Annotated in this window: 40 protein-coding genes; 25 read left to right on the top strand and 15 right to left on the bottom strand. The window is 66.2% G+C overall.

Features of this window, described 5'->3' with window-relative positions; genetic code table 11:
- Window positions 1-223 precede the first annotated feature (223 nt).
- The 3 genes from RTQ83_RS20875 to RTQ83_RS20865 all read right to left on the bottom strand — a co-directional run bounded on the left by RTQ83_RS20875 (window position 224) and on the right by RTQ83_RS20865 (window position 6,486).
- Window positions 224-2,413, bottom strand: a complete 2,190-nt coding sequence (locus RTQ83_RS20875; RefSeq protein ID WP_312518888.1) for a metallophosphoesterase — start codon at window positions 2,411-2,413, stop codon at window positions 224-226.
- 75 nt (window positions 2,414-2,488) lie between these two features.
- A complete protein-coding gene (locus RTQ83_RS20870) occupies window positions 2,489-4,501 on the bottom strand; it encodes a PKD domain-containing protein (RefSeq protein WP_312518885.1) in 2,013 nt (670 codons plus the stop codon).
- Window positions 4,502-4,731: 230 nt separating this feature from the next.
- Window positions 4,732-6,486, bottom strand: a complete 1,755-nt coding sequence (locus RTQ83_RS20865; protein ID WP_312518883.1) for a glutamine--tRNA ligase/YqeY domain fusion protein — start codon at window positions 6,484-6,486, stop codon at window positions 4,732-4,734.
- Between the two features lie 165 nt (window positions 6,487-6,651).
- Here RTQ83_RS20865 and RTQ83_RS20860 point away from each other — a divergent pair, with 165 nt between their 5' ends.
- The 5 genes from RTQ83_RS20860 to RTQ83_RS20840 all read left to right on the top strand — a co-directional run bounded on the left by RTQ83_RS20860 (window position 6,652) and on the right by RTQ83_RS20840 (window position 10,426).
- Window positions 6,652-6,945: a DnaJ domain-containing protein gene (locus RTQ83_RS20860; protein WP_312518879.1), complete on the top strand. Its 294-nt coding sequence runs from the start codon at window positions 6,652-6,654 to the stop codon at window positions 6,943-6,945.
- 66 nt (window positions 6,946-7,011) lie between these two features.
- Entirely contained in the window at window positions 7,012-7,524 is a 513-nt protein-coding gene (locus RTQ83_RS20855) for a hypothetical protein (RefSeq protein ID WP_312518877.1), read from the top strand.
- The gene (locus tag RTQ83_RS20850; protein WP_312518874.1) at window positions 7,514-8,299 is read left to right on the top strand and encodes a hypothetical protein; all 786 of its coding nucleotides are present in this window, start codon (window positions 7,514-7,516) and stop codon (window positions 8,297-8,299) included. The genes RTQ83_RS20855 and RTQ83_RS20850 overlap by 11 nt, the downstream gene beginning before the upstream one ends.
- Before the next feature lie 17 nt (window positions 8,300-8,316).
- Window positions 8,317-9,195: a hypothetical protein gene (locus tag RTQ83_RS20845; protein ID WP_312518871.1), complete on the top strand. Its 879-nt coding sequence runs from the start codon at window positions 8,317-8,319 to the stop codon at window positions 9,193-9,195.
- Window positions 9,196-9,205: 10 nt separating this feature from the next.
- Window positions 9,206-10,426: an MFS transporter gene (locus RTQ83_RS20840; RefSeq protein ID WP_312518868.1), complete on the top strand. Its 1,221-nt coding sequence runs from the start codon at window positions 9,206-9,208 to the stop codon at window positions 10,424-10,426.
- A 9-nt stretch (window positions 10,427-10,435) separates the two neighbouring features.
- Here the strand turns inward: RTQ83_RS20840 and RTQ83_RS20835 are convergent, their stop codons facing one another.
- Both RTQ83_RS20835 and infA read right to left on the bottom strand, forming a co-directional pair.
- Window positions 10,436-10,675, bottom strand: coding sequence for a hypothetical protein (locus RTQ83_RS20835; protein WP_312518865.1), 240 nt, complete (start codon window positions 10,673-10,675; stop codon window positions 10,436-10,438).
- Between the two features lie 216 nt (window positions 10,676-10,891).
- The gene (infA, locus tag RTQ83_RS20830) at window positions 10,892-11,161 is read right to left on the bottom strand and encodes a translation initiation factor IF-1 (protein WP_290419883.1); all 270 of its coding nucleotides are present in this window, start codon (window positions 11,159-11,161) and stop codon (window positions 10,892-10,894) included.
- 448 nt (window positions 11,162-11,609) lie between these two features.
- Between infA and RTQ83_RS20825 the strand changes: the two genes are divergently transcribed.
- The 4 genes from RTQ83_RS20825 to RTQ83_RS20810 are packed head-to-tail and all read left to right on the top strand — an operon-like array spanning window position 11,610 to window position 16,108.
- Complete coding sequence (locus tag RTQ83_RS20825) at window positions 11,610-13,100, top strand: ATPase domain-containing protein (RefSeq protein WP_312518859.1); 1,491 nt, start codon at window positions 11,610-11,612, stop codon at window positions 13,098-13,100.
- On the top strand, window positions 13,087-14,844 hold the full coding sequence (locus RTQ83_RS20820) for a response regulator (protein ID WP_312518856.1): 1,758 nt from the start codon (window positions 13,087-13,089) through the stop codon (window positions 14,842-14,844). The genes RTQ83_RS20825 and RTQ83_RS20820 overlap by 14 nt, the downstream gene beginning before the upstream one ends.
- Complete coding sequence (locus tag RTQ83_RS20815; RefSeq protein WP_312518854.1) at window positions 14,841-15,395, top strand: sigma-70 family RNA polymerase sigma factor; 555 nt, start codon at window positions 14,841-14,843, stop codon at window positions 15,393-15,395. The genes RTQ83_RS20820 and RTQ83_RS20815 overlap by 4 nt, the downstream gene beginning before the upstream one ends.
- Entirely contained in the window at window positions 15,392-16,108 is a 717-nt protein-coding gene (locus tag RTQ83_RS20810; protein WP_312518852.1) for an anti-sigma factor domain-containing protein, read from the top strand. The genes RTQ83_RS20815 and RTQ83_RS20810 overlap by 4 nt, the downstream gene beginning before the upstream one ends.
- Window positions 16,109-16,179: 71 nt before the next feature.
- On the opposite strand, the gene RTQ83_RS20805 is transcribed toward RTQ83_RS20810, so the two are convergent.
- Window positions 16,180-17,826, bottom strand: coding sequence for a DUF4394 domain-containing protein (locus tag RTQ83_RS20805; protein ID WP_312518849.1), 1,647 nt, complete (start codon window positions 17,824-17,826; stop codon window positions 16,180-16,182).
- 213 nt (window positions 17,827-18,039) lie between these two features.
- Between RTQ83_RS20805 and RTQ83_RS20800 the strand changes: the two genes are divergently transcribed.
- Window positions 18,040-19,458 (top strand): alpha/beta fold hydrolase, encoded by a 1,419-nt coding sequence (locus tag RTQ83_RS20800; protein WP_312518847.1) that lies wholly within the window; start codon window positions 18,040-18,042, stop codon window positions 19,456-19,458.
- Window positions 19,459-19,491: 33 nt separating this feature from the next.
- On the opposite strand, the gene RTQ83_RS20795 is transcribed toward RTQ83_RS20800, so the two are convergent.
- Both RTQ83_RS20795 and RTQ83_RS20790 read right to left on the bottom strand, forming a co-directional pair.
- Entirely contained in the window at window positions 19,492-20,784 is a 1,293-nt protein-coding gene (locus RTQ83_RS20795; RefSeq protein WP_312518845.1) for a sorbosone dehydrogenase family protein, read from the bottom strand.
- Complete coding sequence (locus RTQ83_RS20790) at window positions 20,781-21,248, bottom strand: DUF2231 domain-containing protein (RefSeq protein ID WP_312518842.1); 468 nt, start codon at window positions 21,246-21,248, stop codon at window positions 20,781-20,783. The genes RTQ83_RS20795 and RTQ83_RS20790 overlap by 4 nt, the downstream gene beginning before the upstream one ends.
- Window positions 21,249-21,500: 252 nt before the next feature.
- Between RTQ83_RS20790 and RTQ83_RS20785 the strand changes: the two genes are divergently transcribed.
- On the top strand, window positions 21,501-21,824 hold the full coding sequence (locus tag RTQ83_RS20785) for a hypothetical protein (protein ID WP_312518840.1): 324 nt from the start codon (window positions 21,501-21,503) through the stop codon (window positions 21,822-21,824).
- 34 nt (window positions 21,825-21,858) lie between these two features.
- On the opposite strand, the gene RTQ83_RS20780 is transcribed toward RTQ83_RS20785, so the two are convergent.
- From RTQ83_RS20780 to RTQ83_RS20770, 3 genes are read right to left on the bottom strand one after another with little or no spacing between them, the layout of a single operon-like run.
- Complete coding sequence (locus RTQ83_RS20780; protein WP_312518837.1) at window positions 21,859-23,112, bottom strand: CaiB/BaiF CoA-transferase family protein; 1,254 nt, start codon at window positions 23,110-23,112, stop codon at window positions 21,859-21,861.
- Between the two features lie 51 nt (window positions 23,113-23,163).
- Window positions 23,164-23,781: a carboxymuconolactone decarboxylase family protein gene (locus RTQ83_RS20775; RefSeq protein WP_312518834.1), complete on the bottom strand. Its 618-nt coding sequence runs from the start codon at window positions 23,779-23,781 to the stop codon at window positions 23,164-23,166.
- The gene (locus RTQ83_RS20770) at window positions 23,778-24,995 is read right to left on the bottom strand and encodes a YbfB/YjiJ family MFS transporter (protein ID WP_312518832.1); all 1,218 of its coding nucleotides are present in this window, start codon (window positions 24,993-24,995) and stop codon (window positions 23,778-23,780) included. The genes RTQ83_RS20775 and RTQ83_RS20770 overlap by 4 nt, the downstream gene beginning before the upstream one ends.
- Window positions 24,996-25,060: 65 nt before the next feature.
- Here RTQ83_RS20770 and RTQ83_RS20765 point away from each other — a divergent pair, with 65 nt between their 5' ends.
- Window positions 25,061-25,948, top strand: coding sequence for a LysR family transcriptional regulator (locus RTQ83_RS20765; protein ID WP_312518831.1), 888 nt, complete (start codon window positions 25,061-25,063; stop codon window positions 25,946-25,948).
- A gap of 28 nt (window positions 25,949-25,976) precedes the next feature.
- Here the strand turns inward: RTQ83_RS20765 and RTQ83_RS20760 are convergent, their stop codons facing one another.
- Entirely contained in the window at window positions 25,977-27,740 is a 1,764-nt protein-coding gene (locus RTQ83_RS20760) for a cation:proton antiporter (protein ID WP_312518828.1), read from the bottom strand.
- 290 nt (window positions 27,741-28,030) lie between these two features.
- A complete protein-coding gene (locus tag RTQ83_RS20755; protein WP_409456139.1) occupies window positions 28,031-30,346 on the bottom strand; it encodes a family 1 glycosylhydrolase in 2,316 nt (771 codons plus the stop codon).
- 339 nt (window positions 30,347-30,685) lie between these two features.
- On the opposite strand from RTQ83_RS20755, the gene trpS reads away from it, so the two are divergent.
- Both trpS and RTQ83_RS20745 read left to right on the top strand, forming a co-directional pair.
- Window positions 30,686-31,708, top strand: a complete 1,023-nt coding sequence (gene trpS / locus RTQ83_RS20750; RefSeq protein ID WP_312518822.1) for a tryptophan--tRNA ligase — start codon at window positions 30,686-30,688, stop codon at window positions 31,706-31,708.
- 141 nt (window positions 31,709-31,849) lie between these two features.
- Entirely contained in the window at window positions 31,850-32,899 is a 1,050-nt protein-coding gene (locus RTQ83_RS20745; protein WP_312518819.1) for a zinc ribbon domain-containing protein, read from the top strand.
- Between the two features lie 80 nt (window positions 32,900-32,979).
- On the opposite strand, the gene RTQ83_RS20740 is transcribed toward RTQ83_RS20745, so the two are convergent.
- On the bottom strand, window positions 32,980-33,426 hold the full coding sequence (locus RTQ83_RS20740; protein WP_312518891.1) for a DUF3597 domain-containing protein: 447 nt from the start codon (window positions 33,424-33,426) through the stop codon (window positions 32,980-32,982).
- Window positions 33,427-34,106: 680 nt separating this feature from the next.
- Here RTQ83_RS20740 and RTQ83_RS20735 point away from each other — a divergent pair.
- The 7 genes from RTQ83_RS20735 to RTQ83_RS20705 all read left to right on the top strand — a co-directional run bounded on the left by RTQ83_RS20735 (window position 34,107) and on the right by RTQ83_RS20705 (window position 42,363).
- Window positions 34,107-34,454, top strand: coding sequence for a DUF1294 domain-containing protein (locus RTQ83_RS20735; protein ID WP_312518816.1), 348 nt, complete (start codon window positions 34,107-34,109; stop codon window positions 34,452-34,454).
- Window positions 34,455-34,477: 23 nt separating this feature from the next.
- Complete coding sequence (gene ugpQ / locus RTQ83_RS20730; RefSeq protein ID WP_312518813.1) at window positions 34,478-35,230, top strand: glycerophosphodiester phosphodiesterase; 753 nt, start codon at window positions 34,478-34,480, stop codon at window positions 35,228-35,230.
- 98 nt (window positions 35,231-35,328) lie between these two features.
- The gene (gene alaS / locus RTQ83_RS20725; protein ID WP_312518810.1) at window positions 35,329-37,938 is read left to right on the top strand and encodes an alanine--tRNA ligase; all 2,610 of its coding nucleotides are present in this window, start codon (window positions 35,329-35,331) and stop codon (window positions 37,936-37,938) included.
- A 378-nt stretch (window positions 37,939-38,316) separates the two neighbouring features.
- Window positions 38,317-38,544: a sulfurtransferase TusA family protein gene (locus RTQ83_RS20720; protein ID WP_290419921.1), complete on the top strand. Its 228-nt coding sequence runs from the start codon at window positions 38,317-38,319 to the stop codon at window positions 38,542-38,544.
- A gap of 196 nt (window positions 38,545-38,740) precedes the next feature.
- Window positions 38,741-39,490: an electron transfer flavoprotein subunit beta/FixA family protein gene (locus RTQ83_RS20715; RefSeq protein WP_312518807.1), complete on the top strand. Its 750-nt coding sequence runs from the start codon at window positions 38,741-38,743 to the stop codon at window positions 39,488-39,490.
- Between the two features lie 33 nt (window positions 39,491-39,523).
- Window positions 39,524-40,459 (top strand): FAD-binding protein, encoded by a 936-nt coding sequence (locus RTQ83_RS20710; RefSeq protein ID WP_312518804.1) that lies wholly within the window; start codon window positions 39,524-39,526, stop codon window positions 40,457-40,459.
- Between the two features lie 113 nt (window positions 40,460-40,572).
- Window positions 40,573-42,363 (top strand): acyl-CoA dehydrogenase C-terminal domain-containing protein, encoded by a 1,791-nt coding sequence (locus RTQ83_RS20705; protein ID WP_312518801.1) that lies wholly within the window; start codon window positions 40,573-40,575, stop codon window positions 42,361-42,363.
- A 35-nt stretch (window positions 42,364-42,398) separates the two neighbouring features.
- On the opposite strand, the gene RTQ83_RS20700 is transcribed toward RTQ83_RS20705, so the two are convergent.
- Entirely contained in the window at window positions 42,399-42,815 is a 417-nt protein-coding gene (locus tag RTQ83_RS20700; protein ID WP_312518798.1) for an NINE protein, read from the bottom strand.
- Window positions 42,816-43,055: 240 nt separating this feature from the next.
- Here RTQ83_RS20700 and rpsP point away from each other — a divergent pair, with 240 nt between their 5' ends.
- The 4 genes from rpsP to RTQ83_RS20680 all read left to right on the top strand — a co-directional run.
- A complete protein-coding gene (rpsP, locus tag RTQ83_RS20695) occupies window positions 43,056-43,304 on the top strand; it encodes a 30S ribosomal protein S16 (RefSeq protein WP_005668882.1) in 249 nt (82 codons plus the stop codon).
- Window positions 43,305-43,349: 45 nt separating this feature from the next.
- On the top strand, window positions 43,350-43,880 hold the full coding sequence (gene rimM, locus RTQ83_RS20690) for a ribosome maturation factor RimM (RefSeq protein WP_312518795.1): 531 nt from the start codon (window positions 43,350-43,352) through the stop codon (window positions 43,878-43,880).
- A gap of 27 nt (window positions 43,881-43,907) precedes the next feature.
- A complete protein-coding gene (trmD, locus tag RTQ83_RS20685) occupies window positions 43,908-44,669 on the top strand; it encodes a tRNA (guanosine(37)-N1)-methyltransferase TrmD (RefSeq protein WP_312518792.1) in 762 nt (253 codons plus the stop codon).
- Window positions 44,670-44,783: 114 nt separating this feature from the next.
- A partial coding sequence (locus RTQ83_RS20680; RefSeq protein WP_312518787.1) for a 50S ribosomal protein L19 occupies window positions 44,784-45,002 on the top strand: 219 nt, incomplete at its 3' end.

Here is a 45,002-nt window from a genome sequence, read left to right as displayed (position 1 = left end):
AAATTGCAGGGTGAAACCAGCTTCGACGAAGCAGGAATTCAACGGTAAAGCTAGCTGCAAATAGTTTTACGTAAGTTTGAAGGAACGGTTGGTTAAAAACGCTTGTTGCATAGCACCGCAGCGCCCGTTCCCGCGAGGGAAGGGGCGCCGCAAGATGTCGACTTTCGGCAGGCGCGGCCCGCCGTTGCAGGCGCGCCGCTTGCCGGTGTTTCAACTCAACGTATCAATTGAAGCTCAGGCCGTTGTTGCTGGCGTTGCTGACCTTCTTGCCTTTCAGGTCGACCGTGAAATGGTCGCTCGGCTTGGCCGAACCCAGGCCCTTGAAGATCGCGAACACCTGCTTGAACTGGTTCTGGAACGGTGCGCCGACCGGGTTCTGGTCGGACGGCTTGTCGCCCACGCGCAGCACCGCCGCCGGGGTGGCCGGGAAGGCCGACATCAGGACCTTGTACTGGTTGACGCGCTGCTGGCCCATGTCGCGCAGGGCCAGTTCGCCGGCGTACACGGTGCGGTGAAAGTCGCCGTAGAACTCGTAGGCGGTGAGTGCTGCGAAGTCGTCCAGGCGCAGGCCGGCGGCAGTGGCCAGCTTATCGGCGCGGGCCGTGGCGTCAGCCCAATCCGTGCTCAAGGCCGAAGCGGCGACCGGCATGCCGGTGACAGTGCCGGCGGCGGCGCACGAGGCGCTCAATGGCACGATGCCCGGGATGTCCTTCAGCTGACTCAGCGTGACCTTGGTCTGCAGCTGCGACAGAATCAGCATCTGCTTGCCGTTCAGGTTCATCGCCGCTTCCTTCATCTCGCACGGCCAGTATTCGTCCATGAAGCGCAGGCGCGACAGTTCGTCGAAGTAGTAGCGGGTGTATTCGCCATACGAACGGGTGTCGAGGATGGCGCGGTCCCAGCGCTTGCCGGCGTCGGCCGGGACGCTGCTGCCTTTCAGGTAGTCGTTCTCGACCACGTACAGCGGGAACAGTTCGGCGAAGCGCGGCACGGTATTGAGCGGCATGGTCTGGACGTCGATCGTCTCGGCATCCTTGTAGGTGATGATCTTGTAGGCCGCGCCATACACTGCCAGCGACGGCGACTGTACGTTGACCAGGTAGTTGCCGCTCGTGTCCTGGTGATCGTTGGTGCCGTTGAAGTGCATGTGGCCGCCCACGTGCAGGCGCAGGCCGGTGGCCGCCACCGCATTGGCGACGGTCGCATCCGGCACGCGCGCGGTCTGGAACGCGCCCGACTTGAACACGGCCTTCATGGCCTCGGTCTGGTTGGCGTAGAAGTCCATGGTCGGGTAGTGCGAGAAGGCCATCAGCTGCTTGCCTTCCGCCTTGGCGCGCGCGGCGACCGACTTGATGTACTCCATCAGGTGCATCTTGTGGGTGATGACCTTGTTCCAGCCGGCGTTGCCGGCGCCGTCGAAGCCCTTGAACCATTCGGGCTTGGCCGGATCGAAGTTGGCGTTCGGGACGAACACGTTGGCGTCGATCGACAGCAGCCACAGGCCCTTGACCGGTTCCACCAGGTAGGTGCTGTCGATCATCTTCACGCACTTGGTGTAGGCCTTGCCCAGCTTGGCTTCGCCGGCGGCCTTGTAGACGCCGCCCGAACCTTCGGCGCAGATCTCGAATTTGCGGTTGGCCAGGGCGGCCTGGGTGACGGCTTCGTCGTAGGTATATTTGCCGCCGCTGTGCTTGCTGAACGGCGTTTCCCACAGGATGTCGGCCTTGTTCGGCATGAAGCCGAATTCGCCCATCTTGGTCATCAGTTTTTCGTAGCCTTGCTCCATCAGCTGATCGGTGCAGACCACGCTTGGATCCTTGGCGACGCAGGCGGCGTTGCTGGTGGCGTAGACCTTCTGTTCCTTGCCTTCTTTGGTCAAAAAGTCGTTCTTGCCGGCTTCCTGGTCGTCGTACGGTTCGACCGGATCGTGGTTGCCCGGCGCCAGGAAGAAGCGCATGCCCTTGGCCTGGTATTGCTTCATGACCGCGGCGATGCCGTCGACGTTCATCGGCTGGGCGTCGTCGGTGTAGTCGCCCGGCAGCGCGACGTAGCGGATGCCCTTGGCGTAGGCGTCGTCCAGCGCGGCGTAGAAGGCAAAATAGTTTTCGTTGAACAGGCGCGTCGAGGTCAGCTGCGCGTACATGGTGCGGATCGTCGCGTTCTTGCCGTCCTTGGTCGGGATGCCGCTGAACTGGCTGCTCTTGAAGTCGCCGTAGACGTCCTGGAAGTGGACGTCGCTCATGAAGGCGACGGCGGTGCTGACCGGGGCCGGAGTCGGCTCCGGGGTCTGCACCGGCGGGGTCGGCGTGGTCTGGACGGGGGCGTCTGGCTCTCCCGGACTGCAGGCGGCCAGCAGAGCCAGGGACAGCGCGGCGGCGCCAGTAGAAACGCCGGTGGAAAATAAACGGGTCATGCAATGCTCCGGTCAACGAAATTGCCGGGGATGATTGCATTCTTGCATGACCGCTTTGTTACATGCGGAAGGCCTCTACGGCAGGGCGATGCTGCCTTCGGTCAGTGCGCTGCCGATGGCACCGGACGCAGTAGTGATCCGGGCTTCTGCCGTGGCTGCGTCCATGCGTCCGGCGTCAGCCTGCTGGTTGTCGTAGTCGATCACCTGCGCGCCGGTTGCGGCGTCGGTATGCCAGATTTTTATTCCGAAGCGTGCAGGTGCATCGCCCGTCGCCGCCAGCGTCACCAGGTCGAAGTGATGGGTGCCCTTGCCGTTGATTGCGCCGCTGCCTGTGAACCGGACCCGGCCAGGAGCGGTGGCGACCGGTGCGATGTCGGCGCTGCGAAAGTCGAGATCGCCCACCCTGAAGTGGAGCGCGGCGCCGCCGGGACCGCTGCGATTGGCACGAGCGGCATGCGACGCGTCTGCCGGTAGCGCGCTGAACGCGAAGCGCGCGCGCTCGGCGCGCTGCGGCGACCCCTTGGCGGCGGCAGGCTGCGCCATGAACGCGCCGGCGCCGGACGCGCCCTGCGCGGCTTGCACGGCGATCTTGCGGCTGACCCTGACGCTGGCGCTGCTGTCATCGACCACGGTTGCCGACACCGTGTACACACCCGGCGCGCCGTACGTGTGGCGCGCGCTGCTATGCGCTGCCTTGGAACCGGTGGCCGTCGTCGCGCCATCGCCCCACGACCAGGTGACCTTGTAGCGCGCTGCCGGCCTGTCGCCGGCGATGCCGACCGAGGCGTCGAAAGGTGCGCCCGGCAGCGCCACTGCGCGCGCCATGATCGGTCCGACCGTGTGCGGACAGGCGCACGACGCCCCGGTCGCAGGCTTGAGCAGCACCAGGCCGCTGTTGGCACGCGCCACGATCGCGCCGTTGTCGGCGATGGCCAATGCCTCGTACAGTTCCAGGCCTGGGGGCGCATGGCGCAGGCGCTTGTTCAGGTCGATCATGCCAAGCCTGGCGCTCCACACAAACGCGCGCTGCAGGCCTGTTGCGTCGCCCGCCATGCCGACCACCTGCCCGTTGTTGTTGGCGCCCGAAGGCATCGATTCGGGGCTCCCCAGCGAGCCCAACTCGACGACACCGCCCGCGCGAGTCCATGTGAAGGCGCGGAAGTAGTCGCGGGAACGGCTGAGGGTGCCGATCACGCGTCCGCTGGGCGTGATGCCGATGGCGTTCATGTCGTAGGTGCCGCTGACAAGCGGGCGCATGCCGCTGCCGGGCGTCCAGATGAATGCGCGCCATATCGCGTCGCCCACCGGCTGGTCGTAGTAATTGCCGACGATATTGCCGCTGGCATCGATCCCGATTGCCACGGAATCGGTGACGCCGAGGGTATGGATGTCGACCATGCCGCTGCCGAAGGTCCAGCGGAAGGCGTGCGAGCGGCCATTCCCGACCCGGGCGTCGCCGACGATCACGCCGACGTCGTTGAGCGCCAGGGCGTTGGCGACGTACGGCGGGGACGGCGCCAGATGGCCGAGGTCGGTGAAGCCATCGGACCGGCTCCAGCGGTAGGAACGGACGGCGAGGTTGCCGCTCATGTAGCCGGCGACGACACCGTTGTTATTGATGACCGGTTGATACGGGTAGATTGTGCCGGGCAGGATGCCGATGTCGGTCATCGGGCGCCATGGACTCCAGATGAAGGTGCGATCGAGACCCTCGGCATTGCGCGACTGGCCGACCACCTGGCCGGCATCGTTGAGCTCGGCAGCAACGGCATAGTCGTCGCCGAGCCGGCCGATGTTGCGGATCCGGGTGCCGTCGTAGAAGAATGCGGCGACTGGCACCTGGAACAGGTCGCTCGTGTACGAGAAAGCGACCTGACCGCTGGCATTGATCGCGACGTCGCCGTAGTGTTCGCCGTCGGTCAGGTTGACGACGCGGTAGGTGGTCTTGCCGAAGCTGGTGCGCTGCGCCTGCGCTGCATCGATGCCGTATTGCGGCGGCGCGGCGAACGCCATGCTTGCAAGCACGAGGGTGACGAGCAATAACGCAGCGATGACGTGACGCCCCACGCCATGGGACTTCGTGTGCATGTCTTCTCCGGATTGAAAACGTTGAGGCTGCCTTTGCCTCCGTCGCGTGGGCGCCTGGACCTTCATCATGGCCGGACGCCGTTCACCCCCGGACCGAACGCGTCATGCGCGCACCTGCGCACGTCTGACATGGATCGAGGCGCGCTTGGGGTATTGCCGCTATGGCGCGCAGTGCAAAAAAAAATCCCGCCGCGGCAGCACCGGGGCGGGATTCTTTGGCGGCAAAAAACTTACTTGCCCCAGCTATCCTTCAACGTGGTCACGCGGTTGAACACCGGTTTGCCCGGCTGCGAATCCACGCGGTCCGCCACGAAGTAGCCATGACGCTCGAACTGGAAGCGCTGATCCGCCACCGCATCCTTCATGCCCGGTTCCAGGTAGGCGGTAATGGTCTCGAGCGCGTTCGGATTCAGCGCCGCCTTGAAGTCCTTGCCGCCCGCGTCCGGCTGCGGCTCGGTGAACAGGCGGTCGTACAGGCGCACTTCGGCCTCGAGCGCGCTGGTGGCGCTGACCCAGGTGATGTTGCCCTTGACCTTGTAGTTGTCCGCGCCCGGCGTGCCCGACTTCGAATCCTCGAAGTACTTCACGTGCACGGCGGTGACCTTGCCGTTCTCGTCCTTGTCGTAGCCGGTGCATTCCACCACGTAGCCGTACTTCAGGCGCACGCGGCTGCCCGGCTGGTCGCCCTGCGGCGGGGTGAAGCGGAAGTAGCCCTTGGTCGGGGTTTCCATGAAGTCTTCCTGCTCGATCCACAGCTCGCGCGTGAACGGGAAGGTGCGCTTGCCCAGTTCCGGATGGTGCGGGTGGACCGGCGACGAGCACTCGTGCGCTTCGCCTTCCGGGAAGTTGTCGACGATCAGCTTCAGCGGACGCAGCACGGCGATCGCGCGCGGCGCCTTCGGATCGAGGTCGTCGCGCAACGCGCCTTCCAGCGTGCTCATGTCGATCCAGCCGTCGGCCTTCGACACGCCGATGCGCTCGCAGAACAGCTGCAGCGATTCCGGCGTGTAGCCGCGGCGACGCAGGCCGACGATGGTCGGCATGCGCGGGTCGTCCCAGCCGGTAACGACGCCGTCGTCGACCAGCGCACGGAGTTTACGCTTCGAGGTCACGACATAGGTCAGGTTCAGGCGCGCGAATTCGTACTGGCGCGGCACCGGCTTGCTGAAGAAGCCGCCCTCGGCCAGGGTCTCGACCAGCCAGTCGTAGAACGGGCGGTGATCCTGGAATTCCAGCGTGCACAGCGAGTGGGTGATGTTCTCGATCGCGTCCGAGATCGGATGCGTGTAGTCGTACATCGGGTAGATGCACCACTTGTCGCCGGTGCGGTGGTGGTGCGCGTGGCGGATGCGGTACAGGGCCGGGTCGCGGTTGGTCATGATCGGCGAGGACATTGCGTCTTCGCTCATCTTGGCGCGCAGGATGTGCTCGCCATCCTTGTACTTGCCGGCCTTCATGTCGCGGAAAAGTTGAAGAGATTCGTCAGCCGGGCGGTTGCGGAACGGCGAGTTGGTGCCCACGGTGCCGAAGTTGCCGCGGTTTTTGGCCATGTCTTCGGCGCTCTGGCTGTCGACGTAGGCGTAGCCCTTGGTGATCAGGTACTCGGCCATCTCGTACAGGCGGTCGAAATAGTCGCTGGCGTAGTACAGGTGCTCCTTGCTGGCATCCTGCCACGAGAACCCGAGCCACTTGACGCTGTCCATGATGGTGTCGACGTATTCCTGGTCTTCCTTCTCCGGGTTGGTGTCGTCGAAGCGCAGGTGGCAGATGCCGTCGTAGTCGCGTGCCAGGCCGAAGTTCAGGCAGATCGATTTGGCGTGGCCGATGTGCAGGTAGCCGTTCGGCTCCGGCGGGAAACGGGTGATCACGGACGGCAGGCCCGGACGGTCATGGGTGCCTGCGGCGCGGTCCGATTCGACGATCGCGCGCACGAAGTTCGACGACGGTGCATTGCCCGGCGCCGGGGTGTTCTTGTCGTTGCTCATGAAAATAATGTTTCTGTAGAGGTAAGTTGCGGGCATTTTACCGTAGTCGGCGCTCGCCGAGGGTCGCCGCGGTAGGGCGCATAGGTCCGTACGCCGCCGCATTCGCGTTTTCTATAGGATAATCTCGCTTTTGCTCTATTTGCGGCTTTGCCGGGAGAATTCCAATTGGAAAATTTATACGCGATCCTCGGCGTCGCGCCCAATGCCAGCGACGACGAGATCAAGAAGGTCTACCGTTCGCTGGCCATGCGCTACCACCCGGACCGCAACCAGGCCCCGGGCGCCGAAGCGCGCTTCAAGGCGGTGACCAAGGCTTACGAGACCCTGTCCGACCCGGTCAAGCGCGCCGAGTACAACCAGAGCGTGAACCACCGCATCGTGCTGGACGCCGAGGCCGAGGCCTTCGAGCTGTGGCGCTCGCTGTTCGCGCTCAATGGCGTGAACCTGCCGGCACATTGAAGCAACCCAGATAAAGAACAGCGGTCCGGCGCCGATGCCGGGCCGGGCACAATCACAGGATAGAACATGAAACACGTACATCCCGAATTCTCGTTCCAGTCGCGTGAACTGGACGGCCAGATCGAGGGCACCCTGGGCGACCCGCCCAACAAGAAGAACTACGACATGATGGTCGGCGCACTGGTCTCGGAATACGCTTCCGGCAGCGGCCTCGACGACGTCAACATGATGGCCTTCGCGCTGGTCGACCGCATCCGCTTCCTGGACCCGAAGGGCCTGATGCGCGAAGCGGCCGACTACGAAGGCGACGACCCGGCGCGCGTGTTCGCGATGGCCGAGTGCAGCGGCGAAGACGGCAAGGCCATGTACGAATCGATGACCGCCAACTACCCGGAACTGGCGCGCCAGGCGATCATCACCGCCTTCCTGTTCAAGAACCAGGGCCGCTGGGACGACGACGACCAGTCGCTCGAGCAGCTCGGCCGCAATGACGACGGCGACGACAACGACGAAGAAGACGGCCCGGCATCGGATGACTTCACCGGCCTGTTCGACGAAGGTGAGCGTGATGAGCGATAACGACAAGAACAGCAACCTGCCGGCCCTGGTCAGCCAGGTCGGCGAACTGGTGCTGGCCGGCTCGCTCGAGCACGCCGAAGAGGTGTTCTCGAAGGCGGCCGACGAGCACGGCGACTACGCCGTGGCGCAGGTGCTGACCGAACTGCCGCCGCAAGTGACCGCGCTGCACCTGTCCGGCTTCGACGGCGCCAAGACCTCGCTCGCCACCATGCTGGTGCCGCCCAAGGCCTGGGCCGACAGCCTGGCCTATATCGCCGCCACCTGGCCCGACAACATGATCGAGGACGATCCCGAGCGTATCGCCGAGAACCTGTTCAACCACGTGCACGGCGTGGTGTATGCCCAGGACGACGAAGACCGCCGCAACGAACTGCTGGAAGCTGCTTCCGCCACCGACCACGGCGCCACCGTGTTCGCCATCATGTGGTCGCTGGCACCGCGCGAAATCCTGGAAGTGGCGGGCGAGATCCTGTCCAAGGGACGTTACGTGAGCGGCCAGACCAGCGCCGACAGTGACATCGTGCCGCTGGCGGTCGACCTGGCCAAGGCCAGCGAAGACGGCTGGGAGCGTTCGCTGCTGGAGCTGTTCCCGGAATTCCGCCACAGCGCCGAGATGGCCGACATCGAGCTGCCGGACGATCCGGACGAAGAGTCCGAATTCATGCAGCGCTCGACGCGCGACCTGCTGCTGCGTCTGCGCAAGCAGGTGCCGTCGGTGCGCAGCCGCGCCCCGCGCAGCCCGCGCCGCAGCCTGGGCACGGACATCTTCTCGTGACCGGAGCGCCTAGCAATATGCTGCCTGCAATCGTCATCGAACAACCGCCGCGCCTGGTGCGTGCGATCAAGCTGCTGCCGGGCGAAGCCACGGCGGAAGAAGCGGCGATCCTGGCCGACGAATTGTCCGGGATCACCGCCATGGTGGCCGAGAAGTTCACCAACGACCGCACCGCCGAAGGCATCCAGCGCGCGCAACTGCTCACCGTGGGCGGTGTCTCGCTCGGCTTGGAAGTATTGATCCAGACCGAAACCGAGGGCGACCTGGACGCGGTCGACATCCTGATTGGGGACGGCGCCGAGCACGCCTTCCAGGCGGGCTTCCGCCTGATCCGGGAGCTGGCCGCGCTGCCCGAGGACAGCCTGGTGGGCGAGTACGACAACGACCCGGTGTACGCGCAGCGCCGCCTGAAGGAGCTGTTCGTCGATATCTGCACCGCCGATCCGGGCGAATCCTGGACCGGCTACGAGCGCTATCTGGGCCAGCTGCAACAGAGAAAGGGCGTGCAGGCGATCGTCGATGCCGCGCGCTGGCTGCGCCGCAACCACTACGAAGGCCCGGTCAATGATCCGGACCTGAATGCCGAGGGTGTGATCGCGATGGCGATCATCTTCGCGGTGGAAGGGGGCGGGCGCATCACCGCGCGCACCGGCCAGAAGGAATTCGAGCGCTTCGTCAAATCGGTGCGCAAGAACAATCCCGATTTCGAAGCCGGCTGGGCCGAGCTGATGGCGCGCATCCCAACCGCGCACCAGGCCGTGATCGCCGAACGCATCGAGACCTACCGCAACAGCTGCACCGTGCTGCAGCAGATCGGGTCCAAGGCTACTTTGGCCGAGCTGTTCACCGAACTGGAAAACTACGCCGGGTCGGAACTGGACGCGGAATATCCGTGAGCAAGCGCCCGTGACCGCGCCGGTGCCCGAGTCCGGCGCGCGCATCCAGGCCGGCAGCCCGGCGTTCCGGCGCATCAACCGCGCCATGGCCTTCGGCGGCTTCTCGATCTTCGCGCTGCTGTATTGCGTGCAGCCGCTGATGCCGCTGTTGGCGCACGACTTTCACCTGTCGCCGGCCCAGAGCAGCCTGGCACTGTCCGCCTCCACGGTGACGCTGGCGCTGGCGCTGCTGGCGTCGAGCAGCGTGGCCGACCGCTACGGCCGCAAGACCGTGATGGTGGCTTCGATGGTCAGCGGCGCGGTGCTCACGCTGCTGTCCGCTTTCGCTTCCGACTACGCCCACCTGGTGGCGGTGCGCGCGCTGCTCGGCCTGATGCTGGGCGGCCTGCCGGCGGTGGCGATGGCTTACCTGAGCGACGAGATCGAACCCACCTCGCTCGGCCTGTCGATGGGCATGTACATCAGCGGCAGCGCGTTCGGCGGCATGAGCGGGCGCGTGGTGTCGGCCTTCATCAGCGACTTCGCGTCCTGGCGCCTGGCCGTCGGCCTGCTCGGTGCGGCCGGGCTGTACGCGGCCTGGGAATTCTCGCGCAGCCTGCCGCCGTCGCGCCACGGCGCGGTGCGCGGCGCGCGCGGACCGGGTTTCATCGACGGCCTGCGCATCCACCTGCGCGACCCCGGTCTGCCGTGGCTGTTCGCGCTGCCGTTCCTGCTGATGGGCTCGTTCGTAAGCCTGTACAACTACATCGGCTACCGCCTGCTGGCGCCGCCGTTCGAGCTGCGCCAGAGCGTGGTCGGGCTGCTGTCGCTGCTGTACCTGCTCGGCATCTTCAGCTCGATGTGGGCCGGCAAGCTCGCCGACCGGCTGGGACGGCGCAACGTGCTATGGCTGTTCATGGGCGCGATGATCGGCGGCCTGCTGATCACCCTGGTCGATTCGGTGGTGGCGGTGGTGCTGGGCGTCGGCCTGGCCACCTTTTCCTTCTTCGCCGCGCACTCGGTGGCCAGCAGCTGGGTCGGGCGGCGCGCGCAGCCACCACAGGCGCTGGCCTCGGGCATCTACCTGTTCTTCTATTACCTGGGGTCGAGCGTGGTGGGGTGGTTCACCGGCTACGTCTACGAACACTGGGGCTGGAGCGGCGTGGTGGGTCTGCTGGGGATGATCCTGGGGATCGGCCTCCTGATCGCGCTGCGCCTGCGCTCGCTGGCGCCGGTACAGCCGCAAGGCTGAGCAGGATGCTCAGCTGTAGCGGCGCTGGCCGAACGGCAGCGGCGTGATCGCTTCCGACACCATCTGCGCCGGGGTCGGCTTGCGGCATTGCGCCGGATTGGCCAGCACGCGTTCGATCACGGTGGCCGGCACGTTCTTGAATTCCATGTAGCGGCGCGCCTGGACGGCGTCGCGCACGCCCAGGATATTCAGGCCGCGCGCCACGGCGTTGGCGGTGGCTTCATCGCTGCGTCGCTGGCGCACATGCATGGACAACACCTTCGGTATTCGACATCAAAAAGTGGACGCGAGCCGGGCCGGATCGCGTTTGGCGCGATGATACCCGCCCTCGGAGCGGTCTGCCAGCCCCGACGGGCCAAAAGTGCGCCGCTGGACGGATACTGACCGCGGATAAAAAAACGCCACGCGCATGGGCGTGGCGTTTTGTTGCTGCCGGACCAGAAGGCAGAGCAGCAGAGCGTCAGATCAACGACGGGCGGCGCGGTTGATCGGCGGACGCGGGGCGCCGGCGCTCTTGCCGAGGTGGCGGAAGGTGATGCGGCCCTTGCTCAGGTCGTACGGCGACATTTCCAGGCTGACCTGGTCGCCGGCGATGATGCGGATGTGGTTCTTGCGCATCTTGCCCGAGGTGTAGGCGATCAGCTTGTGGCCGTTTTCGCAGTCGACGCGGTAACGCGAGTCTGGCAGGACTTCGGACACCACGCCATTCATTTCGATGAGTTCTTCTTTTGCCATGATGGGCTCCGGTTAGATGATTGATAAATCGCCGGCTCCAGCCAAACACGCGGAAACGGGCGGGGCGGCCTGCGGGGCAGGCTGCATGTCACGGTGAAAATGATGGCGCGGCGCGAACGCCTTGCCGGAAAAGTCCGGGCGGAACAGCGGGCGGCGGCGCGATGCTCGCGGCGCGGGGCGTTCCGGGTGAGAAAGACTAGTTGGGGACGGAATGAATATTTTCAAGACCGCCCGTCACAGCGCAGCGATGCTTGCGCGGCTGAGCATGAAGAAGCAAGAACATTCCAACGTCCATCAGTGTAACACAGGCGCAAGGATGACGCATGACCACCCGCCAAAGAACGATATAATGGCCGCTTGCAATGTTGCCGCTGATTGCGGCTTTTCCCACCGGGTCGTTCCAGCCGCCATTGCGCGGACTCGGTCGGCCGCACGACAGGCCGTTCCGATGACCCACGCAGTTTCCGCACGCATTTCCACCGGCATCGCCGGCCTCGACGACATCCTGGGCGGCGGGCTGACGCCGCAGCGCCTGTACCTGGTGGAAGGCTCGCCCGGCGCCGGCAAGACCACGCTCGGCCTGCAGTTCCTGCTTGACGGCGCCGCCCGCGGTGAAAGCGGCCTGTACATCACGCTGTCGGAAACCACCGACGAGCTGATCGCGGTGGCGGCCAGCCACGGCTGGGACATCGGTGCGCTGTCGATCTACGAGCTGGCCGGCGACGACGCACTCGACCTGGACTCGCAGCAGTCGGTGTTCCACCCGTCCGAGGTCGAGCTGGGCGAGACCACGCGCAACGTGATGAACCGGGTCGACGAACTGCGTCCGGTGCGGGTGGTGTTCGACAGCCTGTCCGAGGTGCGCCTGCTGGCCCAGAACCCGCTGCGCTACCGGCGCCAGATCCTGGCCCTGAAGCAGTTCTTCGCGGCGCGCGCCTGCACCGTGCTGCTGCTCGATGACAAGACCGCCCAGTCCGACCAGCACCTGCACAGCATCGCCCACGGCGTGATCAGCCTGGAGCAGATCGCGCGCGAGTATGGCAAGGAACGACGCCGCGTGAACATCCTCAAGATGCGCGGCATCCGCTTCCGCGGCGGCTACCACGACTACACGCTCGACACTGGCGGCATCACCATGTACCCACGCCTGATCGCGGCCGAGCATACGGCCGACTTCGTGCCGGAACTGGCTTCCAGCGGTTCGGATGGCTTCGACGCGCTGTTGGGCGGCGGACTGGCGCGCGGCACCAACACCCTGGTAGTGGGGCCGTCGGGCATCGGCAAGACCACGCTCGCCACCCGCTGCCTGCTGGCGGCGCTCGAGCGCGGCGAGCCGACCGCCTACTACCTGTTCGACGAGGGCCTGGGCACCTTCCACGCGCGCAGCCTGCAGCTCGGGCTCGACCTGCGGCCACACCTGGCCAGCGGCCTGCTGCGGGTGCACCAGATCGATCCGGCCGAACTGTCGCCGGGCGAATTCTCGCAGATGCTGCGCGACGCGGTCGAGCAGCGCGCCACCCGCTTCATCGGCATCGACAGCCTGAACGCCTACCTGCAGGCGATGCCGGGCGAGCACTACCTGACGCTGCAGATGCACGAGCTGCTCTCGTACCTCAACCAGAAGGGCGTGACCACCCTGATGATCCTGGGCCAGCATGGCCTGATCTCGGAGGCGCGCACCGACGTCGACCTGAGCTACCTGAGCGACAACACCGTGCTGCTGCGCTTCTTCGAAGCCGGCGGCAAGGTGCGGCGCGCGATCAGCGTGATCAAGAGCCGCACCACCGAACACGCGCAGAGCATCCATGAGCTGCAGCTGGGCCAGGGTGGGGTGCGCATCGGCGCCGCGCTGGAAGGCTTCCAGGGCGTGCTCACCGGTATCCCGAACTACCACGGGGTCACCCCGATGATGGCCGCGCCCGGCAATGCCGACGCTTGAAGCGCGCGAACAGCGCCTGCTGATCGTCGCCCCGCACGGGCGCGATGCCGAGGTCATGGCCGGCGTGCTGCGGCGCGACGGCCTGGTGTGCGAGGTAGTGCCCGACGTCGCCACGCTGGCCGCCAGCATCGAGGACGGCGCCGGCGCCGCGATCCTGGCCGAAGAGGCGCTGCAGGGCGCCGACGGCGCCGCGCTGCACGCCTGGCTCGAACGCCAGGGGCCGTGGTCCGACTTTCCCTTCATCGTGCTGCTGGCCAAGGCGATCGGGCTGCCACAGCCGGGCGCGCGTGCGCGCCTGGCCGAGCTGGGCAACCTGATCCTGCTGGAACGTCCGCTCAATGCCGAGACCCTGCGCAGTGCGGCCGCCTCGGCGCTGCGCGCCCGGCGCCGCCAGTACCAGGCGCGCGCGGTGCTGGCCGACCGCGAACGCACGGCGGCCAGCCTGCGCCATAGCCAGGAAGCGCTGGTAGCGCTCAACGAGACGCTCGAATCGCGTATCGAGGAACGTACGCGCGCGCTGGCCCAGGCCAACGACCGCCTGATGAACGAAGTGATCGAGCGCGAGCGGGTGCAGCAGGCCATGGTCCAGTACCAGAAGATGGAGGCGGTGGGGCGCCTGACCGGCGGCATCGCGCACGACTTCAACAACCTGCTCAACGTGGTCCAGGGCAGCATGGACCTGATCCTGCTGAAGTCGCAGGACGAATTCGTGCGCGCGCGCGCCGAGATCGCACGCCGCTCGTGCCAGCGCGGCGGCAAGCTCACCGGCCAGCTGCTGGCCTTCGCGCGCAACCAGAGCCTGGACCTGCGCGAGATCGACATCGACGCGCTGTTCGACGGCGTGCGCGAACTGGTGGCGACCTCGCTCGGTTCGACCATCCGGCTGCGGTTCGAGGTGGCCGCCGATTGCCCCGGCGTGCTGGCCGACGCCAACCAGATGGAGATGGCGCTGCTGAACCTGGCCATCAACGCGCGCGACGCGATGCAGGACGGCGGCAACCTGGCCTTCGGCGCCGGCCCGGCCACGCCGCCGGACGGCTTCCTGCCGGCCGGCGACTACATCCGCATCGCGGTCACCGACAGCGGCGCCGGCATGGCGCCCGAGATCCTGGCCAAGGTGTTCGAGCCGTTCTTCACCACCAAGGGCGTGGGCAAGGGCACCGGCCTGGGCCTGAGCCAGGTGTACGGCATGGCCCAGCAGTCGGGCGGCGGCGCGCGCATCGCCAGCGAGCCGGGGCAGGGGACGACGGTCGAGATCTGGCTGCGCGCGGCCGGCGGCGCCGACCAGGTGCAAGCGGCGCCGGCGCCGGCACGCGTGCGGGCGGCGGCGCGTCCGGCGCGCATCCTGATCGTGGAAGACGACGACTTCGTGCGCGAATCGATGGTCTCGTCGCTCGAGGCCCTCGGCCACCAGGTGGCGCAGGCGGCCGACGGCGAGGCCGGGCTGGCCGCGCTGCAGGCGGCGCGGCCCGAACTCCTGATCACCGACTACCTGATGCCGGGCTTCACCGGCGCCGAACTGGTGCAGCGCGCGCGCGTGCTGTACCCCGGCCTGCCGATGATCATCGCCACCGGCTACGCCGACATGAAGGCGATCGAACAGGTGATCGGCGACGGCCTGGTGCTGCGCAAGCCGTTCCAGCTGGCCGAACTGGCGCTGGGCGTGGAGCGCGCGCTGGCGCGCCAGCGGCTTGCCGACTCCGGCTCCGTGGCCGCCATGCCGGTGGCACGGCAGGCATCATGAGCGCCGTCGCCGACAGCTTCGACTACGAGGCCGCGCTGGCGGCCTGCGCGCGCGGCGAGCGCCAGGCGCTGCGCCGTCTGTACGACCAGGAGAGCGCGCGCCTGCTCGGCGTGGCGCTGCGCATCGTGCGCGAGCGCGGGCTGGCCGAAGATGTGCTGCACGACGCCTTCGTCAGCATCTGGACCCGCGCGGCCACGTTCGACGCCACGCGCGGTTCGGCGCGCGGCTGGATGTACACGGTGGTGCGGCACCGGGCGCTGGACGCGGTGCGCGACGGCGCGCGCGAGCTGGCGGCGGATGAAGAAGCATTCGATGCGCTGGACCGGGAGGCGGGTGCCGACATGATGGAAGCGTTCGAATTGCGCCAGGACCTGGGCCGCCTGCACGAGTGCCTGACCCGGCTCGACACGGCCAAGCGCAACAGCATCCTGTACGCCTATGTCGACGGCTTTTCGCACAGCGAGATCGCCGAGCGCCTCAAGTCGCCGCTCGGTACGGTGAAGGCATGGATCAAGCGCGGCCTGAGCGCGCTGCGGGAGTGCATGGTATGAACGCGAAACGGGACGAGCCGGTGCGCGATCCGCACGAACTGGCCGGCGAATACGTGCTCGGCACACTGTCGCAGGCCGAGCGCAATGCGGTTGACGCAGCGCTGGCGCACGACGCCACGCTGCGCGCCGCGGTCGGCGACTGGGAGCAGCGCCTGCTGCCCCTGAGCGGCATGGTCGAACCGGTGGCGCCGCCACCGGCGTTGTGGACACGCATCGAGCGCAGCGTCGCCGGCCTGCGACCGGCGCCCGCGGGTTCCGTGCGCGCTTCATGGTGGCAGCGCCTCGGCCTGTGGCGCTCCTTGGCCGCCGGCGGGTTCGCCGCCGCCGCGATCATGGCGGCTGTGGTCGGTCTGCGCCTGCACGAGGTGGCGCAGCCGCACTTGATGGTGGTGCTGGCCGCGCCGCAGAACGCCACCCCGGGCTGGGTGCTGGAACTGGTGGGTGACGACACGCTGCGCCTCAAGCCGCTGGTCAGGACCGTGGTGCCGCCGCAGCGCGCGCTGCAGTTGTGGACCAAGGCCGACGACTGGGAAGGCCCGGTGTCGCTGGGGCTGGTGCGGCCGGGCGAGACGGTCGAGGTCAAGCTGGCGAGGCTGCCGAAGGTGGTGCCGAACCAGCTGTTCGAGATCACGCTGGAGCCGCAGAACGGGTCGCCGATCGGGCGTCCGACCGGGCCGATTCTGTATATCGGGCGGGCGGTGAAGGTAGGGTAAAAGCAGGGTAAGAGTAGAGTAAGAATAGGCACCTGCCGGCGTTCGGCTGCCGGCAGGTGCTGTCTGCCGTCTTAGCGCACCCAGATCGCGACGTCGCGCAGGCCCGCCGTCCCGCCAATCACCGACGTCGCCGACGTCGCCGCCCCGTTCACGGGCGTCGCCGCACCGGTCGCCAGATCGACCCGGTACAGCGAGCTGGCACCACCGGCGCTGGAACGCAGCGCCGCCAGCACCAGCCCGTTCGCCCCGCCGCCGATATCGAATGCGCTGCCACCGGCGAAGCCCACACCCAGCGAACCCACATTGGTCAGGGTTCCGTCGTTCGGCGGATTCTGCAGCGCCAGCACGCCGCTCGCGCTATCGAGGTCGAACAGTTGGGTGGTCGCCGCTCCCGGCACGCTGTTGGTGTACGCCGCCGCGCTCACCACGGCCGGGGTTCCGGCGCGGTTGATCGCGCCGTCGGTGGTGGTGGCGCCGGTGTCGACGTTGATGCGCAGGCTCTGACCCGTGTTGCTGATCACGCGCAGGCGGTCGGCCACCGGATTGAAGTCGACCGCGAACGCCGTGCCCTGCATGCCGCCGTAGGGCGCGGTGGTGTCGGCGCTGTCGGCGCGCAGCGTGGCGCGGACGGTGGCGGCGCCGGTGGCCGGGTCGATCGTGACCAGGCGCGCACCCGAGGTCAGGCCCCACAGCACCCCGTCCTTGGGACGCACGTCGAAGCCCACCAGTCCTTCGTCGCCGTTCAGGCCCGTGATCGGGCGCTCGCTGTCGATCGTGTTGGGCGTGGCCAGCTTGAAGCTGAGCAGGCGGTTGGCGTCGCTCAGGCCCAGCAGCGTGACGCTCTGCGCGCCCAGTGCCAGGCCGCGGATGTCCTCGTTGATGCCGAGCGCGCCGACCAGGGTCGCGGCATTGGTGCTGCCGGTCGCGCCCAGGTTCACGCTGTACAGGTTGCGCGCGCCGCCGACCGTGGCGACCATGTAGCCGACGTTGGTGCGGGCATCGATGTCGAAGCCGTTGGCGCTGCCTGCCGCCACGCCGAGTGGCACCGGCATCGCCAGGGTGCCGTTGTTGGGCGGGTTCTGCACGTACAGGGTGCCGCTGGCGCCGTCGATGCCGTACAGGGTGGTGGTCGCCGTCCCGGCGAACGAGTTGGTATACGCCGACGCCGTGATCATGGTGTTGGCGGGGCCGCCGTTGATCTCACCGTCGGTGGTCGTGACGCCGGTATCGACATTGATGCGCAGGCTCTGGCCGGTGTTGCTGACGATGCGCAGGCGGTCGGCGACCGGGTTGAAGTCGACGCCGAAGGCGGTGCCGGCCAGCGCGGCATACGGTGCGCTGGTGTCGCTGGCGTCGGCGCTCAGGGTGCTCTTGAGGGTGGCGGCGCCGCTGGCGGTGTCGATCGTGTACAGGCGGGCGCTCGAACTCACGCCGTACAGCTTGCCGTCGGCCGGACGCACATCGATGCCGACCAGGGTGTCGCCGCCTTGGAGGCCCTGGATGGCGACATTGGTGCGGATGGTGGCGGGCGCATCGCGGTTGAACGACACCAGCCTGTTGCTGGCGGTGAGCACGAACACGTCGCCTGCGGTCATTGCCGGCGGATTGGCGACCGGCGGATTGGCAACATTGTCGTCGTCGCTGCTGCTGCCGCAGGCGCCCAGGGCGAGGGCGATCGAGGATGCCAGGATGAGCTTGGCGAATCGGGGCTGGTTCATACTATCTCCTTGGTGGTCTGCTGCGAAATTGGGTTTTGAAACTGTTCTGTTTGCGTCGTCTACACCAGTACTACGCGCCGGATGCGCGATCGGATGCAGCTGTCGCAATTTTTTTTTCGTGTGCGAACAGCACCGGTCTATGCAAGGAGAATGTCTGATAGACAACGAAATACTTCGGCGTTAGGCTTGGACGTTTCTGGCCAGGGAGCAGCAATGAGCGGATGGAAGCAATTCACGGTCGGAGTAATGGCCGTCATCGGCGCCGGCGCCGCGCACGCGGCGGACTACAAACCCTGCGACGATGCCGCCAGCCATGCGGCCCTGGCCGGCAGCCTGTGCGCCATCGAGCAAGTCCCGGCAGACCACGCCGGCGCGGCGCCAGGCGCAACGATCTCGCTGTTCGTGCGCAAATTTCCCACCAGTGAAACCGCGCGCGGCCAGGTGTGGCTGATCGCCGGCGGTCCCGGCGAATCGGGCGCCTCGTTCTATGGCCTGCTGCCGCGCTTTCGCCAGAGCTTCCCCGGCTTCGACCTGATCGTGCCGGACCACCGCGGCACCGGTTTCTCGAGCCGCATGTGCCCGCAGGAAGAAGCGCCGGCGTCGCCCAGCGGCACGGCGCTGGCCGGCGCCGAATGGGGCAGCTGTTTTGCGCATCTGAATGCCAACCCCGCCGGTGCGCGCCGGTTCTCGCAGACCAACGCCGCCTACGATTTGAAGCTGCTGCTCGAGCGCACCGCGCGCAGCGGCAAGACCTATGTGTATGGCGTTTCGTACGGCACCCACCTGGTGCTGCGCACCGTCGCGCTCGGAGCGCAGGGTATCGATGGGGTGGTGCTCGATTCGCTGGTGCCGCTGCAGGATGACGAGACGGCGGACCTGAGCCGCCGTTCGCTGGTCGCCGACGCCGTCGGCCGGGGGTATCTGGCGCGCTGCGACGCCTCGCGCGCTTGCAGCACCCGCATGGGCGAACCGCTGGAACAGATCTACCGCCGCGTGCTGGCGCGCGCCGACCGGGAGCCGGCGCTGCTGGCCGGCGTGCCGGGCAACAACCTGAAACGGTTTTTTGGCAGCCTGCTCGATGTTCCAGCGGCCGCCAGCCAGCTGCCGCAGATGATCAAGGGGCTCGATGCCGGCGACACGGCGCGCGTCGCGTCGGTGCTGGCCGAGGTGCAGAAAGAGATGGCGGCGCTGGGCGGCTTCCCGCAATCGCCGTCGTCGACGCCGCTGGTGATATTGATCAGCGGCGCGGAAAACAACCTGCAGCCGCAGCGCACGGCGCAGGGGGTGGCGCAGGAGGAACAAGGGCTGCTGTTCGCCAGCAGCCTGCCGGGCCTGCTGGTCGGGCAGCCGTTCCCGTTCTACGCGCGCGATGCCTGGTTCGCGCGCTTGCCGGCGCGCCTGCCGCCGACGCTGGTGATCCATGGCACGCGCGACGCCAAGACGCCGTACGACGCCGCCCGGCGCCATGTCGCCGCGCTGCGCAAGGCCGGCCCGGTGGAACTGTTCGCTGTCGAGGACGGCGCCCATTTCGTGCTGTGGCAGGGCAGTGGCTGCTCCGTGAACGCGGTGCGCCGCTTCGTGCTGGGCGACGAAGAGCAGGCGCGCTGCGTCACGGTGACATCGGCCGATTGAGCAGACGGGTTACGCCGCCCGATCGGCCTCGCATTACCGCTTCGGCGTCACCCGCCACACGACGTTGGCCAGGTCGTCGGCCACGATCAGCGCGCCTTTCGGATCGACCGTCACGCCCACCGGACGGCCACGCGTCTTGCCGTCGCCATCGCGGAAACCGGTGACGAAGTCGATCGGCTCGCCGGCCGGACGGCCGCCTGCGAACGGCACGAAGATCACCTTGTAGCCGACCGGATTGTCGCGGTTCCAGCTGCCGTGCTCGCCCACGAAGGCGCCGTTGGCGAACTTGGCGCCCATCTCGGGCCGCGAGAAGTCCAGGCCGAGCGCGGCCACGTGCGAACCCAGGCTGTAGTCGGGCTTGATGGCGGCGGCGACCTTTTTCGGGTTCTCCGGCTTGACGCGCGGATCGACGTTCTGGCCCCAGTAGCTGTACGGCCAGCCGTAGAAGCCGCCTTCGCGCACCGAGGTCAGGTAGTCCGGCACCAGGTCCGGGCCCAGTTCGTCGCGCTCGTTGACGACCGACCACAGCTGGCCGGTTTCCGGATGCATCGCCAGCGCGGTCGGGTTGCGCAGGCCGGTGGCGAACGGCTTGTAGGTGCGGGTGTTGACGTCGATCTGCCATACCATGGCGCGGTCGACTTCGGCTTCCATGCCGCGCTCGGTGATGTTGCTGTTCGAGCCGATGCCGACGTACACGAAGCGGCCATCGGGGCTGATGGTCATCGCCTTGGTCCAGTGGTGGTTGATCTCGGACGGCAGCGGCACGATGGTGGTCGGCGCCGCGGCGGCCGCGGTCTGGCCCTGGGTGTAGTCGAAGCGCACCAGCGCATCCTGGTTGGCGACGTAGATCTTGTTGTCGAAGAAGGCCAGGCCGTACGGCGCGTTCAGGTTCTCGGCAAACACGGTCTTCAGCTCGTACTTGCCGTCGCCGTCGGCGTCGCGCAGCAGGGTCAGGCGGTTGCCGCTCTTGACCTTGGTATTGCCCTTGGCCTTGATGTAGCCGGCGATCACGTCCTTTGGCTTGAGCTTGGCGGCATTGCCGCCGCGGCCTTCGGCCACCAGGATGTCGCCGTTCGGCAGCACCAGGGTCTGGCGCGGAATCAACAGGTCGGTGGCGATTGCGGTGACCTCGAAGCCCTCGGGCACGGTCGGCTTGGCGTTGCCCCACGGGCTGGGTTCGGCGATCTTCATGCTCGGCAGCAGGCCGCGCTGCGGTTCCGGCAGTTTCGGGTCGGCGCCGCGCGCCTGGGTGTCGGCGCCGTTGTCGTTACAGGCGCTGACCAGCAGCGCCATGCTCACCAGGGTCAGTGTGCTCAGTCGTTTCATTGGACACCTCCGGCGTGCACGCGGTTGGATGCATCGACACGCGCATCGGCGCGCGCGGCCAGTCCAAGCCAGGCGCTGATGCAGACCAGGATGAACACGACGATCGACAGGATCAGGCCGCCGGGCATGACGGCCCAGGCATCCTTGGCGTGCTGGAAGGCGTTGACCACGCCCAGCACCCAGGTGGCCAGCAGCACCAGGAAGTACATCAGGACCGGTCCGGCCTTGCGGCGCGCACGCAGCAGGTTGACCAGCGCGAACAGCAGCGCCAGGCCGCTGAACAGCTCGCCACCGGCGATCAGCCAGGAGGCGAAGTTGCTCCACTGGATCTGGTAGGTGTTGTGGTAGGCGATATCGCTCAGCAATGCGCCGAGGAACAGGGGCACCGATCCGGCAAGCAGGATGGTGTGGAGCAGGCCGGGCGGGCTTCGGTATGCCGGAGCAGCCGTGGTGACGGAAGACATTGGTTGAGTCCCTCATGAGTGATGTGGTTGTTTAAATCATATCGACTATGTGAAGGGACTGTCGCAGCGTTGAGCTCGATGCGCAGCTGTACCGCGATCTTGCGCCGCCCAGGCTGATGCTGTCAGGAATGCACCGAAATTGTCCCGCGGCTCAGGCGCAATCGCTGCTTGATAATGGAGGAATGCGTCCTAAGCTGGTAAGGGTCAGCGCAGTGTCCTGCGCATCTTTTCCAATATTTTCAGGAGGTTATCATGCTGCAACCATCCCAGATCCAGCAACGTTTCAGCCAGGTCCAGCAAGTGGTGAACCAGGCCGAGGAAGTGTGCCGCAACGACCAGAGCGTGCCGTCCGAAATCCGCGACTGCATCCAGAAACTGGCGCAGGAAACCGACCGCGCGCAAAGCGTGATGCAGTCGAACGACCAGTCCGACATCATCCAGTGCATCGACGACCTGGAAGCGATCGGCGACGAAGCCAAGCGCGTGTGCACCAGCACCCGTCCGTCGCCGCAGGTGCAGTCGGTGGTGGTGCGCGTGCACGACGAACTGTCGAACCTGAAGCACCAGCTGCACTAAGCGCGACTGGCGGCGCGCGTGCCGGGCTTGACGCCTAGAGCACGCCGCGCTCGCGCAAGGCCGCGATCTCTTCCTCGCTCCTGCCCAGCACATCGCGCAGCACCTCGCCGGTGTGCTGGCCCAGCAGGGGCGGGGCCACGCCGCTGGTAGCAGGCGTGGCCGACATCCGGATCGGATTGCGCACCAGCTTCACCCGGCCCGCGTCCGGGTGCGGCAGTTCGATCGCCATCTCCCGCGCCCGCACCTGCTCGTTGGCGAACACTTCTCCCACATCGTTGATCGGACCGCACGGCACGCCGGCCGCTTCCAGCAGCGCGATCCATTCGTCGCGTGCTTTGGTCCTGACCATCTCGGCCAGCAGGGGCACCAGCGTGTCGCGGTTCTTCACGCGCAGCGGATTGGTGGTGAAGCGCTCGTCCGTCGCCAGATCGGGCCGTCCGCCCGCTTCCACGAACTTGCGGTACTGGCCGTCGTTGCCGGTGGCGACGATGATGTGGCCGTCCGCACAGGCGAAGGTCTGGTAGGGCACGATATTCGCGTGCGCATTGCCCCAGCGCTGCGGCGCCTTTCCGCTGTTGAGGTAATTGCTGCCGACATTGGCCAGCATCGCCACTTGCGTGTCGAGCAGGGCCATGTCGATGTACTGGCCTTCGCCGGTGCGGTCGCGGTGGGTCAGCGCGGCCAGCACGGCGATGGTGGCATACATGCCGGTCATCAGGTCGGTCAGCGCCACCCCGGCCTTTTGCGGGCCGCCGCCGGGCAGGTCGTCGCGCTCGCCGGTGACCGACATCAGGCCGCCCATGCCCTGGATCAGGAAGTCGTAGCCGGCGCGGTGCGCATACGGGCCGTCCTGGCCGAAGCCGGTGATCGAGCAGTAGACGATGTCGGGCTTGATAGCTTTGATCGATTCGTAATCGAGGCCATAGCGTTTGAGCTGGCCGACCTTGAAGTTCTCGAGCACGACGTCGCAATGGCGCGCCAGTTCGCGCAGCAGGTCTTGTCCTTCGGGGCTGGCGATGTCCACCGTCACCGAACGCTTGCCGCGGTTCGCGCTCAGGTAATAGGCGGCTTCGCCGGTATCGCGTCCCTCGGCATCCTTGGCATAGGGCGGACCCCAGGCGCGGGTGTCGTCGCCGCTGCCGGGACGCTCGATCTTGATCACGTCGGCGCCCAGGTCGGCCAGGTTCTGCGAACACCAGGGACCGGCCAGTACGCGCGACAGGTCGAGTACGCGGATGTGGCCGAGGGCCCTGGGCCGGGCGGGAGAGGGAGTAACCGGGTGCGTCATGTCGCCGTTCCTGTCGTTCGCTGGTGGAACGGCGATTATAGCTGGCGCATCTCAGCCCGGAAACGCGGCCAGGCCCGGCGTCGACGAACCCGTGGGGCCCGGCGTGCGCGCCACGTTCATCACCCAGCACACCATCACGAAGTAGCCGGCCAGCGCGGTCAGTTCGACCGTGCCCGCTTCACCGAAGCAGGCCACCGCTTCGGCATAGGTGGCGTCGCTCACGCCGTGGCGCCGCACCAGCTCGCTGACGAAGTCGACCACGCAGGCTTCAGGCGGCGGCAGGCCGCGCGGATGGCGGCCTGCCGCCAGCGCCTCGATCGCGCCGGCATCGACGCCGGCCTTGATCGCCAGCGGCGCATGGGTCTGCCATTCGAACTGGTTGCCGGTCTCGCGCGACACCACGCAGATCGCCAGTTCACGCAGGTTGTCGGGCAGCGTGCCGTTGAAGCGCAGCGCTTCGCCCGTCTTGCCGATGCGCTCCATCAGCAGCGGCGTCTGCAGCAAGGGAACGAAGGGACCGAAGATCGCCTTGCGCGGGCCGTTGATGATGGCGTCGGCTGCGGCCTGCTGCGCTTCGTTCATGGCTTCGCGCGCGGGGATGCCGATGCGCTCGCCGTTGTCGGCGCCGAAACCTTGCGCGGTGGCTTGTGGCTGCTGAGGGTCGTTCATGGGTGCTCCTTCGTTGATGGATGGCGTTCATGGCGCCACAGGTAACAAGCGCTCGCGAGAAGCCCGGCTGCCGATGCGGCCAGGGCCAGGTCGAGGGCGAGGTCGTGGTCCGGCGTCAGGTGGCCGATGGCGGCCGAGACGACCGGTCCCATCAGCTGCCCGAAGGCGAAGCCGGCGGTCATTCGGCCCAGCACCGCGGTCGGATTGTCGGCGACGCGGCTGCGCGCTTCCTGCATTCCGACCATGGTGATCACCATGAAGGTGCCGCCCACCAGCAGGGCCGAGGCGATGACCCCGGCCAGCGCCGGCCACGCGATCGGCAGCAGCACGCCCACTGCCATGACGAGGTGGCAGGCCGCCCACACGGCGCTGCGGTTGGCGTGCCTGAGCAGCGCCGACACCAGCACCGTCGACAAGGCCGCGGCGGCGCCGAACAATGGCCAGGCCCAGCCGAACACATGCGGATCGTCGACCACCTGCCGCGCCAGCGCCGGCAGGTAGGTGGCGGGCAGGATGTAGCCGAAGCCGAACAGGGCGTAGCAGGCGATCAGGCCGCCCGCACCGGGCGCCGGCGCCGGCGCAGCATGCCGGGGCGAGGACGCCGCCGGCATCGGTACGGGTGCCGGCAGGCGCCGGCTGACCAGGAGCGGAACGACGATCGCCAGCGCCGCCAGAGCGCCCAGCTCTACCCACATCGCCAGCGACGATGCTTCGACGCCGGGCACGAGCAGGCAGAACACGCCGGCCGCCGCGATGCCCAGTCCCACGCCGGCGAACACGGCGCCGGCCAGGTTCGGGCGTCCGAGGCTGGCCAGCCAGCCAAGCCCCCAGGCGCTGGTGGCGACCAGGGTCCAGGCGCTCAGCACGCCGGCAATGAAACGCAGGATCGCCCACGCCATGCTGGACGCGGCCAGGCCCACGCCCGCCGTGACCGCCACGGTGGCGACCAGGCCGAAGGCCATCAGCGGCGCCGGCCGGAGTTGAAGGCGCGAGGCCAGCATGGCGCCCACCAGATAGCCAAGGTAATTGCTGCCGGCCAGCAGCGCGCCCGATTGGGCATCCAGCAGGCCGTCGCGCACCATCAGCGGAAACAGCGGCGTGAAGGCGAAGCGTCCGACGCCCATGGCCACCGCCAGTGCGATCATGGCGGCGGCGCAGACCAGCGCTGCATCGTGGCGCCGGGCGCCGTGGTGAAGGGAAGCGGGACGATTCATGGCCCGTATTTAAACGTAGATCGGCGGCACTGACCAGTGAATAAAAGTGGAGTAGCATTCTCGGAATGAGAACAATCGATCTGAATGCCCTCGCCATCTTCCAGGCCGTGGTCGAGGAAGGCGGCATACACCGGGCAGCCGAGAAGCTGCACCGGGTGCCGTCGAATGTCACTACCCGCGTGCGCCAGCTTGAAGAATACCTGGGCGTGCGCCTGTTCCGGCGCGAGGGGAGGACGCTGGTGCTGTCGGCCGAGGGCGAGCGGCTGCTCAACTATTCGTCACGCCTGCTGCGCCTGGCCGACGAAGCCGTGAACGACCTGCGCGCCGGCCAGCCGCAGGGCGTTTTTCGCATCGGTTCGCTGGAGAGCACCGCCGGCAGCCGGCTGGCGCCGGTACTCTCGCGCTACCATGCCGACAACCCGGGCGTGGTGGTGGAGCTGATCACCGGCACCACCGGCGCCCTGATCAACCGCGTGCTGAATTACGAACTCGAAGCCGCTTTCGTGTCCGAACCGTTCACCGCCGCCGAACTGGCGTCGCTGCCGGTGTTCCATGAGCGGCTGGTCCTGATCACGCCGGCGCATGCCGGCGATATCCGTAGCGCGCGCGACCTGGGACGCAGCACCATGATCGCCTTTGCCCACGGCTGCTCGTACCGCAAGCGTCTCGAGGATTGGCTGGGCAGCGACAACGTGATGCCGGAACGCACCCTCGAATTCGGCTCTTACCAGGGCATGATCGCCTGCGTCGCCGCCGGGACCGGTTTCGCGATCGTGCCCGAAGCGGTGCTGGCCGCCTTGCAGGCGAGCGCCAAGGTCAAGCGCCATGCGCTTCCCGAGCGCTTCGCCCACAACCGGACGCATCTGGTCTGGCGCGGCCAGCCTTCGCTGGCGCTGCAGGCCTTGATCGACGGGCTGCAGGCGCAGCAGGCCGGCGCGCTGCAAGCGGCGTGAACGGCCGGTGCGCGCCGCATCGGGCGCACTACCGCGGCTCCGACAGCCCGGCCGCGAACAGGTCGCGCTCGCGCTCGACGATGCCGTCCACCACGCGCTGGTCCAGGCCCATCGCGCTCAGGACAAAACTCGACAGCTGCAGGCTCGCTTCCAGCGTTTCGGGCACCACCACGCTGGCGCCGGCCAGGCGCAGGGCGCGCGCGTGCTTTTCGTCGCGCGAACGCACGAACAGGCGCACGTGCGGGAATTCGCGCCGGATGCCGCGCACCGCCTGCAGCGCGGCGGCCGGCTGGTCCATCGTCAGCACGATCGCCGGCGCTGCGTCGGCGTGCACGCGGCGCAGCAGCTCGGGCCGCGCGGCGTTGCCGAACCAGACCGGGTGTCCTGCGGCGCGCAACTGCGCCACCAGGCGGGCGTCGTTTTCGAACGCCACGAACGGGATGTGCTGCGCCGCCAGCAGTTTGCCCAGCTGCTGGCCGACGCGCCCGAAGCCGGCCACGATCACCTGGCCGCGCGCCGCCGCCAGTGTTGCTGCCAAATTCGCCGCATCGCCCTGCGCCGCCTGTTCGCGCTCGGCGCGCTCGGAACCCTCGCCGATGATGCGGCCCAGGCGCGCCAGCAGCGGCGTCAGGAACAGCGACAGGCCCACCGCCAGCATCACGCGCGCGCCCAGCGCCGGCTCCAGCACGCGGGTGCTGACTGCGTAGCCGATCACGATGAAGGCGAACTCGCCGCCCTGGCCCAGCAGCAGGCCGCCCTCGGCTGCGCGGCCCCATGCCATGCCGCCGCTGCGCAGCAGCAGCGCCACTACCAGCGCCTTCAATAGCACCAGACCGGCCACGAAGGCCGCCAGCCACAGCGGCGACTCCAGGACCTGGCGCGTATCGATGGTCATCCCGACCGTCATGAAAAAGAGGCCCATCAGCAGCCCCTTGAACGGCTCCACCATCAGCTCGACCTCGTGCTTGAATTCGGTCTCGGCCAGCAGCAGGCCGGCGATCAGGGCGCCGAGCGCCATCGACAGTCCGGCCGCGGCCGACAGGGCGGCGATGCCGAAGGTCGACAGCAGGATCAGGGCCATGAACACGTCCGGCTGGCGCTGGCGCGCGAAGGCGCGAAACAGCGGGTGCACCACGCGCCCACCCAGCAGGTAGATCAGTGCGATGGCGCCGGCCGCCTTGGCCATCGCCACCAGCGTCAGCATGGCCACGCTGTCGTCGGCGCCCGCGCCCTTGCCGAGCGCGCCGATCAGGATCAGGATTGGCACCACGGCCAGGTCCTGCAGCATCAGGATCGCGAACGCGGCCTGGCCGAGCGGCGTGCCGGTGCTGTGCTGCTGGCTCATCAGCTGCATGACGATCGCGGTGGACGACAGCGACAGCACCAGGCCCAGGATCGCGGCGGTCTGCGGCGGCTGGCCGGTCAACCACAGGGCGCCGCCGATCAGCAGCGCGCTGGCCAGCACCTGCACCGTGCCGGCGCCGAACACCCATCTGCGCATCGACCACAGGCGCGCGGCCGAGAGCTCCAGGCCGATCATGAACATCAGGAACAGCACGCCGATCTCGGCCAGCATCGATACGCCCGGGCCGGCCGGGAAGGTGAGGGCGGAGAGCCAGGGCACGTCGCCGGCCAGCAGTCCCAGGCCGAAGGGGCCGAGCAGGGCGCCGACGGCCAGGAAGCCGAGCACCTGGTTGATGCGCAGGCGCTGCAAGAGCGGGATCAGGATGCCGGACAGGATCAGGAACAGGAGGATTTCCCGCAGAAAGGGGAAGGCGTGTTGGTCGTGCACGAGGGTGGCCTGGGTGGTGGGTGGCCGGGGTATTGTAGCGCTGGCGGTGTGGGGGACTTGCGGTTTTGGATCGGGTGGACTTTTGGTTGGTGGCTTCGGATGGGAACTTGGGTCCCCGCCGAGTGCGACGTTCGTCCGGGGATGACGTTGTTTGATAGTGGTGAATCAATCGGCGATTCGACTTCGGCCAAGTCCTTCAGCACGTCATCCCCGCGCAGGCGGGGATCCAAGTTTGCAAGCATGTACGGTGCTTGTGAGAACACCGGTAACGCATCAAGAAGAGAAGCCGGTCACGTCCCCGACTGCACCGCCTCGACCTCATTCGCCTCGGCCTGGCTGTCGCCGCCCGCCACCTGCTGGCGTCCCTCAGCCTCCTGCTCCAGCGCACGCCGCTCGGCCCGATCCGCATTGCGCAGCTCGATATAACGGCGCAGCGCATCGTCCAGTGCCGGCAGCAGCGCCCCGCGTTCGCTGTGCAGCGACGAATACGCCGGACGCGCCGCCGTGAAGCCGAATTCGGCGGCCGGACGCGGCTCCAGCAAAGAGGCGTCGACACCGGCCAGTTCGGCGGCGCGGCGCGCCAGTTCGGCCCAGGTCAGTTCGCCCTTGTTGGCCAGGTGCCAGATGCCGGCTTCGCGGTCCACCGCCAGGTCCAGACAGGCATGCACCAGGTCCGGCACGTAGGTCGGGGTGATGGTCATGTCGCTGGCTGCCACGAACGGGTCGCCGCGCTCCAGCGCTTCGAGGGCCAGGGTGACGAAGTTGTGCTTGTCCCACGGACCGAAGAAGGCGCTGGTGCGCACCACCAGTGCGCCCGGATGGTTGTCCAGCACCGCGCGTTCGGCGGCGGCCTTGGTGCGGCCATACACGTTAAGCGGATTGACCGCATCCGATTCCACATACGGACGCTCGTTGCGGCCGTCGAACACCAGGTCGCTCGAGAAGGTGGTCAGGTGCACGCCGTGGCGCGCGCAGGCGGCGGCCAGGGTGGCGGCGCCGAAGGTGTTTTCGCGCTCGCAGCGCTCGATGTCGTTCTCGGCGTCGTCCACCCGCACATAGCCGCAGGTGTTTACTACCGCCCACGGCTTGTATCTGGCCAAGGCGCGCTCGACCGAGTCGGCGTCGGCGATGTCCATGTCCTGGCGCGACAGCAGGCGGTGCGCCAGGTTGCGCTTTTCGCAGATGCGGGCGAAGGCCTGGCCCAGGGTGCCGGTGGCGCCGAGGATCAGGATCGGGGCGGCCTCGATACCGACCAGGCGGTGGCCGTCGGCCGAGATCGAGGTCAGCGCATCGGGCGTGGCCACCGGCTGGCACAGCTGGCGGCCCGGACGGCGCCACCAGCCCTGGGCGCGCAGCACCGGGTGCGACAGCGGTGCGCCGCTCGAGAGTTCGCGCATCATCGCCGCCAGCGCGGTCGGGCGCGGCAGCGGCGAGCGGACGTCGAGCGGGCCCGGTTCGTAGTAGCCGCGGTTGGCGGTGACCAGGCAGTTCCAGTCGAACGAGCCGAGCAGGGCCCAGACCGTCACCGCGCGCACGTCGACACCGTTGTCGCGCGACTGCTGCGCCGCTTCCCAGATCTCGAGCAGCCAGCGCATCTGGTCTTCGCGGTTGGCGTCGATGTGGGCTTCGGTGATCGCCAGCGGGATGCCGTAGCGATCCCAGACTTCCTGCAGCAGCGGAGCGATGCCCGGCGTCGGGGTAGCCAGCGCGCGCGAGGCTTCGATGTCGGCGCACGGGATGCCGTCGGCCACGCCGCGGTGGTGTTCTGGGTAGCGCTCGGGACGGTGATCGAGCCAGCGCTCGCTGGTGACGTAGTAATTGACGCCGATGATGTCGGGCGGGCAGGTGTTGTCGCGGAACCAGAGGAATTCTTCGGCGGCGATGCCGGTGCGCAGCAGGTAGCTCCACAGCTTGTGTTCCGGGCCGACCATGCCGCACAGCAGGTCCCAACCCAGCCAGCGCCGTTCGTTGTAGAACTCGGCCACCTTGGACAGTTCCGGCGTGCTGTAGGTCTTGCCGAGGTCGTCGGTCTGGACCAGTTTGGCATTCGGGTTGACGGCGCGGATGGCGCGCATCGACAGCACGGTGGCGCGGCACTGGTTCAGCAGGGCCTGGATGAAGGTGCGGTCGTCGCGGCCGTGCGGGTACCACACGCCGTACAGGCCGGCGAAGCGGGCGGTGGTGCAGATTTCATTGACCGGGGTGTAGTACTCGAGCCAGGGATAGCGCGCGGCGACGGCGCCGGCGTAGTCGGCCAGCTCTTGCGCAAAGCCAACGTCGACTAGGCTGGTGTGGCGCGGGCCACTGCCGTGGTGGATCAGGCCGGCGATCGGGACGACGCCGGCCGCGCGCAGCGCGTTCAGTCGACCGTCGGGCCAGGTCCAGTCGGCGCCATCGATACCGTCCGGGGCGGTGCGTTCCCACAGGATCGGATAGCGGATCGCCTTAATGCCGAGCGCGGCGAAGCGCCCGATGTCGCAGGCACGCTCGCTGTGGCCGTTGCGATCGAGCTGGCTGAAGTATTGATCTTGCACGCGGTTGACCGTGCATTCGAGGCCGCCCCAGAGCTGCAGGGAATCGGCCGGGAGGGTGGTGGTCTTGTTCATGGTGTTCATTCCTTATTCTTATAACAACAAATTGCTGATAGCGGCGCGCGTTTGGTCGACATGGAGTGTGAAACCGCGTGCGGAGGGCGCTGCTGTCGAGTCACGGTACCGGTTCATCGTCAACGGCAAATTGACGCCGGGTTGACAGCGCGCCGTCAACCTGTAACCATGCGGTCCATGATCTTTCCGAAAGCACATCCAATTTCCCTCACCTGGTGGCGCCGCTGATAGCGCGCGGCCCCGGGAAATGATGAGCATTTCAAACACACGCCGCCTCGATTCAGGTGGCGTTCATTGTTTGACGCAGGACGGTCGAGGCTCCAACAAAGGACTAACTCGATGACACTGCAAACTTCTTCCACCTCGAATCAAATCATCCTGACCGGCGACCGTCCGACCGGTCCGCTGCACCTCGGTCACTACGTCGGCAGCCTGCGCGGCCGCGTCGGCTACCAGGATCAGTACCGCCAGTTCGTGATGCTGGCCGACTCGCAAGCCCTCACCGACAATATGGATGACCTGGGTAAGGTACACCGGAACGTGGTCGAAGTGGCGCTCGATTACCTTGCCGTAGGGATCGACCCGACCAAGACGACCATCTTCATCCAGTCGCAAATCCCGGAACTGACCGAGCTCACTTTCTACTACCTGAACCTGGTGACGGTGGCGCGCCTGGAGCGCAATCCGACCGTGAAGGCCGAGATCGTCCTGCGCGGCTTCGAGCGCGACATCCCGGCCGGCTTCCTGACCTATCCGGCCAGCCAAGCCGCCGACATCACCGCCTTCAAGGCCAGCGTGGTGCCGGTGGGCGAAGACCAGATTCCGATGATCGAGCAGTGCAACGAGATCGTGCGCCGCTTCAACCGCACGGTCGGGCGCGAGATCCTGGTCGAAGCCAAGGCCTTCGTGCCGGAAGTCGGCCGCCTGCCGGGCATCGACGGCAAGGCCAAGATGAGCAAGTCGCTCGGCAACACCATCAACCTGGGCGCCAGCGCCGACGAGATCCGCGCCGCGGTCAAGAACGTGTACACCGACCCGCTGCACCTGAAGGTGTCGGATCCGGGCCATATCGAAGGCAACGTCGCCTTCACCTATCTGGATGCGTTCGACACCGACAAGGACGGCCTGGCCGAGATGAAGGCGCACTACCAGCGCGGCGGCCTGGGCGACAGCGTCGTCAAGAAGCGCCTGGAAGGCATCCTGCAAGACCTGCTGGCGCCGATCCGCGCCCGCCGCGAAGAGTTCGCCAAGGACCCGGCGCAGGTGATGAAGATGCTGCAGGAAGGCACGATGAAGGCGCGCGAAGTCGCGGCGGCGACGACCGACGAGGTCAAGAAGGCGCTGGGGCTGTCGTACTTCTGATTGCCCTTCCAAGGGGCGCGGCGCCTGCGCGGTATCGTCAGGCGCGACTTTTTATTCGTCCAGACTAACTTTTCAGTTAGTCATCCATATGTGCTCCGATGATGGCAAGCTGTGCGCTTGTCCATCATCCGGAGAACTCGCATGACCCGAGGTTTACGCCTGACCGAAAAATGGATGCAGCGCGCCCTGTGGCTGGTCGCCTTCATCTTCGCCGCTTTCCTGATCGGCCTTGGCAGCCTGATCGTCGCAGCCGTCCATGACGTCGAGGCGCCCTTGAGCGTCGAACAGTTCATGGACCAGGAAGCGGCTGCCAGGGTGCGCGCCGAGATGGCGGCCGCGCAGGCGAAGGTCGAAGCGGCCAACGAGCGGCGCGAACAGGCTGATCAGAAACATTCGGTGGCGCAGTCGAATACGCGCTCGGCGCGCGCCACCTTCGACAATTGGCTGGCCACGCGCCAGGCCACGGCGCGGCCCGACCAGGATCCGGAGCTGATCAAGCGCACCGAAGCGCTCGACGCGCTGGAACGCGCAGAGCGCCAGGCGCTGGCCGCAGTGCAGGTCGAAGAACAGGTCCGGCTCGATGCGGCGCAGGCCTACGACCGTGCCGGCGCGCGTTGGAACGCGCTCGAGCAGCCGGCGCAAGCGGCCTTTGCGGAGGAGTCGCGTGCGCGAGAACTGCGCGAATTCCTATACCGGCTGCTGCTGACTCTGCCATTGCTGGTCATTGCCGGCTGGCTGTTCAAGTACAAGCGCAAGACGCCCGACTGGCCGTTCGCCTGGGGCTTCATCATCTTCGCGCTGTTCACTTTCTTCTTCGAGCTGGTGCCGTATCTGCCGAGCTATGGCGGCTTCGTGCGTTATGTGGTCGGCATCATCCTGACGGTCGTCGCCGGGCGCTATGCGATCGCCTGGCTGCAGGGCTACCTGGAACGGCAGAAGCAGGCTGAAGCGCTACCGGACGCCGAGCGGCGCCAGGGCATGCGCTATGACGTGGCGCTGGCGCGCATGGACAAGGGCGTATGCCCGGGTTGCGAACGGCCGATCAATGTCAAGGACGAGAAGCTCGACTTCTGTCCGCATTGCGGCATCGGCCTGTTCAACCGCTGCACCTGCTGCGCCACGCGCAAGAGCGCGTTTGCGCGCTTCTGTTTTGCGTGCGGGACCCAAGCGAATACGACCCTGGCCGATTGAAATCGGGCAGGGTCGTATTCCGACCCCAGCCGCAATGCGGTGGGACGGCTGGCAGGCCGGTCAGCCTTGATTGCGCAGAATCAGTCGCGCAGATCGGCCGGCACCTTGCCGCCATTGGCCGCCAGCTTGTTCATCACCTGGCGGTGCAGCCAGATATTCATCTTGGCCGAATCATTGGTGTCGCCGGTGTAGTTCAGCTCGGCGGCCAGTTCCTTGCGCGACTGCAGGCTGCTGTCCAGGTTCAGCAGCTTGAGCAGGTCGACGATCGAGCTGCGCCAGTTGAGCTGCTGGCCCGACGATTGCTGCATGCCGTTCAGGATCTGCTCGACGTCCACCTGCTGCATGGCAGGGGCGGCGGCCGGGGCCGGAGCGGCTTGCGGTGCGGCCTGGGGCGCAGCCTGCGGAGCGGCTTGCGGTTGGGCCGGTGCGGCGGTCGGGGCGGCCGGAGCCTGCGCCTGGGTCTGCGCCGGCGCGTCGTCTTTTTTGCCTGGGAAAATTTTGTGGAAGATATTGCTTAGGATACCCACTGGACCCTCCTTTTCTGGTGATTGCTTGCGGATGTTTTGCGCCATGTAGCCGAGTGCCACTGCCAGCGCGGCGCCGCCGGCGGCCTTGATCAGCGTCGGGTGTTCGGCGTAGAAGTCGCTCATACGATCGACAATGCCGGGGTTCTGCTGTTGCGCCTTTTCGGCGATTTCTTGCACTTGCTCAGGCGAGATCTGCGACGCCTGTTCCGGCGTCACCTTGGCCGGCGCATTGCCGCCGAAGATCTTGGCCAGTGCGCCACCGGCGACCGACGACAGCAGCGAGCCGTTGCCGCCCAGCAGATTGTTCAGCATGCCGGCGCGCTGCTCCGGATTGCTCTGGCCGAACAGCTGGCTCACCATTTGCGGGAACGGCGGGGTCTGGTCCGAGCGCAGGGCGCTGGCGATCCCCTGGGCGATGCTGGCGCGGGGCGCGTTTTGCGCCACCTGGTCGAAGTCATCGGCGGCACGACCGTTGTTGGCGCCGCCGCCGATGTATTGTTGCAACAGATTTCCTAAATCAAAAGCCATATCCAACTCCTCTTCATCTCTGTCTGGCAACTGGTAAAACGTCAGCGTAGGCACTTCGTCAATGTCACTCTGTTCGTTCACGAACGGTTGGGAACCATCCGTTTGCATTCGCCAGATGGACAGCGCGCGCAGGCGGGCGCTAAGCTGTCGGGATGCCCTACCTGCCGCTCATCATTTTTCTCGTCGCTTATGCTGTCGCCAGCCTGGCCTGGAGCCTGCCGCAAGTGGTCGGCGCCGCCTATGCCGTCACCAGCGTCAGCTGCTTCATCGCCTATGCCATGGACAAGTCGGCCGCGCGCGCCAAGGCCTGGCGCACGCCCGAGGTCACGCTCTTGCTGCTGGGCCTGGTCGGTGGCTGGCCCGGCGCCGTGCTGGCGCAACAGTGGCTGCGCCATAAAACCACCAAGCCAGCGTTCCAGTGGAAGTTCCAGCTGACGGTAGCCCTGAACCTGGGCCTGTTCGCCCTGCTGGCCTGGCGCTTCGGCCGGCAACAGGCCTGAACCTTATGAACGAGGACACTGCCATGTGGCCCTATCCGCGCATCCTGGCGCACCGCGGCGGCGGCACGCTGGCGCCGGAAAACACCTTCGCCGGCCTGCGCTGCGGCATGGAATATGGTTTTCGCGCCATCGAGTTCGACGTGATGCTGGCGCGCGACGGCGTGCCGGTGGTGATGCACGATCCGGCGCTGGGGCGCACCGTGCGTGGCAGCGGCAGCGTGTTCGAGCACGATGCGGCGGACCTGGCACGGATGGATGCCGGCAGCTGGTTCGGCGCCGGGTACGTGGGCGAGCCGGTGCCGCTGTTCGGCGAGTTCGCGGCCTGGTGCAAGGAACACGGCGTGTGGATGAACATCGAGATCAAGCCGGCGCCCGGCTACGAACTCGAGACCGGCGCGGTAGTGGCGCGTGAGGCTGCCATGCTGTTCGCCGACGAGATCGCGGCCGGTGAAGTACAGCGCTTACCGCTGCTGTCCTCGTTCAGCGACGTGGCGCTGGCGGCGGCGCGCTCGAACGCTCCGACCCTGCCGCGCGCCTGCCTGATCAGTGCACTGGACGGCGACTGGGAGCGGCGGGCGAGGGCGCTGGAGGCGGTCGCGATCCATACCAATCACCTGCACCTGACGCCGGTGCTGGCGCAGGCGGTCAAGGCACAGGGCTTCGGCCTGTTCTGCTACACGGTCAACGATCCGGCGCGCGCCGCCGAGCTGCTGTCGTGGGGCGTGGACGCCTTCTGCACCGACCGCATCGACCTCATCGGGCCGGAGTGCGTGTGATCCGCGCGTCAATATCAGCCCGACCAATATTCCCCTTGCCAGCTAGGCTATAATCGTTCCTTTATTGGCACGCTGCCTCATTCCGCCCACGATCAGACATGAAATCCTCCGACATTCGCGAAAAGTTCCTGAAGTTCTTTGAATCCAAAGGCCATTCCATCGTTCGCTCCAGCTCGCTGGTGCCGGGCAACGACCCGACCATGCTGCTGACCAATAGCGGCATGGTGCAGTTCAAGGATGTCTTCCTGGGCCTGGATACGCGTCCGTACTCGCGCGCGACCTCGGTGCAGCGCTGCGTGCGCGCCGGCGGCAAGCACAACGACCTGGAAAACGTCGGCTACACCGCGCGTCACCACACCTTCTTCGAAATGCTGGGCAACTTCAGCTTCGGCGACTATTTCAAGCGCGACGCCATCAAGTTCGCCTGGGAACTGCTGACCACGGTGTACATGCTGCCAGCCGACAAGCTGACCATCACCGTCTATTTCGAGGACGACGAAGCCTACGACATCTGGGCCAACGAAATCGGCGTGCCGACTGAGCGCATCATCCGCATCGGCGACAACAAGGGCAAGCGCTACGCTTCGGACAACTTCTGGCAGATGGCCGACACCGGCCCATGCGGCCCGTGCACCGAGATCTTCTTCGACCACGGCGCCGACATCTGGGGCGGTCCTCCGGGCTCGCCGGAAGAAGACGGCGACCGCTTCATCGAGATCTGGAACCTGGTGTTCATGCAGTTCAACCGCGACGAGTCGGGCACCCTGACCCCGCTGCCGAAGCCGTCGATCGACACCGGCATGGGCATGGAACGCCTGGCCGCGGTGCTGCAGCACGTGCACAGCAACTATGAAATCGACCTGTTCCAGAACCTGATCAAGGCAGCCGCGCGCGAAACCGGCGCCACCGACCTGGGCGCCAATTCGCTCAAGGTGATCGCCGACCACATCCGCTCGGCCGCCTTCCTGATCGTCGACGGCACCATCCCGAGCAGCGAAGGCCACGGCTATGTCCTGCGCCGCATCATCCGCCGCGCGCTGCGCCACGGCCACAAGCTGGGCCAGACCAAGCCGTTCTTCCACAAGCTGGTGGCCGACCTCGACCTGGAGATGGGCGAAGCCTATCCGGAACTGCGCGACGCCAAGGAGCGTGTGGCGCAGGTGCTGAAGGCGGAAGAAGAGCGCTTCGGCGAAACGCTGGAAAACGGCATGAAGATCCTGGAAGCCCAGCTGGCCAAGGATCCGAACAACCTGGACGGCGCCACCGCCTTCACCCTGTACGACACCTACGGTTTCCCGCTCGACCTGACCGCCGACATCTGCCGTGAGCGCAATGTCACGCTGGACGAGGCCGGCTTCACCGCCGCCATGGAACAGCAGAAGAAGACTGCGCGCGCCGCCGGCAAGTTCAAGATGGCCGCCAACGTCGAGTACGCAGGCGAGAAGACCAAGTTCGTCGGCTACGAATCGCTGGCCCACAACACCCACGTGCTGGCGCTGTACGCCGACGGCGTGTCGGTGCAGGAGCTGAAGGCCGGCCAGGCTGGCATCGTGGTGCTCGACACCACGCCGTTCTACGCCGAATCGGGCGGCCAGGTCGGCGACCAGGGCGTGATTGGCCATGAGGGCAAGCTGTTCGAAGTCGAAGACACCCTGAAGATCCAGGCTGACGTGTTCGGTCACCACGGCGTGCTGCGCGAAGGTTCGCTGAAGGTCGGCGACACCGTCGACGCGCAAGTCGACACCGTCAAGCGCGGCCGTACCATCCGCAACCACTCGGCCACCCACCTGATGCACAAGGCCCTGCGCGAAGTGCTCGGCACCCACGTACAGCAGAAGGGCTCGCTGGTCGATCCGGACAAGACCCGCTTCGACTTCAGCCACCCGCAGGCATTGACTGCTGAGGAAATCGCGCAAGTCGAGATGATCGTCAACCGCGAAATCCTGGAAAACCACCCGACCCAGTCGCACCACATGAGCTTTGACGATGCGGTGAAACATGGCGCGATGGCCCTGTTCGGCGAGAAATATGGCGACACCGTGCGCGTGCTCGACATCGGCACCTCGAAAGAGCTGTGCGGCGGCGTCCACGTGACCCGCACCGGCGACATCGGCCTGTTCAAGATCGTGTCGGAAGGCGGCGTCGCTGCCGGCATCCGCCGCGTGGAAGCGGTGACGGGCGAGGGCGCACTGGCGCTGGTGCAATCGATCAACGCCAAGCTGCTGGCCGCGGCCGGCGCGCTGAAGACCAGCCCGGACGAGCTGACCGGCCGTATCGCCCAGGTGCAGGATCAAGTGAAGACCCTGGAGAAGGAAGTCGCCGCGCTGAAGTCGAAGCTGGCGGCAGGCCAGGGCGACGAGCTGGTGACCAAGGCCGTGGATGTGAACGGCATCAAGGTGCTGGCAGCCACCATGGAAGGCGCCGACGTCGCCACGCTGCGCGAAGCGATGGACAAGCTGAAGGACAAGCTGGGCACCGCCGCCATCGTGCTGGCCAGCGTGCTTGAGGGCAAGGTCAGCCTGATCGCGGGCGTGACCAAGGACGCTACCGGCAAAGTGAAAGCCGGCGAGCTGGTCAACTTCGTCGCCCAGCAGGTGGGCGGCAAGGGCGGTGGCCGTCCTGACATGGCGCAGGCCGGTGGTACCGACCCGTCGGGCCTGCCAGCGGCACTGGCCGGCGTGGCCGGCTGGGTCGGCGAACGCGCCTGATCCATCCCGCATGGGACCGGCCGTTCGCGGCCGTCGTCCCTGGCTCCAGAACGCCGCCTTCGGGCGGCGTTTTTCATTGGACAACGGCGTCGAATTTATCTCGCCGGCTTGTATCTCCGACTATTGCGCGCCCCGTTTCGGACCGCATCTTTCGCTGTGATGCACCATGCGGGTGCCGGTTGTGTGAGCGTCCTGTACACACTCAATATTAATTCGTCAAGCTTTTAACATTGAGGTTGCAGTCTTGCAACAATCTGTGACTATTTTGGTGCGCTGCGTCATACTGCCGAAATTGGAGTAGTATGCGACTGAAGTTGGACCACCTAATCTGAAGGCAAAGCGATGAACGCTATCACTTTCGACACCGACACCGATACCATGGAATTCCAGAGAGACCTGGATGCACGCGGCCTGAACTGCCCGCTGCCCATCCTCAAAGCCAAGAAGGCGCTCGCCGAGATGGAGAGCGGCGAGGTGCTGCGCATCGTCGCCACCGACACCGGCTCCGTGCGCGATTTCCAGGCTTTCGCCAAGCAAACCGGCAACGCCCTGTTGTCGCACTCGCACGTCAACGGCGAGTTTACTTTCCTGATGCGCCGCAAATAATCTGCCGGTAACGCACAGGCCGTGACGGGGCGACCGTCCCGTCGACCATCTCCCTGATACCGTGATATGAACGATTAGACGGATTCTTCTAGCTAAAAATCGCACGATCGTGCTTTAATTTAGCCCGTCGCCTGAATATCTCTTATAATCTAGGCCACTTTCGTTCGTCATCATTCTCATTTACTAAAGGCACCCTATGAAAGTCCTGGTACCCGTCAAACGCGTGGTCGACTACAACGTCAAGGTCCGCGTCAAATCCGACGGCAGCGGCGTCGATATCGCCAACGTCAAAATGTCGATGAACCCATTCGACGAGATCGCGCTGGAAGAAGCGACCCGTCTGAAGGAAACCGGCAAGGTCACCGAAGTGGTGGCGGTGTCGGTGGGCGTGACGCAGTGCCAGGAAACCCTGCGTACCGGCATGGCGATCGGCGCCGACCGCGGCATCCTGGTGGAAACCGCCGGCGACACCGAGCCGCTGGCCGTGGCCAAGATCATGAAGGCGCTGGCCGACAAGGAGCAGCCGCAGCTGATCATCGTGGGCAAGCAGGCGATCGACGACGACTCCAACCAGACCGGCCAGATGCTGGCCTCGCTGCTGGGCTGGCCGCAAGCCACCTTCGCCTCGAAAGTCGTGCTGGAAGACGGTAAAGTGACCGTGACCCGCGAAGTCGACGGCGGCCTGGAAACCGTGGCCCTGAGCCTGCCGGCCATCATCACCACCGACCTGCGCCTGAACGAACCGCGCTACGTGACGCTGCCGAACATCATGAAGGCCAAGAAAAAGCCGCTCGAGACCGTCAAGCCGGAAGACCTGGGCGTGGACGTGACGCCGCGCCTGAAGACGCTGAAAGTCGTCGAGCCGGCCAAGCGCTCGGCCGGCGTCATGGTGCCGGACGTGGCGACGCTGGTGCAAAAGCTGCGCACCGAAGCCAAAGTCATCTAAGCCGCTGTCGTCAATTACAAGATAGGAATCAACATGGTCGCATTAGTCATTGCTGAACACGACAACGGCTCCCTGAAGGGCGCTACCAACCACACCGTGACCGCGGCTGCCCAGTGCGGTGGCGACGTGCACATCCTGGTCGCCGGCTCGAGCTGCGGCGCCGCTGCCGAGGCTGCCGCGCAGATCGCGGGCGTGTCGAAAGTGCTGGTCGCCGACGCGCCGCACTTCGCCGACGGCCTGGCCGAGAACGTGGCCGAGCAGGTCCTGGCCCAGGCTGCCTCCGGCGAGTACTCGCACATCCTGGCTCCGGCTACCGCCTTCGGCAAGAACATCCTGCCGCGCGTGGCCGCCAAGCTCGACGTGGCGCAGATCTCCGAAATCACCAAGGTCGATTCGCCGGACACCTTCGAGCGTCCGATCTACGCCGGCAACGCGATCGCCACCGTGCAGTCGAGCGACAAGGTGAAGGTCATCACCGTGCGCGGCACCGCGTTCGACGCCGCCGCCACCGGCGGTTCGGCTGCCATCGAGAACGTCACCGCCGTCGCCGATTCGGGCAAGTCGACTTTCGTCGGCCGCGAACTGGCCAAGTCGGACCGTCCGGAACTGACCGCCGCCAAGATCATCGTCTCGGGCGGCCGCGGTATCGGCTCGGCCGAGAACTTCAAGATCCTGGAGCCGCTGGCCGACAAGCTGGGCGCCGCCATGGGCGCCTCGCGCGCCGCGGTCGACGCCGGCTTCGTGCCGAACGACTGGCAAGTGGGCCAGACCGGCAAGATTGTCGCTCCGACCCTGTACGTCGCGGTCGGCATCTCGGGCGCGATCCAGCACTTGGCCGGCATGAAGGACTCGAAGACCATCGTCGCCATCAACAAGGATCCGGAAGCGCCGATCTTCTCGGTCGCCGATTACGGCCTGGTGGGCGACCTGTTCGAGGTCGTGCCGGAGCTGGTCAAGGAACTGGGCTGATCCGTCGGCGCGGCGATTTGATAGCCGCGCCCACTCGAATCGCCATGAGCGCCGTTCCAGCTTGAGCCGGGACGGCGTTTTTTTTCGCATGCAAGCATACACAGGAGACAAAGGTGAGCTATAACGCCCCGCTGAAGGACATGCAATTCGTGCTCAACGAGCTGGCCAACCTGCATGAGATCAGCCAGCTGCCCGGCTGCGAAGACGCGACCCCCGACACCGTCGAAGCGGTGCTGGAAGAAAACGCCAAGTTCTGCAGCGAAGTCATCGCCCCGCTGAACCACGCCGGCGACAAGGAACCGAGCTTCTGGAAAGACGGCAGCGTCACCACCTCGAAGGGTTTCCGCGAAGCCTTCCGCGCCTACGCCGACGCCGGCTGGCAGGGCGTGCAGCACCCGCAGGAATTCGGCGGCCAGGGCTTGCCGAAACTGGTGGCGACCCCGTGCATGGAAATGCTGCACGGCTCGAACCTGTCGTTCGCGCTGGCGGCGCTGCTGTCCGACGGCGCGATCGAGGCGCTGCTGACCGCCGGTTCCGATGAACAAAAGGCGCGTTTCCTCGAGCCGCTGGTCTCGGGCCAATGGACCGGCACCATGAACCTGACCGAGCCGCAGGCCGGTTCCGACTTGGCCGCGGTGCGCACCCGTGCCGAGCCGCAGGGCGATGGCACCTATAAAATCTTCGGCACCAAGATCTTCATCACCTACGGTGACCACGACATGACCGAGAACATCGTGCACCTGGTGCTGGCGCGCACGCCCGATGCGCCACCGGGCGTGAAAGGCATCTCGCTGTTCATCGTGCCGAAGTTCATGATCAACGACGACGGCTCGCTCGGCGCGCGCAACGACGTACACACCGTGTCGCTCGAGCACAAGCTCGGCATCAAGGCCAGCCCGACCGCCGTGCTGCAGTTCGGCGATAACGGCGGCGCCATCGGCACCCTGGTCGGCGAAGAGAACCGTGGCCTGGAATACATGTTCATCATGATGAACGCGGCCCGCTTCGGTGTCGGCATGCAGGGCGTCGGCCTGGCCGAGCACGCCTACCAGGGCGCGGTGGCGTTCGCCAAGGACCGCATCCAGTCGCGCGAAGTGGCCGGTTCCGCCGGTCCGGTGGCGATCATCAACCACCCGGACGTGCGCCGCATGCTGATGTCGATGCGGTCGCAGACCGAGGCGGCGCGCGCGCTGGCCTATGTCGGCGCGGCGCTGTCCGACCTGGCGCACCATCATCCGGACGAGGCGACGCGTACCGCCAACCTGGCGCTGTACGAATACCTGGTACCGATCATCAAGGGCTGGTCGACCGAGATGAGCGAGAACGTCGCGCGTGACGGCGTGCAGGTGCACGGCGGCATGGGCTTCATCGAAGAAACCGGCGCGGCGCAGCACTATCGCGACGCCAAGATCCTGACCATCTATGAAGGCACGACCGCGATCCAGGCCAATGACCTGGTCGGGCGCAAGACCGTGCGCGATGGCGGCGCGGTGGCCAGGTCGTTCATCGAGCAGATGCGTGGCGTGGTGGGGCAGCTGGGCGACGTACAGGGCGAGGATTTCGCGGCGATTGCACGGCGGCTGGGGGAGGGTGCGGCGGCATTGGAGGGCGTGGTCGAGTACGTGGTTGCCAACGCCAAGTCGGATGTGCGGGCCGTGTTCGCCGGCAGCGTCACCTATCTGAAGCTGGCCGGCATCGTGCTGGGCGGCTGGCAGATGGCGCGTGCGGCGCTGGTGGCGCAGAAGAAGCTGGAAAGCGGCGAGGGCGATGCCGCGTTTTATCGCGCAAAAATCGCGACGGCGCGCTTCTTTGCCGATCACATCCTGGTGCAGGCGCCGGGAATGCGCGCGTCGATCGTCGAGGGCGCTGCCGGCGTCCTGGCGCTGGACGTCGAGCAGTTCTGACATAGGGTTGGCGGTTCCGCCGCCAACCTGGAGACTTACCCGTAAGCGCCGCCTGTATAGAGAATATCGAACAGGCGCGCAATCGTCCCGATCAGGACGATTGCACCCACCATCACGGTCAGCACCAGCACCACCGGCAACACCCAGTTCGAACGCGATACCCGCCCGCTCCCCGCATTGAAACGCGCATCCCACTTCTCATCCAGCATGAGCCCGATCACCAGCGCCTCGATATAGCCGACAATGAACGACACCAGCACCGGCAACACTACATAAAACGGATGCGGCTTCACCGCCCCATACAGAATCCCCATCACCGGCAAGCTGCACACATGCAGCAACCCAAGCCGGTCGACGCTTCCGCGCAGATAGAAGCGGTGTACGCCCAGCCCACCCAACAGCAGGGCCAGCAAAGTAGCAACAGTTTTGTTCTTGTGCGCAGCAGCAGCCATATATGTTGTTCAACAGTTCAGGAAAACAACAGTATCGGCCAGAATGGCAAGAATGGCACGCCAAAGGCGACAGGCGGCGCAATCAGGGGAATGGCCGGTAGCGGTGTGGCCAAAAATCGGGGATAATGGTGGATTCGGCTGGGACGGCGCGCCCTGTTGTCATTAACGCTTGCTGCTGTTCGGTGTCGCGCGCTATAATCGTCGACTTTCTCCGTCCAGAACAACTTTTTCGGAAATATTATGGTCGTTATTCGTTTGGCTCGTGGTGGCGCTAAAAAGCGTCCGTTCTTCAATATCGTTGCAACCGATTCGCGCAACCGTCGCGATGGTCGTTTCATCGAGCGCATCGGCTTCTACAACCCGATGGCTTCGGGCGCCGAAGTCGGCCTGCGTATCGCTGCTGACCGTCTGGCTCACTGGCAAGGCGTCGGCGCACAACTGTCGCCAACCGTCGCTCGTCTGGTCGCCCAGAACAAGCCGGCTGCTTAATTTAGTTTAAGCAAGGTAGTAGATTTGAACGATTCAGCAGCAGGGGTGGCAATCCCCGACGACCTGGTTCAGGTCGGGCATGTAACCGGTGCATATGGAATTGTGGGCGGCATTCGTGTCTCCCCGTATTCGACCGAGGCCGATGCGCTGCTGAACGTCAAGACCTGGTGGATCGACAAGCCGACCCTGCGCGCCGTTTCGGTACGTAGCGCGAAGCTGCATGGCGGCGACGTGGTCGCCACCCTGGTCGACCTGCGTGACCGCAACGAAGCCGAGGCGCTCAAGGGTGCAACGGTGCAAGTGCCACGCAGCGCTTTCCCCCAGCTCGAGGAAGGCGAGTATTACTGGTCCGACCTGATCGGTCTGGATGTGGTCAACCTGCAGGGCGAAGCCCTGGGCAAGGTGACCGACATGATGCACAACGGCGCGCAATCGATTTTGCGCATCGCCCCCGTCGCCGATCCGGCGGTCGAGGCGAAGGCGCCCGAGCGCCTGGTGCCGTTCGTGGACCATTTCGTCAAGACCGTCAGCCTCGACAAAAAACTGATTACCCTGGACTGGGGCCTCGATTTTTGAGCCAGTCCACACCGGAGGCAGGACGCGATGCAATTTGACGTCGTGAGTTTGTTTCCCGAAATGTTCGCCGCATTGACGCAGTCGGGTGTTACCCGGCGCGCCTTCGAGCAGGGGCGCTGGGGCTTGTCGATCTGGAATCCGCGCGATTTCACGCAAGACCGCCACCGCACCGTGGACGATCGCCCTTATGGCGGCGGCCCCGGCATGGTGATGATGGCCAGGCCGCTCGAAGCGACGATCAATGCAGCCAAGCAGCGTCAGGTCGACCTCGGCCTGCCATCTCCGCGCGTGGTGTTCATGTCGCCGCAAGGCAAGCCCTTGACCCATGAACGCGCGATGGCGCTGAAGGACGAGCCAGGTTTGGTGATCCTGTGCGGCCGCTACGAAGCGGTGGACCAGCGCTTGCTGGACCGCTGCGTCGACGAAGAAATTTCGCTCGGCGACTTCGTGCTGTCCGGCGGTGAATTGCCGGCCATGGCCCTGATGGACGCCGTGGTGCGCCTGATTCCCGGCGTGCTGGGCGACGATGCGTCGGCGGTCGAAGACAGCTTCGTCAACGGCCTGCTCGATTCGCCGCACTATACGCGGCCGGAAGTGTACGAAGAGATGCCGGTGCCGCCCGTCCTGATGGGAGGCAACCACGCCGAGATCGTCAAGTGGCGCCGCCAGCGCATGCTGGAAGCGACGTTGACGAAACGGCCGGATCTGCTGGACAAGGCGCGCGCCGCGGGCCAGCTGACCAAAGCAGATGAGCAGTTTCTGGCAGGTTTGAGCAAAACCGCAGAATGAAGAATATGCGCCGGTAACACGGCGCATGCAATCGTGGGCATGTTGCCCCCGGTTCACCCCCATCCTCTACTGGGCGAAGGTAGTGCCAGCAAGATGGTTTTTGGAGTAATAAAAATGGATCTGATCCAACAACTCGAGCAAGAAGAAATCGCGCGCCTCGGCCGCACCATCCCTGATTTCGCACCAGGCGACACCGTTGTCGTCAGCGTCAACGTCGTCGAAGGCAACCGCAAGCGCGCCCAGGCATACGAAGGCGTGGTCATCTCGCGTCGTAACCGCGGCCTGAACTCGAACTTCATCGTTCGCAAGATCTCGTCGGGCGAAGGCGTCGAG

It is taken from the genome of Massilia sp., assembly GCF_031995545.1.
In the GTDB taxonomy this organism is placed as follows: Bacteria; Pseudomonadota; Gammaproteobacteria; order Burkholderiales; family Burkholderiaceae_D; genus Telluria.
The sequence above is the reverse complement of the archived record's forward strand: the minus strand, read 5'-3'. Positions and strand labels throughout refer to the sequence as shown.

Bases quoted from the DNA above. Each gene is read 5' to 3' on its own strand.
- RTQ83_RS20875 (WP_312518888.1), bottom strand. From the start codon at position 2,413: ATGACCCGTTTATTTTCCACCGGCGTTTCTACTGGCGCCGCCGCGCTG.
- RTQ83_RS20870 (WP_312518885.1), bottom strand. From the start codon at position 4,501: ATGCACACGAAGTCCCATGGCGTGGGGCGTCACGTCATCGCTGCGTTA.
- RTQ83_RS20865 (WP_312518883.1), bottom strand. From the start codon at position 6,486: ATGAGCAACGACAAGAACACCCCGGCGCCGGGCAATGCACCGTCGTCG.
- RTQ83_RS20855 (WP_312518877.1), top strand. From the start codon at position 7,012: ATGAAACACGTACATCCCGAATTCTCGTTCCAGTCGCGTGAACTGGAC.
- RTQ83_RS20850 (WP_312518874.1), top strand. From the start codon at position 7,514: ATGAGCGATAACGACAAGAACAGCAACCTGCCGGCCCTGGTCAGCCAG.
- RTQ83_RS20845 (WP_312518871.1), top strand. From the start codon at position 8,317: ATGCTGCCTGCAATCGTCATCGAACAACCGCCGCGCCTGGTGCGTGCG.
- RTQ83_RS20835 (WP_312518865.1), bottom strand. From the start codon at position 10,675: ATGCATGTGCGCCAGCGACGCAGCGATGAAGCCACCGCCAACGCCGTG.
- infA (WP_290419883.1), bottom strand. From the start codon at position 11,161: ATGGCAAAAGAAGAACTCATCGAAATGAATGGCGTGGTGTCCGAAGTC.
- RTQ83_RS20825 (WP_312518859.1), top strand. From the start codon at position 11,610: ATGACCCACGCAGTTTCCGCACGCATTTCCACCGGCATCGCCGGCCTC.
- RTQ83_RS20820 (WP_312518856.1), top strand. From the start codon at position 13,087: ATGCCGACGCTTGAAGCGCGCGAACAGCGCCTGCTGATCGTCGCCCCG.
- RTQ83_RS20815 (WP_312518854.1), top strand. From the start codon at position 14,841: ATGAGCGCCGTCGCCGACAGCTTCGACTACGAGGCCGCGCTGGCGGCC.
- RTQ83_RS20810 (WP_312518852.1), top strand. From the start codon at position 15,392: ATGAACGCGAAACGGGACGAGCCGGTGCGCGATCCGCACGAACTGGCC.
- RTQ83_RS20805 (WP_312518849.1), bottom strand. From the start codon at position 17,826: ATGAACCAGCCCCGATTCGCCAAGCTCATCCTGGCATCCTCGATCGCC.
- RTQ83_RS20800 (WP_312518847.1), top strand. From the start codon at position 18,040: ATGAGCGGATGGAAGCAATTCACGGTCGGAGTAATGGCCGTCATCGGC.
- RTQ83_RS20795 (WP_312518845.1), bottom strand. From the start codon at position 20,784: ATGAAACGACTGAGCACACTGACCCTGGTGAGCATGGCGCTGCTGGTC.
- RTQ83_RS20790 (WP_312518842.1), bottom strand. From the start codon at position 21,248: ATGTCTTCCGTCACCACGGCTGCTCCGGCATACCGAAGCCCGCCCGGC.
- RTQ83_RS20785 (WP_312518840.1), top strand. From the start codon at position 21,501: ATGCTGCAACCATCCCAGATCCAGCAACGTTTCAGCCAGGTCCAGCAA.
- RTQ83_RS20780 (WP_312518837.1), bottom strand. From the start codon at position 23,112: ATGACGCACCCGGTTACTCCCTCTCCCGCCCGGCCCAGGGCCCTCGGC.
- RTQ83_RS20775 (WP_312518834.1), bottom strand. From the start codon at position 23,781: ATGAACGACCCTCAGCAGCCACAAGCCACCGCGCAAGGTTTCGGCGCC.
- RTQ83_RS20770 (WP_312518832.1), bottom strand. From the start codon at position 24,995: ATGAATCGTCCCGCTTCCCTTCACCACGGCGCCCGGCGCCACGATGCA.
- RTQ83_RS20765 (WP_312518831.1), top strand. From the start codon at position 25,061: ATGAGAACAATCGATCTGAATGCCCTCGCCATCTTCCAGGCCGTGGTC.
- RTQ83_RS20755 (WP_409456139.1), bottom strand. From the start codon at position 30,346: ATGAACAAGACCACCACCCTCCCGGCCGATTCCCTGCAGCTCTGGGGC.
- trpS (WP_312518822.1), top strand. From the start codon at position 30,686: ATGACACTGCAAACTTCTTCCACCTCGAATCAAATCATCCTGACCGGC.
- RTQ83_RS20745 (WP_312518819.1), top strand. From the start codon at position 31,850: ATGACCCGAGGTTTACGCCTGACCGAAAAATGGATGCAGCGCGCCCTG.
- RTQ83_RS20735 (WP_312518816.1), top strand. From the start codon at position 34,107: ATGCCCTACCTGCCGCTCATCATTTTTCTCGTCGCTTATGCTGTCGCC.
- ugpQ (WP_312518813.1), top strand. From the start codon at position 34,478: ATGTGGCCCTATCCGCGCATCCTGGCGCACCGCGGCGGCGGCACGCTG.
- alaS (WP_312518810.1), top strand. From the start codon at position 35,329: ATGAAATCCTCCGACATTCGCGAAAAGTTCCTGAAGTTCTTTGAATCC.
- RTQ83_RS20720 (WP_290419921.1), top strand. From the start codon at position 38,317: ATGGAATTCCAGAGAGACCTGGATGCACGCGGCCTGAACTGCCCGCTG.
- RTQ83_RS20715 (WP_312518807.1), top strand. From the start codon at position 38,741: ATGAAAGTCCTGGTACCCGTCAAACGCGTGGTCGACTACAACGTCAAG.
- RTQ83_RS20710 (WP_312518804.1), top strand. From the start codon at position 39,524: ATGGTCGCATTAGTCATTGCTGAACACGACAACGGCTCCCTGAAGGGC.
- RTQ83_RS20700 (WP_312518798.1), bottom strand. From the start codon at position 42,815: ATGGCTGCTGCTGCGCACAAGAACAAAACTGTTGCTACTTTGCTGGCC.
- rpsP (WP_005668882.1), top strand. From the start codon at position 43,056: ATGGTCGTTATTCGTTTGGCTCGTGGTGGCGCTAAAAAGCGTCCGTTC.
- trmD (WP_312518792.1), top strand. From the start codon at position 43,908: ATGCAATTTGACGTCGTGAGTTTGTTTCCCGAAATGTTCGCCGCATTG.